This is a genomic window from Rhizobacter sp. P2_H3 (assembly GCF_056403355.1).
Genome location: NZ_JBFUFQ010000022.1, coordinates 1 through 50,424 on the forward strand (window position 1 = coordinate 1; position 50,424 = coordinate 50,424).

A 50,424-nucleotide genomic window follows, 5' to 3' on the forward strand; every position below is an offset into this window, starting at 1 on the left:
GTGCCACCCCGGGGTGGCTGCCTCGGGCGCGTGCTGCCACACGAGCTGCTGCAGCCGTTCCGGCACCGGCTCGGTCGCCGCGGGCGCCAGGCGGGCGCGCAGCGCATCGCGGTCGGCGGCCCACAGCCGCACGCGCGCGGCCTCTTCGGGGTTGGCCTGCAGCCAGGCATCGACCTCGGCGCGGCGCTCGGGCGGCAGTTCGCCGTCGAGCCACGCGCTCAGCGTGTCGTCGCGTTCGTCGGGGGAGGAGAAGAGGGGGGCGGGCATCATCGACATCCGGTTCAGACCACGCGTCGAAGCGGCTGCGCCGACGGCACCGGCGCGCGGCCGTCGAGCAGCGCGCGCAGCGCGGCGCGCCCGCGCGAGATGCGCGACATCACGGTGCCGATCGGGATGCGCAGCACCTCGGCGCATTCGGCATAGGACAGTTCCTCGACCGTCACCAGCAGCAGCGGCTCGCGCTGCTCGATGGACAGGCGCTGCAGCGCGGCGACCAGGTCCATGCGCAGGCCGACGTCGGCACCGGGGTCGCTGCCGCGCAGGTCCTGCTCGGCCTGCAGCTCGTGCGGATCCATGATCGACAGGCGCCCGCTGCGGCGCAGCGTGTCCATGTGGGCGTTGTGCGCGATGCTGATGACCCACACCAGGATGTCGCGCTGCTGGTCGAACTGGTGCCAGTGCGACAGCGCGCGCTCCAGCGCGGTCTGCACCAGGTCGTCGGCCGCGGCGGCATCGATCAGCAGCGAGCGCGCATAGCGCCGCAGCCGCGGGATCGTGCCGAGGAGCTGCTGGCGGAAGGTGATGGGAACGCTCACCTGATGTCTACGCGAAACGGGATCGGTCTATTCCCGATTCGAGCACAGTGAGCACCCGTCACCAAGCTCCGGCCCCGAACAAGCGAACATTTCTGCCCGCGTCATCAAGGTACTCGCCGGCTTCGCAGCGACCCAGGTTGGTAGCGCCTCCCACGCCCAGGCTCAGGTCGCTGATGGTCCCGACGCGAAATGCGCCGGCGATGCATTCCATGGCCGCCGAGTTGGCATCGATCGTCGTCACGACGGGGTTGCCTTCGTTGGCCAGCCATTTGAGAAGCACCGTGCGATCGCGCGCCGAGGCGCCCTTGAACAGGGATTGCGATATGAAATCCCGGGATGACGCTTCAGCCTTCGCAAACACCAGAGTTGCCCGAGTCGGCTGCAACGCCGCGAGCCACTGTGTCATGTCGGCCAGAACGCCTCGCTGCCGAAAGGTTTCCGCACCGTAGTGATAGGCCCCGGATGCACCCGTGTTTGCGTTGAACCCCGCAATGAACGTGCAGGAATCAAGGCGAGATGTGACGAGGCGGACATCACCATTGCACACCAGGCCTTGGCCCATCTCGATGAACCCACCGGGGTTCATGAGCGAGACGACGGCCCTGCGCGGCGAGGTCTCCGAGGCCTCCGACAGCGATTCTTCCTCGTTGGTTTCCAGTAGTTCGTCATACGAGTCCGTCGACGAATCAATCGATTCCCAACGTACTTGGGCCACGGGAACGGATCCGAAATCGCAACCTCCGCTGGCGTTGTGAATCACCAACCGCAACGGTTGATTTCCGGCATCGAGTTGAAACACGTCGTCCATCCGCAGGATGTGCACGGTCGTCGGTTGCAGGGCCTGGATGTCCAACACGATTTGCCGAGGTGCGGCCGGCTCGGCGCCGGGTCGCAGATCGACACTCCTTCCCTCGTAGCCGTCCAGCCGAATGAAGGCAAGGTTCTTGAGCCCCGCCACGGCTGCCGGAATGGCGGGCATCCCTGGTGGCATGTAGATGTTGGCAAGCGCCGAGTTCTCCGCTTCGGCCTCGGCTTCCCAGGCCGCCCACACCGCTGTCGACAATTCGGAAACCACCGCTGCTGTCAAGGCTGGGTCCTCCGAAAGATCGACATCGGGGCCCGCGCGAGCGTGAAGCAGAGCCTGTCGAACTTCGGTGGACAACTCGGGGACTTGCTCATCGAGTGCCTGGGCGAGCGTTCGGGGCGGAAGGTTTCTGGTGGAAATGTGTCGAGGCCGATAGGCTCCACACGGAGTACTGCTGATCTCCATGCTTGTCGTCGCAACAGGTGGTTTCGATGCTCTTGAGTAACTCCGAAGCCACCTTTGTTGCTGACACAGAACGCATGGGTCACGCAGCACATCCCGTGTGCAGGCAGGCTGCCCGACTCTCAGATCCCCTGCCAGATTCCTGGCTCAGTGACACCCAGCGCACGGAAATCGCCCTCGCGCCGCTCCAGGTCGTTGACGCAGAAGAACTCGTCGAGCTGCGGCGGCGCGACCCGCGTGCCCGACAGCATCGAATGCGCCTGGCCGCGGTGGTGCACCTGGTGCTGGTAGAGGTGGGCCAGCAGGCGGTGCAGCGGCTCGCGGTCGATGCGCTGGGTGCGTGGCACCTCGATCACGCGCTCCAGCAGCGCGCCATCGGCCAGCAGCGCGTGGGCGACGGCGAGCAGGCGCTGGTCCATGCGCTGCTGCGCGGCCACCAGTTCGGCGCAGGTCGCGCACGGCTCCTCGGGGTCGAAGAACGAACCGGGGGCGGGGTGCGGTGGGTCGCCGCGCAGGCTGCGCTCGATCGCGTCGAGGTAGTAGTCGTCGACCGTCAGGTTGTGGTTCAGCGTCGCGCGGATCGACGGGAAGAAGCCGGTGCGCGGCGCGCTGAACTCATCCTGCGTCAGTTGCCCGCAGGCCTGCAGCAGCCGGTGGTTGGCCCACGCATTGTTGTGGGCGCTGGCGTAGAGGTGGCGGGCGAGCGAGGTCATGGCGGGAGGTCCGGGCGGTTCAGCGATGTTCCCGCAGCGCGAGCCGTTCGTCCAGCCAGCGCAGCAGGTCGAGCCACATCTGGCGCATCTCGGCGTCGGTCGGCGTGCGGATCGCGCTCGGCAGCTCGATCGTCACCACCGGCACGCCCTTGTGCACGCCGCCGTAGTGGCCGAGCGAGCCGGGGAAGATGCCGACGCGGTCGAGGTAGAGCCGCCCGAGCCGCTGCGGCGGCACGCTCGGGCCGTCGAAATCGAGCACGCCGTACGGCGCGTGCACCGTGACGATCACGTCCGGCTTCCAGCGCTCGATCGTGTCGGTCACGAAACGGGCCTCGGGCTCCGACAGCGCGTTCGGGCCCGGCCAGCGCCGCGGGTCCTTCTTCGTGCGCTTGAGCCAGTAGACCGGCGCGTCGCTGTCCCAGTGCGGCGTCGGGAAGTTGCGGTTCAGGTCGACGCCGTGCGCATTGGTGCGCGTCGGCTTCGGCAGCAGCAGGCCGTCGGGGTTCAGCGCCGGAACGAAGCGCCAGTCCAGGCCGGCGCCGGTGTCGCCGGCCTGGGCGATCCAGTGGAAGACGAGCGCGCTCGACGACAGCTCGTCGCCGTGGATGCCGCCCAGCACCAGCACGCGGCGCGGCGCGGGCGGCGGCGGGTCGTCGGGCAGCAGCAGCGGCTGGGGTGCCGGCACGTCGCGCTGGTAAAGCGCCACGCCCTTCACCGACGCGGCGCCGGACGGCTTCAGCGCGGCACGCTCGCACAGCGCGGTGCCGAGGTTCGGCAGGCGGCGGACCAGCTCGGCGCAGGGCGCCTCGGCCTGCGCCGGCGGCGCGAGCGCCCAGGCCAACATCATGCAGACGCCCTGCAGCGCCCGCCGAATCATCGGGTATCGTGTCATGCTGAACGAGTGTAGGAGCTGCCCGACCCCCTCAAATGAGAGTTGGCGGCGCCTGCCGCCGCCCTCCACAATTCCGGCATGAATGCAATGCTGCGCCCCATGGCACCCAGTTTCTCGGCCCAGGAGTTCCGCGTTGCGCTCGGGATGTTCGCCACCGGCGTCACGATCGTCACCGCGTGCGACCTGCACGGCAACCCGGTCGGCCTGACCGCCAATTCGTTCAATTCGGTGTCGCTGTCGCCGCCGCTGGTGCTGTGGAGCCTGTCGCGGCGCGCCGGATCGATGCCGGCGTTCACGCGCGGCTCGCACTATGCGATCAACATCCTTGCCGCCGACCAGCGCCCGCTGGCCGAGCGCTTCGCCGCGAAAGACGTCGACCGCTTCGCCGGGCTGCGTTTCCGCGAAGGCGTCGGCGGCGCACCGGTGCTCGAAGGCGTGGCCGCGGTGTTCGAGTGCTTCAACCGCAGCCAGTACGAAGAAGGCGACCACGTCATCTTCGTCGGCGAGGTCGAGCGCTGCGAGCGGCGCGAGGGCGCACAACCGCTGATCTATCACGGCGGCCGCTATTTCACCGAGCTGCCTCTCTAACTGGCGTTGCGGCGCCGCGCGAACTCGGCGAACCACGCCACGCTGCCCGCATTCGCCATCGCGTCGAGCTTGAACACCTGCTCGGCCGGCGTGCCCATCAGCAGCTTCTTCACCGGCAGCTCCATCTTCTTGCCCGACAGCGTGCGCGGGATCGCGTCCACCTGGAAGATCTCGTTCGGCACATGTCGCGCCGACAGCGCGCTGCGGATCTCCTGCTTCAGCCGCGCGACCAGCGCCTCGTCGAGCACGCGGCCTTCGCGCAGCACGACGAACAACGGCATCCAGCTCTCGCGCCCCAGGTACTCCAGGTCGACCACCAGGCTGTCGAGCACCTCGGGCAGCGCCTCGACCGCGCGGTACAGCTCGGCCGTGCCCATGCGGATGCCGTGGCGGTTGATCGTCGCGTCGCTGCGGCCGTAGATGATCGCGCCGCCGCGCGGCGTGATGCGCAGCCAGTCGCCGTGGCGCCACACCGCAGGTCTTCCATTCCCTTCGGGGTACATGTCGAAGTAGCTCTCCCGATACCGCTGCCCGTCGGCATCGCCCCAGAAATACAGCGGCATCGACGGCATCGGCCGCGTGCACACCAGCTCGCCGACCTCGTCGACGAGCGCCTGCCCTCGGCCGGTCGCCGGATCGGGCTCGCTCCAGGCCTCGACCGCGGCGCCCAGGCAGCGGCACTGCATCTCGCCTTCGACCACCGGCAGCGTCGGCAGGCCGGCCACGAAGGCGCCGGCGAAATCGGTGCCGCCCGACAGCGAGGTCAGCCACATCGGCCGGTCGGCGACGCGCGGCAGGTGCTGCGCCGCCCAGCGGTACACGTCGGCCGACAGCGGCGAGCCGGTGCTGCCGAGCGCGCGCAGCCGCGCCAGCCCCGGCAGGCGCGCCGGCTCGATGCCGGCCTTCATGCAGCTCGCGAAGAACGCGGCACCGGCACCGAAGAAGGTCGCCTTCGCGTCGGCGACGAAGCGCCACAGCGTGTTCCAGTCGGGCTGCCCGCTGCGCCCCGCCGGGCTGCCGTCGTACAGGCAGATCGTCGTGCCGTTCAGCAGCCCGGCGAGCTGGCAGTTCCACATGATCCAGCCGGTCGCGCTGTACCAGTGGAAGCGGTCGCCGCCCTCGGCGCTCGGGCCCAGGTCGTTGTGCAGGCCCATGAACTTCAGGTGCTCCAGCACGACGCCGCCATGGCCGTGCACGATCGCCTTCGGCAGCCCGGTGGTGCCGCTGGAGTAGACGATCCACAGCGGGTGGTCGAACGGCAGCGGGTCGACCTGCAGCGGCGCGTCGCCGCACAGCAGCGCGTCGAAGTCGTGCCAGCCGGCCGGCAGCGCGTCGCCGAGGTTGCGCCACAGCAGCACGTGCTTCAGCGTCGGCAGCGCCTTCACGAGGTCCTGCAGCAGCGCGAGCCGGTCGTGCGTGTTGYCGCCATGCACATAGCCGTCGCAGCCGACCAGCAGCGTCGGCTCGATCTGCCGGAAGCGGTCGAGCACCGCGACCGGCCCCATGTCGGGCGAGCAGACCGACCACACCGCGCCGAGGCTGGCGGCCGCGAGGAACGCGACCACCGCCTGCGGCGTGTTCGGCATGAAGGCGCAGATGCGGTCGCCGCGCACGATGCCCAGCTGCCGGTAGTGCGCCGCGAGCGAGGCCACCTGGCGGCGCAGCTTCGGCCAGCTCCATTCGAGCAGGCTCGCGCAGTCGCGCAGCCGCTCGTCCTGGAAAACGATCGCCGGATGCCCGGCCGCATGCGCCGCGTCGGCATGGCGGAACACCTGCTGCGCGTAGTTCAGCTGCGCGCCGTCGAACCAGCGCGCGCCCGGCATGCGGTCGTCGGCCAGCACCTGCGTGAACGGCGTCGGCGACTGCAGGCCATAGAACTCCCAGATCGAGCGCCAGAACGCCTCGAGATCGGTGACGGACCAGCGCCACAGCGCGTCGTAGCCTTCGTTGGTGGTCGCATCGAACCGCAGCCCGCGCTCGCGGGCCAGCCAGTCGGTGTAGCGCAGGATCTGGGGTCGCGGTACGGCCATGGTGAACTCACTCAATGCCCAGGTATTGCCAGGTGTCGCGCATGAACGGATGCCTCAGGTGCCCGATCACGCGCCGCTGCAGCACGTCGCTGACGACGGTGTGCACATGCGCCTTGTACGGCATGTACGCCACCAGGATGTTCTTCGCCTCGCGCATCAGCGCCAGCCGCTCGGGCCCGTCGGGCAGCACGTTCTGCCGCTCGAACAGGCGATCGTAGGCCGGCAGCGAGAAGTGCGCATCGTTCGATTCGTTCGCGTTCGGCCCGTAGCCGATGCCGAGGAAGAAGCCGCCGTCCGGCGTGCCCGCCACCCAGCTGAAGCCCCACATCATCAGCTTGCCGGCGCGCCCCATCTTCAGCAGCTCGGGCCAGCTCGCGATGTCGAACGCGATGCGCAGCCCCACCGCCGCCATGCACTTGCGCCACAGCTCGTTGAACTGGCGCTGCCGCTGGTCCGGCCGCGACGCGAGCCGCAGCACCAGCGGGCGGCCGTCGGGCGCCTCGCGCCAGCCGTCGCCGTCGCGGTCGACGTAGCCGTACAGGTCGAGCAGCGCGGCCGCGCGCGCGACGCTCGTTTCGCTCATCGTGCTGCGGTAGTCGTCTTCATAGCCCGAGGTGAACGGCGCGACCACCGACTGCGCCGGGATGCCCTGGCCGTGGCGCAGGTCCTCGAGATCCTGCCGGTTGTCATAGGCCAGGCAGATCGCGCGGCGCAGCGCGACCTTGTCCGGCGCATTGCCGCCGACCACCGGGTCGTCCATGTTGAAGTAGGTCAGCGCCATGTCGGCCAGCGCACTGCGTTGCAGCCGCACGCCCTGGCGCGCGAGGTGCGGCGCGATGCGGTTGCCGGGCGCCGCGATCGGCGTGAACTCCACCGGCAGCTCCAGCACGTCGAGCGCGCCGTTGACGAAGGCGAGCCAGCGCGGCTGCGCCTCGACGATCACGCTGACCTCGATGCGCCCGGCCACCGGCAGGCGCCGGCCGGCCAGCTGGCGCGCGATCTCCTGCGCGGGCGCATCGCCGGGTGCCGGCTCGGCCTCGAAGTGCAGCTCGCGAAAGCGCGGGTTGCGCACGAGCTCGATGCGCGAGCCGCGGCGCCAGGCCGCGAGCATGAACGGGCCGGTGCCCACCGGGTGCGCGGCGATTTCGGCGCCGTAGTGCTCGACCACCTCGCGCGCGACCGCGCCGACCAGCGCGCCCTGCGTGAACCAGTGGTGGAAGCGCGGGTTCGGCTCGGCCAGGCGGATGCGCAAGGTGTAGCGGTCGAGCGCGCGGATGCCTTCCACCTCGCGGTCGTAGTCGAACGGCTTGCCGCTGCGGCGCGCCTGCGCGCGCAGCTCGCTCAGGTCGCGCAGCTTCGCGTTCTCGAACACGTAGATGTTCTCGCAGTTCAGGCGCGGGTCGTAGAAGCGCTTGACGCTGTAGACGTAGTCCTGCGCGACCAGCTCGCGCGGCGTGCCGCCGAAGGCCGGGTCGTCGGCGAAGAAGATGCCGGGGCGGATGCGGAAGGTGAAGGTCTTGAAGTTGTCGCTGATCTCGGGCAGCGCGACGGCGGTGTTCGGGCGCAGCTTGACCGGGCGCGCGAGGTAGTCGTAGGTGAGCGGCGGCTCGAAGATCGCGCTCGCCACCTGCGCGGAGTTGACGTCGGAGATCTGGCACGGATCGAAGCCGGTCTCGGCCACGCTGAAGGCCAGGCGCAGCGTCTTGTCGGCCGCGTCGGCGCGGCGCGGCGCACCGCACGACAACGCCGCCGAGGCGGCAAGCCAGGTGCGGCGCGTCAGCGTCATGCCTGCAGCGCCGCGCCGTTCAGCGGGCGCCCCGCAGGCTGTCGTCGATGTCGAGGTACTGCCAGAAGCGGCTGACGAAGAACGGCCTGCGGTACCCGATCACCCATGGCTGCGTCAGGTCGGTCACGATGCGGTGCACGTTGTACTTGTGCGGCGCCAGCGCCGTCGCGATGCGGTTCGCCTCGTCGAGCAGCGCCAGCCGCTCCGGGCCGTCGCCGATGCTCTGCATGCGCTCGTAGATCTCGTCGAAGCGCGCGTTCTTGAAGCGCCCGAGATTCTGCCCGCCGGAGGCCGGGCCGTACAGCAGCTGCATCGCGTCCTGCACGTCGGGTGTCGATGCGGTGTAGCCGAGCTGCCAGACCATCAGCTGGCCGGCACGCGCCGCCTTCAGGTTCTCCGGCCACTGGGCCGGCTTGATCTCGATGCGCACGCCGATCGCATCCATGTTCTTCTTCCACAGCTCGTCGAACTGGCGCGACAGGCTGTCCGGCGAGGTGGCGTACTGGATCACGAGCGGGCTGCCGTCGGGCATCTCGCGCCAGCCGTCGCCGTTGCGGTCGACGTACCCGTACATGTCGAGCAGCGCCTTCGCGCGCGGCACGTTGTAGTCGCTGTTCTCGGTCTTGTAGTTCGGGTCGTAGCCGAAGGTGGCGGGCGCCACCATGCTCTGCGCCGGGATCGCCTGGCCGCGGCGCACGCCGGCGATCTCGCGCGGCACGTCGGTGGCCAGCCGGATCGCGCGGCGCAGCGCGACCTTCTCGGGCGTGTAGCCGCCGACGACCGGGTCTTCCATGTTGAAGTAGTACAGCGTGCGGTCGGGGTTGACGACGCGCTGCATCCGGATGCCGCGCTTGGCCAGGTTCGGCGCCAGCTTGCCGTTCGGCGCCGCCTGGTTCGCGAACTCCAGCGGCACCGAGATCAGGTCGATCTCGCGGTTCAGGAAGGCCAGCCAGCGCGGCTGGCTCTCCTCGATGATCGACAACTCGACACGGTCGATCATCGGCAGCCGCCGGCCCTTGAAGCGCTGCAGCAGCGCCTGGCCCTCGGCGTCGTCGGCATTCGGCTCGGCGTCGTAGAAGGCCTCGTGGTAGCCGGGGTTGCGCTCCAGCACGATCTGCGAGCTGCGCCGCCATGACGCGAGCCGGAACGGCCCGGTGCCCACCGGGTGCGCGGAGATCTCGCTGCCGTAGTGCTCCACCACCTCGCGCGCGACCGCGCCGTACAGGCTGCTGTCGGCCAGCGTGTAGAGCAGGCGCGGGCGCGGGCTCTTCAGCTTGACCTGCAGCGTGTAGCGGTCGAGCGCGCGCAGGCCTTCGACCGGCTTGTCGTAGTCGAACGGCGTCTTCTTCGCGATCGCCTGCTGGCGCAGTTCGTCCAGGCCGACGAAGCCCTGGTCGTTCATGTCGGAGTAGGCCGGGCTCGCGTTGGCGGGGTCGAAGAAGCGCTTGATCGCATACGCGAAATCCTGCGCCACCAGCTCGCGCCGCTGGCCCTTGAAGGCCGGGTCGTCCTGGAAGTAGACGCCCGGGCGGATGCGGAAGGTGTAGGTGCGGAAATCCTCCGACACCTCGGGCATCGCGGCCGCCGCCTCGGGCCGCACCTTGAACGGGCGGGCCAGGTAGTCGTAGCGGACCAGCGCCTCGAACAGGTGCGTGGTCACGTAGCGCGAGTACAGGTCGCTGATCTTCACCGGATCGAACCCGGTCTCGGCGGCCACGAAGGCCCAGCGAAAGGTCTTCGCGAACGGCGCGCCGGTGGGCGGCGCCGAAGCGGCCTGCGGTTGTGCGGCGGCGTGGCCGGCGGTGGCGGCCACGGCCGCCAGCGCGGCAGCGGCGATCAGGAGGAGGCGTCGGATCATGGGGCAGTGCGCGCTTGCTCGAGCGCGGTGTCGATGTCGAGGAATTTCCAGAACTCGCGGATGAACGGGTTGCGGCGGTAGCCCAGCACCCAGGGGTGCATCAGGTCGGTGGCGATGCGGTGCGCGCTGATCTTGTACGGCAGGTAGGCCACCATCAGCTTGCTCGCCTCGCGCAGCACCGCCTCGCGCTCGGGGCCGTCGGGCATGCGGCCCTGCTTCTCGAACAGCGCGTTGAAGGCCGGCAGGTCGAAGCGCGAGTGGTTGGCGCCGCCCTTGTTCGGGCCGTACGCGAGCGCGAGGAAGGTGTCGGCATCCGGCGTCGTCGCGCTCCAGGCCACGCCCCACATCATCAGCTTGCCGGCGCGCGAGGCCTTCAGGTTCTCCGGCCACTTCGCGGTCCTGAAGACCATGCGGATGTTGACCGCGCGCATGCTCTTGTCCCACAGCTCGACGAGCTGGCGGCTCAGCTGGTCGGGCTGGGTCGAGTATTCGATCAGCAGCGGGCTGCCGTCGGGCAGGTCGCGCCAGCCGTCGCCGTCGCGGTCGACATACCCGTAGGTGTCGAGCAGCGCGCGCGCCCGGTCGGGGTCGTAGTCGCTCATCTCGGTCTTGACCGTCGGGTCGTAGCCGTACACGGCGGGGGCGATCGCGGTCTGCGCCGGAATCGCCTGGTTCTTGCGCGCGATCTGCAGCTCGGCCGGCGTGTTGTAGGCCAGCGAGATCGCACGCCGCAGCGCCACCTTCTCGGGCGTGTAGCCGCCGACCACCGGGTTTTCGTGGTTGAAGAAGCCGGCGATCACCGCATCGACCAGCGGCGCCTGGTCCATCTGGATGCCCTGCTTCGCGAGGTTGGGCGCAAGGCGGTTGCGCGGGATCGCGATGCCCGAGAACTCGGCCGGCAGCCGGTCGAGGAAATCGCTCTGGCGGTTCAGGAAACTCAGCCAGCGCGGCTGCGTCTCCTCGATGATCGAGATCTCGACGCGGTCGAGCATCGGGATGCGCTTGCCCTTCATCGCGCGGGCGATGGCCTGCGAGCGCGGGTCGTCGGCGGGCGCCTCCTCGTCGTAGCGCAGCTCGCGGAAGCCGGGGTTGCGCTCCAGCACGATCAGCGAGCTGCGGCGCCAGTCGGCGAGCCGGAACGGGCCGGTGCCCACCGGGTGCGCCATGATCGCCGTGCCGTAGAACTCGACCACCTCGCGCGCCATCGCGCCGAACGCGCCGGCGTCGGTCATGATCTGCTGGTGGAAGCGCGGCGACGGCTCGGCCAGCTTGACCTGGAAGGTGTAGCGGTCGAGCGCGCGCAGGCCGTCGACCTCGCGGTCGTACGGGAACGGCTGCTTCGAAGCGATCACCTGCTGTCGCAGCTCCGACAGCCCGAGCAGCTTCGCGTTCTCGAGCAGGTACAGGTTGGGGCTCTTCCACTGCGGGTCGTAGTGGCGCTTCAGCGTGTAGACGTAGTCCTGCGCGACCAGTTCGCGGCGCCGGTCCTTGAAGGCGGGGTCGTCCTGGAAGTACGTGCCCGGCTTCAGGCGGAACGTGAAGGTCTTGAAGTCGTCGCTGATCTCCGGCAGCGCCGCCGCGGTGTTCGGCTTCATGCGGACCGGCCGCGCGAGGTAGTCGAAGGTCAGCGGGGTCTCGAAGATGCCGGCGGTGACGGTGCGCGAATAGAGATCGCTCAGCTGCACCGGGTCGAAGCCGGTCTCGGCGACCGGGAAGGCATAGCGAAGCACCTTGGGCGCTGGGGCCGCCGGCTGCGCGGGTGCCGCGGCCGAGGCGAGGAAGGCAAGCAAGGCGAGCAGCCAGGCTGCGCCGCGTCRGATCATGGTCACGAACTCCTGGTGGGAGGGCACGCCGCCGGCGCTCGTGGCGCGGCGGCATGCCGAAGGCGCGAAGTCTAGGGCCTGCCCGGGGCCGCTGGCCTCCGGGCTTGCCCCGGCCTGCACGCGGGGAACTTCCGATCGGCATGCAAGTTGCGTGCGCTGCGAAGTTCCTGAGGGCAAACGCGGGGAAGGGGGCTTCGGACCGGGCCTTAGACTCGCGCCTGCCCAGATTCCGGCATGTGCCGCCTCCCGACCCGGGCCGGCGGGGCGGGCCGGTCCTCTTTTCTCGACCCGAGACGCTCACGACGATATGGCGGCCTACCTGATACGGCGCCTGTGGCAAATGATCCCGACCTTGATCGGGGTGGTGCTGCTGGTGTTCTTCCTCTTCAAGTACTTCGGTGGCGACCCCGCCGAAATCCTCGGCGGCCTGAACGCCACCCCGCAGCAGGTGGATGCGATCCGCGAGCAGCTCGGGCTGAACAAGCCGGTGTGGCAGCAGCTGCTGATCTACTTCCGCAGCATCGTGACGCTGGACTGGGGCCACAGCTGGGCCACGCAGGAAGCCGTCAGCAACATCTTCGCGACCCGCGCACCGGCCACGCTGACGGTGATGCTGCCGATCCTCGCGCTCGACACGCTGCTCGCGCTGCCGATCGCGATGTGGGTGGCCTACCGGCGTGGCTCGCTGGCCGACCGCAGCATCATGGTGATCTCCACCATCGCGCTGTCGGTCTCGTTCCTGGTCTACATCATCGTCGGCCAGTACGTGTTCGGCTTCCAGCTCGGCTGGTTCCCGGTGCAGGGCTGGAGCGACAGCACCTGGACCAACCTCGTGACTTACGTGCCGCTGCCGGTGCTGCTGGCGCTGCTGGTGGGCCTCGCGCCGCAGACGCGGCTGTACCGCACCTTCTTCCTCGACGAGCTCGGCCACGACTACGTGCGCACCGCGCGCGCCAAGGGCATGACCGAGCGCACGGTGCTGTTCAAGCACGTGCTGCGCAACGCGATGATCCCGATCGTGACCAACATCGCACTGGCGCTGCCGGGCGTGTTCGTCGGCTCGTTCCTGATCGAGGTGTTCTTCTCGATCCCGGGCCTGGGCCGCGAGATCATCCTCGCGGTGAACCGCAGCGACTACCCGGTGATCCAGGCCGTCACCGTCTACCTGGCGATGCTGACGATGCTGGTGAACCTGGGCGCGGACATCCTCTACAAGCTGATCGATCCCCGGGTGGTCCTCAAATGAGCGCGGTGCTTTCTCCTGCAGGGCTGCCTGCACGGCAATCGATGGGCGTCTGGCAGGCCGCCTGGAAGCGGCTGCGGGCGGACCGTGTCGGCATGGTGTCGATGGTGGTGGTGGCGGCGTTCGCGCTGCTGGTGCTGCTGGGGTCGGTCGGGCTGCTGGCGCGCGGCTGGCAGAAGGAAGTGGGCGTGCCGAATGCGCCGCCGACCTTCATGGGGCCGGCGGCCGCGGTGGAGCAGAGCGCGATCCCGGTGCCGAAGGGGCCGAACGTCGATCTCTCGGCGGTCGACCCGCTGGCGCCGCGCTACAAGGAGTGGGACGAGCGCGCCGCGAAGTTCAAGACCGAGGACAGCGTCAAGCGCGAGACGCTGCCGTTCGGCGGCGACCGCATCGGGCGCGACGTGCTGACCAAGGCGCTGAAGGGCACGCAGACCTCGGTGTTCGTCGGCCTGCTGGCGGCCATCGTGGCCAGCGTGATCGGCACGCTGCTGGGCGCGCTGGCGGGCTTCTTCGGCGGCAGGATGGGCGACTTCCTCGAGTGGCTGTACAGCGTGTTCACGTCGATCCCGGACATCCTGCTGATCCTGTCGTTCGCGGTGATCTTCGGGCGCGGCATCGGCAGCGTGGCCATCATCCTCGCGCTGGTCGGCTGGACCGGCATGTACCGGCAGGTGCGGGCCGAGTTCCTGAAGCATTCGGTGCGCGAATACGTGCGCTCGGCCGAGGCGATCGGTGCGTCGGCGGCGTCGCGCATGTTCCGGCACATCCTGCCGAACATCAGCCACGTGATCCTGGTGCGCATGTCGCTGCTGGTGGTGGGCTTCATCAAGTTCGAGGTGATCCTGTCGTACCTCGGGCTGGGCGTCGGTGTCGACGACGTGTCGTGGGGCACGATGCTGGCCGAGGCGCAGAGCGAGCTGATCCTCGGCTACTGGTGGCAGCTGGTGGCGGCGACCGCGTTCATGGCGGTGTTCGTGACGGCGTTCTCGCTGTTCGCCGATGCGTTGCGCGATGCGCTGGATCCGAAGCTGCGGGGACTGGAATGAGCCTGTTGACGATCAAGGACCTGCGCGTGTCGTTCCGCGTGGGCCACGAGGGTGGGGTGGTGCAGCGTACGCAGGCCGTGGGCCGTGAGATCGACGGGCAGTCGGTCGGCGTCAGCTTCGACGTGCCGGAGAACACCACGGTGGCGCTGGTCGGCGAGTCGGGCTCGGGCAAGAGCGTGACCGCGATGTCGATCCTGAACCTGCTGCCGAGCAATGCCGAGCGGCAGGGCGCGATCGGCTTCCTGGGCCGCGACCTGCTGGCCGCGACGCTGCCCGAGCTGCAGGCGCTGCGCGGCAAGGACATCGCCTGCGTGTTCCAGGATCCGATGAGCTCGCTGAACCCGGTGTTCACCGTCGGGCAGCAGCTGGTGGAGCCGCTGGTGCGCCACCTGGGGCTCTCGCGCAAGCAGGCGCTGGCGCGTGCCGAGGCGCTGCTGGTCGAGGTGGGCCTGCCGGAGCCGAAGCGGCGGCTGGCGGCCTATCCGCATGAACTGTCGGGCGGACAGCAGCAGCGCGTGATGATCGCGATGGCGCTGTCGTGCGAGCCGAAGCTGCTGATCGCCGACGAGCCGACGACGGCGCTCGACGTGACGATCCAGCGCCAGATCCTGGAACTGCTCGCGAAGCTGAAGACGCAGCACCGCATGAGCATGCTGTTCATCACGCACGACCTGGGCGTGGTCGGCGAGATTGCCGACCAGGTGGTGGTGATGCGCCAGGGCACGGTGCGCGAGCAGGGATCGGTGGCGGAGATCTTCGCTGCGCCGCGCGACCCGTACACCAAGGCGCTGCTGGCCTGCCGGCCGACGCTTGCGCAACGCGGTGCGCGGCTGATGGTGATCGACGACCACATCGCCGGCCGCGCGGCGGCGGCACCGCCGGCACCGAAGGACGCGCTGGCGCCGATCGTGATCGATGCCAGCAACCTGACGAAGAGCTTCTGGCTGCGCAGCGGCGTGTTCGGCCGCAAGGAGTTCCGCGCGGTGAAGGGCGCGAGCTTCACGCTGCGGCGCGGGCACACGCTGGGCGTGGTCGGCGAATCGGGATCCGGCAAGACGACGATGGGGCTGACGCTGCTGCGCCTGCACGAGGTGAACGGCGGGCCGGTCGGCGGCAAGGTGATGTTCGACGGGCAGGACCTGCTGGCGCTGAGCCGGCGCGAGCTGCTGCCGATGCGCCGGCGCATCCAGGTGGTGTTCCAGAACCCGTATGCGTCGCTGAACCCGCGCTTCACGATCGGGCAGACGCTGACCGAGCCGATGGCGATCCACGGCATCGGCGCCGATGGCGCAGAGCGCGAGCAGCGCGCGCGGGCGCTGCTGAACAAGGTCGGGCTGGACGACAGCGCGATGCACAAGTACCCGCACGAGTTCTCCGGCGGCCAGCGCCAGCGCGTGGCGATCGCGCGCTGCCTGACGCTGGACCCGGAGGTGCTGGTGCTCGACGAGGCGGTCAGCGCGCTCGACGTGTCGGTGCAGGCGCAGGTGCTGAACCTGCTGAAGGACCTGCAGGACGAGCTGGGCCTCGCCTACATCTTCATCAGCCATGACCTGGCGGTGGTGCGCTTCATGGCCGACGAGGTGCTGGTCATGAAGGACGGCGAGGTCGTCGAGCAGGCGAGCGTCGCGCAGATCCTGGAGCAGCCGCAGCAGGAGTACACGAAGCGCTTGCTGGGGGCGATTCCGCGCGGCTACGGCGCCGCGAGGGCGGCGTAGCCGCCCTTCATCGGTAGCGCTTCACGATCGCCTGGTAGGAGCCGTCCGCCCTCATCTGGTCGATGGCGTCAGCGATCCGCCTGGCGATCTCCTTCGGGAAACCGTGGGATGCGGCGACCCAGGACACCTTGACCGGCCCCAGGCGGGGGCCGTACTTCAGTTCGGTGGGGTCGAAGCCGGCTTGCCGGTACACGCCGTGCGCCATCAGGTCCGTCGTCATCCACGCGCCGATGCGTCCCAGCTTCAGTTTCCGGGCATTCGTCAGGTCGTCGTCGGTTTCCTCGACATACGGCAATGCCGCATGTTCCGCCTCGTCCTTGAAGCTGGTGCCGCGGACATAGCCCACGACCAGCGTCCGCGCCTCTTCGATGGAAGAGGGCGGCGTGGCGAGGGTCACGAAGACCGTATGGAACTCCAGCACCGGTGCAACCCATTGATACTGCGCTTCGCGCCCGGGCGTGCGGGTGAACGGAATGATCAGCACGTCGTTCCCGGCCTGGGTTTCCAGTTGCGCCCGCTGCCACGGCAGGAAACTGAACGCCGGTGAAATGCCCGCCCGCCGGCAGGCCTCGCGGACCACCTCCAGCACGACGCCGCCCGGCTGGCCGCCCGCCTGGGTCGTCAGCGGCGGGAACTCGGCAGCCACCACCCGGATGGCCTGCCCGGCCGCGCCGGACGGCACGAGCAGCGATGCCAGCAGTGCCAGCACGCCAACGCCCTGGATCGTCGTTCTTCGCATGCGGGAACTCCTCTCGCTTGTCGGCTCGCTCGGCATTGTCTTAACATCGAAACGTATACACCATTTCAGTCCTCCGCTGGCAGCGCTTCATGCGCCGGAGGTCGTGCGAAGCGCGGTGGAGCAACAACCGACATGGCGTTGCGATTTCGGGTGATCCCGCGGGCCGGCAGCTTGCACAGCAAGCTGATGCTGGCGCTGGCGATCCTGGTCGCGCTGGTGGCGCTCGCTGCGGCCTATGTGCTGATCGAACGCGAGCGCGAGCGTCGGTTCCTGGAGCTGGAGGGCCGGGCCGCGCGCATTGCCGAACTGTTCAGCCGCTCGCTGGCCTACCCCCTCTGGAACGTCGACCATGCCGCGATCGACAGCCAGCTCGCGGCGCTGGCCCCCAATCCGGAGGTCGCCCAGTTCAGCGTCACGACGGTCGGCGACGGCACGGTGTCCGCGGTGACCCGGATCCAGTCGCGGGACCTGGTCAACCCGATCGTGCGCGTGCAGTCGATCGAGTACGCGCCCCCTGGCGGTGCCCGGCAGAAGATCGGGGAAGTCCGTGTCGTGCTGACGCGCGCGGTGGTCGAGGCGGCCATCGCCACGGCCCGCCGGACCATTCTCGCGCTGGTCGCCGCGATCGTGGCCGTGCTGTATGCAGCGACCTTCCTGCTGCTCAGGCGCATGGTGAGCGCGCCCATCCAACGCCTGGAGGCGACGGTGGATCGAATCGCCATCGGTGACATGGACGCGCGCTGTGCGGTCGAATCGAGCGACGAACTGGGCCGGCTGGCCCTGCGCGTCAACGCGATGGCGGACCGGCTGCGCGACTCCGCCCGGCAATTGCGCGACAGCGAGGCGACCTACCGGGGGATCTTCGAGAATTCGCTGGAGGGCATCTTTCACCTGGACCGGTCGGGGAGCCTGCATGACGCCAACGCGGCGCTGGCCCGGCTGATGGGCTACGCCACGCCCGTCGAGCTGATGGCGGCCGTGAACGATGCACCGCCCGCCCGCCGGCCCCTGTTCACGCCGGACCAGACGGCCTCGCTGTTCGCCGCACTCGAACGCGACGGCGAGATCGCCGGCATGGAACTGCAACTGACGCGCGCCGACGGCAGCCCGGTCTGGGTCCAGCTCAACGCGTGGCAGCAAGGCGGCGGGCCGGCCGGATGCCACGGGCTGGTCAGCGACATCACGTCACGCAAGCGGACACTCGAGGACTTGCGCAGCCATCGCGACCACCTGGAGGAGGCGGTGCGCGAGCGCACCGCGGAACTGGACGAAGCGATGCAGCGGGCCGAGGTCGCGAACCAGGCCAAGAGCGAATTCCTCGCCAACATGAGCCACGAGATCCGCACGCCGATGAACGTGATCCTCGGCATGTCGCGCCTGGCGCTGCAAGGCGACCTCGATCCGCAGCAGCACAACTACATGCGCAAGGTGCACCGATCCGCCGAATCGCTGCTGCGCATCATCAACGACATCCTCGACTTCTCGAAGATCGAAGCCGGCAAGCTCGACATGGAGGTCCTGACGTTCGACCTCGGCAACGTGATGGACGACCTCGCGAACCTGGTCGGCATGAACGCCGAGGAGAAGGGCCTGGAGCTGGTGTTCGCGTTGCCGCAGGACCTGCCCGCCATGCTCGTGGGAGACCCCTGGCGGCTGGGGCAGGTGCTGATCAACCTGGGCAACAACGCGGTCAAGTTCACCGAACGGGGCGAGGTCGTCGTGGCCGTCGAGGTGATCGAACGCGATGCGAGCTCGGTGCGCCTGCGCTTCGAGGTGCGCGACACCGGCATCGGCATCACGCCCGAGGATCAGCAGCGGCTGTTCAAGCCGTTCTCGCAGGCCGACTCATCGACGAGCCGCCGCTTCGGCGGCACCGGGCTGGGCCTTGCGATCAGTCAGCACCTGGTGCACATGATGGAAGGAGAACTCGGGGTCGACAGCACGCCCGGGCGCGGCAGCCGGTTCCACTTCAGTGCGCGCTTCGGCCTCGGGGCTGAACCTGCCACCCACGACGCGGCTGCGCAGGACGGCGGCCTGCCGGGTGCCCGGATGCTCGTCGTCGACGACAACGGCGCCGCGCGCGAGATCCTGGTGCAGATGGCCGGCGCGCTCGGGCTGCGCGCGTCGGACGCGCGCGGGGGCCACGAGGCCATCGACGCGGTCGCGGCGGCGGATGCACGCGGCGAGCCCTTCGACCTGCTCCTGCTCGACTGGAAAATGCCGGGCATGAACGGCGTCGACTGTGCCAGGCAGCTGGCGCGCATGCCGCTGGCGCACCCGCCACCCACCCTGCTGATGGTCACCGCCTTTTCCCGCGATGAAGTGGCGCGCCTGCTGGCGACCGAGCGGCTCGGCGTGGCGGCGACGCTGACCAAGCCGGTCACGCCTTCGACGTTGCTGGACGCCTGCCTGCAGGTGCGGGGCGTGCCGCGGCCGCATGCCCTGCGAAGCGGACTGCGCGAAGAAGCGCTGCAAGGCCACTGCGCCGCCCTGGCCGGCACGCGCGTGCTGCTGGTCGAGGACAACCCGTTCAACCAGGAGCTGGCGAGTGACCTGCTGGGCCGCGCGCGGATCGAGGTCCAGGTGGCGAACAACGGCCGCGAAGCCATCGGGATGCTGGCGCGCGAACGCTTCGACGCGGTGCTGATGGACTGCCAGATGCCGGTGATGGATGGTTATGCGGCCACGCGCGAATTGCGCAGCGACCCGGCGTGGCGCGACCTGCCGATCATCGCGATGACGGCCAACGCGATGGTCGGCGACCGCGAGAAGGTGCTGGCGGCCGGGATGAACGACCACATCGCCAAGCCGATCGACGTGGTCGACATGTTCGCCACGCTGGCGCGCTGGGTCCGGCCAGGCGCTGCCGGGGCGGGCCACGGTTTCCCGGGCATCGAGAGCGCTGCTGCGCTGGCCGCGCTGATGGGCGACGAGCGACTCTATCGGCGCCTGCTGGGCAAGTTCAGGGATCGGGAAGCCGGCTTTGCGGCGCGTTTCGGCGCTGCCCGTGCGGCGCACGACATGACCACGGCCACGCGCCTGGCCCACGACCTGAAGAGCGTGTCCGGCACGCTGGGGGCGACGGCCGTGTGCGCGGTCGCCGGGGCGCTGGAACATGCCTGCTCGAACGGAGCCGGCCCGGCGGACCTCGACGCGCTGCTCGCGGCGGTGGTCGAGCGTCTCGACCCGGTGCTCGCCGGCCTGCGCTCGCTCGAGGCCGCGCCTTCCCGCCCTGCCGACAGGCCCTAGAACCGCACGCGCAGCCCGGCCGCGACGCTGGTGCCGTTCTCGGCGTTCGTCAGCCGGTCGCTCATCACCACCGCATACGCATCGGTCAGCTTCGACAGCGCATGGTCGTAGCCGAGCGTGACGGTGCGGTTCTTCACCTCGCCCGGGTTGAAATCGGCATTCGCCTGGCCGTACTGCGCCACGACCTTGCCGAGCGCGCCCACCGGCACCGCGACCCCCAGACCGTAGATCGTCGACTTCGTGTCGACCGTCGCCCGCGTCTTCACGCGCGTGGCCTGCGCATACAGCTTCGCGACGCTGAAGTCGTACGAGCCGCCGAACTGCAGCGTCTCCTGGCGCTCGAAGCCGGCCGGCACCGCGGCCAGGCCGTTCTTCACCTGCTGGTACGCGATCGTCGCGCCCCAGGTGTCGGTCAGCAGCACCCAGTTGCCGCCGATGTTGCGGCCGGTCGCGCCGGGCGCGCCTTCGCCCAGGTTGGCGATCAGGCCGACGTTGTAGCCTTCGGTGTTCGAGGTGTTGTAGAGCAGCGAGTTGTTCCAGGCCGTGTCGCCCTGGAAAGCAAGGCCGGTGCTCGGCGCGAACACCTGGCGGATGCTCGGCGAGGAGCCGAACGAATCGCCGATCGCGTTGAACGACAGCGTCGAGACGAACAGCGGCGTCGTGTTGCGCCCGAGCGTGCTGGTGCCGAAATCGCCCTGGACGCCGACATAGGCATTGCGCCCCCAGAACGCCTCGCCGTTGGCACGGCCGGCCGCGCCGGTGTCGGCGCGCAGGTAGTGCTCGAGCGCGAACTTCACCTTCAGCGTGCCGCCGAGGTCCTCGGCGCCCTTGAAGCCCAGGAAGCTGGACGTCATCTTGCCGCTCTCGGCGCGCAGCGTGCGTTGCGCACCGGCATCCTGGAAGCGTCCGGCGGACATGTCGAGCAGCCCGTACAGCGTGACGGACGAAGCTGGCGATGAAGCGGTTTGCGCGGAAGCGGCTGCAGGCAGCGTGAGGGCGACCGCGGCAGCGGCCAGGCAGGACAGACGACGGTTCATGCAGCGGAACTCCGGCAGGGACGTTGGATGGATTCGGAAAAAGGCCCGTCAGGATAAACCCGGACGCGTGTGCGGCCGGTCACACCCCGTTTCGTTGACGCCACATCGGCGCGCCCGTGGCCGGCCCAGAATGGGGACCGACACCGGAGCACCCGATCCATGGACTTGAACGTCAACGGCCAGACGCTGCCCCTGCCGCCCGAGGCCGTGGCGCCCGACATGCCCTTGCTGTGGGTGCTGCGCGACGTGCTGATGCTGACCGGCACCAAGTTCGGCTGCGGCGTCGCGGCCTGTGGTGCCTGCACGGTGCACGTGGATGGCCAGGCGGTGCGCTCGTGCGTGACGCCGCTCTCGGCCGTGCAGGGCAAGCCGGTGCGCACCATCGAGGCGCTGGGCGCGCCCGGCCGGCCCCACCCGCTGCAGCAGGCGTGGATCGCCCACCAGGTGCCGCAATGCGGCTACTGCCAGAGCGGCATGCTGATGGCGGCCGCCGACCTGCTGGCGAAGAACCCGTCGCCCAGCGATGCCGACATCGATGCGGCCATCACCAACCTGTGCCGTTGCGGCACCTACCCGCGCATCCGCGACGCGATCAAGGGGGCGGCCGCCGCGCTGCGTGGCGACGCCCCGCGGCAGGACAAGGGCAGCGAGGCGCGCGCATGAAGCGGCGCAGCCTGTTGCTGAGCGCGCTGGCCGGCGGCGGCGCGCTGCTGGTCGGCTGGAGCGCGCTGCCGCCGCGCAACCGCATCGGCACGTCGCACCTGCTGCCGGATGCCGACGGCGGCGTGACGCTGAACGGCTGGATCCGCATCGAGCCCGACGGCCAGGTGCAGCTCGCGATGGCGCGCAGCGAGATGGGCCAGGGCGTGCACACCGCGCTCGCGATGCTGGTGGCCGACGAACTCGACACCCCGCTGTCGCGCGTGAAGCTGGTGCAGGCCGCGCCGCAGTCGCTGTACGGCAACGTCGCGATGTTCGTCGGCGCGCTGCCCTTCCATCCCGACGACACCGAGCCCGGCCGCGAGACCGCGACCGTCAAGGCGGGCCAGTGGATGGTGAGCAAGTTCGCGCGCGAGCTGGGGGTCAGCGTGACCGGCGGCTCGTCGAGCGTCGCCGACGCGTGGGACGTGCTGCGCCTGGCCGCGGCCACCGCACGCGCGCAGCTGCTGGGCGCGGCGTCGCTGCAATGGAAGCTGCCGCGCGCCGAGCTGCAGGTGCATGGCGGCATCGTCAGCCATGTGTCGGGTCCGCATGCGCATTTCGGCGAGCTCGCGAAGCTGGCCGCGGCGACGCCGATCGGCGACGTGCGCACCAAGGACCCGAAGGACTGGACGCTGATCGGCACGCCCGCGCCGCGCACCGACCTGGCCGCCAAGGTGGACGGCAGTGCGCGCTTCGGCCTCGACGTGCGCCAGCCGGGCCAGCTCTATGCGGTGGTGCGCCACTGCCCGATGCTCGGCGGCAGCCCGCAGCGCGTGAAGGTCGAGGCGGCGATGCAGCTGCCCGGCGTGCAGCGCGTCGTGCGGCTCGGGCCGTATGCCGGCTCGACGGCGGCGGTGGCCGTCGTCGGCCGCAGCACCTGGCATGCGCGGCGCGGTGCGCAGGCGCTGGAGATCGACTGGGCGCCGCCGCCGGCCGGCGGGGCCGACACGAAGCGCATCGACGAGGCGCTGGAGCAGGCCGCGCGCGAGGCCGCGCACAGCGGCGGCGGCTTCGCGTTCCACACCCGCGGCGACGTGCAGCAGGCGCGCACCGGCGCCGCGCGGCAGATCGAGGCGCTGTACCGCGCCCCCTACCTCGCGCATGCGCCGATGGAGCCGATCAACTGCACGGCGCGCGTGCACGACGGCGGCGTCGAGCTGTGGGTGCCGACGCAGGTGCCCGACATGGCGCGTGAGATCGCGGCCCGCGTGGCCGGCGTGCCGCTCGAGGCCGTCACGCTGCACGTCAGCTACCTGGGCGGCGGCTTCGGGCGGCGGCTCGACGTCGACTTCGTCGCGCAGGCGGTGCGCATCGCGATCGAATGCGGCGGGCACCCGGTGCAGCTGGTGTGGCCTCGCGAAGAGGACATCGCGCACGATTTCTACCGCCCGGCCGGCGTCGCGCTGATGCAGGCGAGCCTGGACGCCAAGGGCATGGTCTCGGGCCTGTCGATCACCTCGGCCGGCGACGCGATCACGCCGCGCTGGATCGAGCGCGTGCTGCCGGCGCTGGCCGGGCCGGTCGACACGCCGGACAAGAGCGCGGCCGAGGGCCTGTACGACCTGCCGTACGGCATCTCGCACCAGCGCATCGCGCAGGTCGCCACGCACAGCGGCGTGCCGGTGGGCTACTGGCGCTCGGTCGGGCATTCGCACCATGCGTTCTTCAGCGAATGCTTCATCGACGAGCTGGCCGAGGCGGCGCACCAGGACCCGGTGGCGTTCCGGCTCGGCCTGCTGGCCGACATGCCGCGCCATGCCGCGGTGCTGAAGCTCGCTGCCGCGAAGTCGGGCTGGGGCCGGCCGCTGCCGGTGGGCCAGGCGCGCGGCGTGGCGCTGCACGAGAGCTTCGGCAGCATCGTCGCGCAGGTGATGGAGGTGTCGCTGGCCGATGGCCGGCCGCGCATCCACCGCGTGGTCTGCGCGGCCGACATCGGCACGGTGGTGAACCCGGGCATCGTCGCGCAGCAGATGGAGAGCGGCGTGATCTTCGGCCTCTCGGCGGCGCTGTACGGCCGCATCGACATCGAGGGCGGCGCGGTGAAGCAGCGCAACTTCCCGGATTACAAGGTGCTGACGCTGGCCGAGTGCCCGCGCATCGAGACCCACCTGGTGCCGAGCAGCCGCGCACCCGGCGGCATGGGCGAGCCCGGCACGCCGCCGGCGGCCCCGGCGCTGGCGAATGCGCTGTATGCGCTGACGGGCAAGCGGCAGCGTGCGCTGCCGCTGGTCCTGTAGCGTCAGGGGCGCTTTTCCGCCTGCGCCACTGCGCGCAGCAAGGCCTGCCGCAAGCGGTGCGCATCGATCGGCTTCGTCAGGAACTCGTTCATTCCCGCGGCCAGCGCCTGGTCGCGCTCGGACACCAGCGCGGCCGCCGTCAGCGCGATGATCGGCAGCTCGTCGGCCGGGTGCCGCTCGCGCAGCTGCCGTGCCGCCTCATGGCCGCTCAGCCGCGGCATCTGCACGTCCATCAGCACCGCATCGAACAGCCGGCCGTCGTCGACCGAGCGCCGCACCGCCGCCAGCGCCTCCAGCCCGTCGACGGCCTGCACCACGTCGATGCCCCACTGCTCCAGCATCGCGACGCCGATCATCATGTTGACCGGGTTGTCCTCCACCATCAGCACGTGCGCGCCGGCCAGCGATGCGGTGTCGAGCGATTCGGCATCGGTGCCGACCTCGCGCGCCGGCGTGGCCGGCAGCGGCAGCGCGGCCCAGAAGCGGCTGCCGCGGCCCGGCGCGCTCTCGACGCCGACGCGCCCGCCCATCAGCGTCGCCAGCTCCTTGCAGATCGACAGCCCCAGGCCGGTGCCGCCGAAGCGCCGCGTCGTCGACGAATCGGCCTGCGTGAACGGCTGGAAGAGCCGCTGCTGGGTCGCCTCGTCGATGCCGGGGCCGGTGTCGAGCACCGCGAGCTGCACCAGGCCGTCGCTGCCGACCGAAGCGTCCAGCGTCACGTGGCCGCGCTCGGTGAACTTGATGCCGTTGGTCAGGTAGTTGCTGAGGATCTGCCGCACCCGCACCGGGTCGCCGAGCACCGTGCCCGGCACCTCGGGCGTCATCGCGAGCCGCAGCGACAGCCCGCGCGCCTGCGCGAGCGACTGGTAGGCGCGGTGCACCGCCACCAGCAGCCCGCGCAGGTCGAAGGCCACCGCCTCGACGCTGAGCTTGCCGGCCTCGATCTTCGACAGGTCGAGGATGTCGGAGATGATGCTCGCGAGGTTCTGCGCGCTGTCCTGGATCTGCGCCAGGTACTGGTCGCGGCGCAGCGCGTCGAGCCCCGGGCGCATCGCGAGCCGCGCCAGGCCCAGCAGCCCGTTCAGCGGCGTGCGGATCTCGTGGCTGGTGTTCGCGAGGAACGCGCTCTTGGCCTGGTTGGCGGCCTCGGCCACGTCGCGCGCATGGGCCAGCGCCTGCTCGAAGGCGCGCCGTTCGGTCACGTCCTCGGCGATCCAGATCGTGCCGCCCTGGCTCGGGTGCGTCGGGTCCACCGCCTGCGCGAGCAGGCGGCACAGGAAGCTGCTGCCGTCGCCGCGCCGCATCATGCGTTCGACCTCCACCGGCTCGCCCTGCGCCAGCCGCGGGCCGACCAGCGCGCCCATCTCGGCATAGGCGGCCGCGTCGCTCCACACCACCTGCCCCGGCAGGCCGATCAGCGCACCCGGCGGCCAGCGGAACATCGCCTCGAAGCAGGGGTTGGCCTGCATGAAGCGGCGGTCGCGCGTCAGCGCAATGCCGATCGACGCGTTCTGCAGGATCGCCTCGTGCTCCAGGCGCACCCGTTCGGTCTCGGTCACGTCGCGGCCGTTCAGCACCAGGTAGTCCTGGTCGTCCATCCGGAAGCGCGCCGCCGACAGCAGCAGCGACACGATGCTGCCGTCGCGCCGCACGAAGGTGGCCGGCAGGTCCGTCACCAGGTCGCCCTGGGCCAGGCCCGCGACCAGCGCCTCGCGGTGCGCCTGCCGGTGCCAGATGCCGATCTCGAGCGCGGTGCGGCCGACCACCTCGTCGCTGCGCCAGCCGGTGATGCGCGTGAAGCTCTCGTTGACCATCACGTAGCGGCCGCTCGCGACCTCGGTCAGCGTGATGCAGTCGGGGCTGGTCGCCACCAGGTGCGACAGCAGCGCCTGCGAGCGCCGCTGTGCGGTCTCGGCCTGCACGCGTGCGGTGATGTCGTGGAACATCGACAGCGTCGCCGGGCCGTCGGGTGCGCTGACCCGCATGCCCGAGGCCTGCACGCTCAGCGGTCGATGGTCCAGCGAGACCAGGGTGGAGTCGGCGACGCCCAGGCCCTCGCCGACGGGCAGCGCCTCCAGCGTCGCGACGCGCCGGCGAACCTGTTCCCGCGCTTCGTCGTCGGGGTAGAGGCTTGTCAGGTCGAAACCCTTCATCGCGGCGGCCGACGCGAAGCCGAACATGCGCGCGGCCGCATCGTTGGCGTCGACCGCAATGCCGTGGCGGTGCAGCACCAGCGCGGTCGGCGAGCGCTGGAACAGCTCGCGGTAGCGGCGCTCGCTCTCGGCGGTGGCGCGGCGTGCCTCGACCTCGGCGGTGATGTCGCGGCCCAGCCCCCAGTAGCCGAGGAAGCGGCCATCGGCATCGAAGCGCGGCCGGCCGCTGACCACGCTGTGGCGCAGCTCGCCGTGCTCGCCCGGGCGGCTGGCCATCAGGTTGCTGAACGGCAGGTGGGCTTCGAGGTCGGCGCGGTGGCGGGCCAGCGTGTCGGCGTCCAGCCCGATCTGCGGCATCTCCCACGGGCGGCGGCCCAGGCGCTCCGCCGCGTCGATGCCGGAGTACTGGTTCAGCTTGTCGCTGATGTGCGTGAAGCGCAGGTCGGCATCGAGCTCCCAGTACCAGTCGGCCGCCATCAGCAGCAGGCTGCGGAAGCGCTCCTCGCGGTCGCGCGCCTCGCCGAGCGCGCGGCGCACCACGCCGGCGATCAGCATCCCGCAGGTCGCGCCCGACGCGAAGATCAGCCAGTGCGTCAGCACGCGCACCGGCAGCGGGATGGCATCCGACGGGATCGGCCCGGGCAGCCAGCCCTTGTTGTTCGCCAGGGCCAGGCCCGCGACCGCCGCAGCCATCGCAAGCGTCAGCACGATGCCCGCGGCCGGGCTCGACAGCACGGTGACGACGCAGATCAGCAGCCCGAGGTAGCCGAGGTTCAGCGCATGCACGCCCTGGCCGAGGCCGATCGCGGTGATCAGCACCGCGATGGCGGCGATCCAGCCCATCACATGCACCAGTTTCGGCAGCGCCATGCGGCGCAGGCCCCACAGGCCGAGCGCGAAGCACGCTGCCAGCACCAGGCAATCGCCGACCAGCAGGGCCCGCATGCCGGGGCGGGTGGGCAGGGCGGGCGACAGGTAGATCAGCGCGCCCAGCAGCGAGATCGTGACGCCGACGCCGAAGAACAACCGGGCCACCAGCCGGTCCAGCGGTTCGCGCGGCAGAAGGGGCAAAGGCGAGGAGAGCGGCACGGCGAGGGTCCGCGCGTTGACGACCTGCGCGGTGCCGCCGAGTGTGGCACTGCGCCGCGGCCGTGACGGGGTGGTTTTCCCGGTTTTGCCGGCGTGCCGTGCAGGACTGCACGGCGCGCTGCCTTCGGCAAGGGGTCACGAGGGGTCAGGCGGCGGGTGGGTGCGCATCCATCCGCAGGGCCGATGCCAGGTGCGCCGCCACCACCGCGATGCGTCGCAGGTGGCGCGACTCCGGATGCGTCAGCAGCCACAGCTGCGTCTCGCATTCGGCCAGCGGTTCGCCGAGCGGCTGCAGCGCGCGCCGCTGCGACGCGAGGAACACCGGCGCGATGCCGACGCCCAGCCCGGCGGCGATCGCATCGACCACCGACTGCACGCTGTTGACGCGCAGCACCGGCTCCACCTTCGGCAGGTGCTTCCTGCGCCAGCGCACCGAGGGGTGTTCGGGCAGCGCATCGTCGACGGCGATCCAGCGCGCTGTCGCCAGGTCGGCCAGGTCGATCGGCTTGCGCTGCCGCATCGCCGGCTTCAGCCCGTAGACCGCCGAGCGGATCGGCCCCAGCTCGCGGCCGACGACGTGCGGCGGCGGCTTGACCGTCGCGCGCAAGGCGATGTCGGCTTCGCGCTGCGACAGGTTCACGAGCTCGTTGCGCGCGGTGATCTCCAGCCGCAGCAGCGGGTGCGCCGCCGCCAGGCCGGCCAGTGCCGGCAGCAGCAGGCCGTTCAGGATCGTGTCGGTGGTGCTGATGCGCACCAGGCCGCCGACCGCGCCGGCATCGAGCCGCGCCGCGCTGCGCGCCGACTCCAGCTCGGCCTCGATGCGCTCGGCATGTTGCGCGAGCTGCAGCCCCAGCTCGGTCGCGAGGTAGCCGCTGCGCGAGCGCTCGAAGAGCCGCTGGCCGAGCGCCTTCTCGCAGCGCTGCACGGTGCGGAACACCGTCGAACCGTCGACGCCGGCCAGCGCGCCGGCCGCCGCCAGCGTGCCGCCGCGCACCAGCGCCAGCAGCACGGCCAGCTCGCCGGCGCCGATCGGCGAGCTTCCGTTTGATTGCGTCTGTGCATCCATCGCTTGCCTGCCTGCCTATTTCAAATGCAACGGCGCAATCCTAGATTCACCGCCTCGACACCTCAACAGGACTTTCCCATGAAGCTCTATTTCGCCCCCGGCGCCTGCTCGCTGGCCGTCCACATCGCGCTGCGCGAGGCCGGCGTCGCCTTCGAGGCGCACCAGGTCGACCTCGCGACCCACACGCTGGCCGATGGCGGCGGCAACTACTTCGAGATCTCGCCGCGCGGCTACGTGCCGCTGCTGGAGTTCGACGACGGCTCGCGTCACACCGAAGGCGCCGCGCTGCTGCAGCACGTGGCGGGGCTCGACGGCTCGCACGCGCTGATCGGTGCACCGGGCAGCCGCCGCCGACTCGAGGTGACCGAGTGGCTGACCTTCGCCAGCACCGAGCTGCACAAGACCTTCAGCCCGTGGCTGTGGCACAAGGAGACGGCCGACAGCACGAAGCGCGACGCGAAGCTGAAGCTCGCCGCGCGTTTCGCCGACATGGAGCAGCACCTCGCGACGCGCGAGTTCCTGGCCGGCGACTACAGCGTCGCCGACGCCTACGGCTTCACGATCGTGAGCTGGAGCAACGTCCTCGGCATCCCGCTGTCGGACTTTCCGCAGCTGCGCGCGTGGATGGCCCGGGTGTCGGCCCGGCCGGCGGTGCAGCAGGCGCTGCGCGCCGAGGGGCTGCTGAAGGACTGAAGCGGCCCCAGCCGACGCGTCAGGCGGCGGGCTTGTGCGCGTTCAACTCAAGGCGGGTGGCCTGGGCGACGCGGCGGGCGGCGCTCGCGAAATCGTCGCCGTTCGAGGCATACAGCACCGCGCGCGACGAGTTGACGACGATGCTCGCATCGGCACGCCAGCCGGCGCGCACCGTGGCCGCGGCATCGCCGCCCTGCGCGCCGACGCCGGGGATCAGCAGCGGCAGCGATGGCGCGAGTTCGCGAACGCGGGCGATCTCGCCGGGGAAGGTGGCGCCGACCACCAGGCCGAGCTGGCCGCTGCGGTTCCAGTCGCCCTGCGCGAGGCGGGCGACGCGTTCGTAGAGCAGTTCGCCCGCTGTGCCTCCTGGGCCATTCGCCAGCGGCTGCGCTTGCAGGTCGGAGCCGCCGGGGTTGGAGGTGCGGCACAGCAGGATCAGGCCCTTGTCGCCGTAGCGCAGCCACGGCTCGATCGAATCGAAGCCCATGAAGGGCGACAGCGTGACCGCGTCGGCCTGGTAGCGCTCGAAGGCCTCGCGAGCGTACTGTTCGGCGGTGGCGCCGATGTCGCCGCGCTTCGCGTCGAGGATCACCGGCACCTCGGGTGCGACGCGCTTGATGTGGGCCATCAGGCGCTCCAGCTGGTCTTCGGCGCGGTGGCCGGCGAAGTAGGCGATCTGCGGCTTGAAGGCGATCACCAGGTCTTTCGTGGCATCGACGATCGCGGCGCAGAAGTCGTAGATGCGGGACGCATCGCCCTTCCAGGTGCCGGGGAACTTCGCCGGATCGGGATCGAGCCCCACGCAGAGCAGGGAATCGTTGCGGCGTTCGGCGCGGCGCAGCTGGTCGGTGAATTTCATGGTGGGGATTTTATGTGCGTGGGCTGCGGACCTCCAGCCAGATCCTTGGCGCCGCACGACCTGCCGATGTGGGATCTGGCTTGCGGACCACGCAGGCCGGTGTGATCGCTTCGCGCTCGGAGGCTCGAATGTAGTCAACGATCGTGCTGCGCAGTTCCGGCGGCACGGCGACTGCGGGTGCGCAACAGGCCAGGAAGGCTCCCAAGGTATCGGCCGGCAATTGCGTGGCGCGATTGCGGTTGATGGCAAAGGAGAGCTTTGCCTTGCTCAATTCTTTCTTGTCGTGATCAACGGTCCCGGAGCCGAACTCCGGCAGGATCAGTGTCGTCAGGGTTTCGTTGGGGCTGAAACCTTCCTGCTGCGACAGGGCTCGTACCAACGCATCGAGAAGCTTCATCGAGATGTCGCTGCCCGACATGTCCAGCGCGCGCAGGCAGGTGTTCCTCCGCAGTGCCTGCGTCACGGCAGGCCCGTTGCCTCTCAGGCTGTGCCCGGCCACGGACAGGCGCTTCAGGCTGTGATTGCCGTCAAGCGCATGGAACAGCTCGGTGACCGAGAGGAACGAATACGGTTCGGTTGTTCCCAGATCCAGCGTCTCGAGGGTCTCGCTGGTGCGCAGGAGTGCAGTGATGGACTCCATCGCACCTTCCGTCAACTTCGTGCCCAGGGCCAAATGGCGCCAGCCCTTGCGTCTATCCTGCTGGACCAGAATCTTGATGTCGGCTTCCGAGAGCGCGCAATCCGACATGCCCAATGCGCACAGCGCGGGGCTGTCCAAGACGACCGCGCAGAGGATGCGCTCGCGATCTTCCCTCGCGAATGGGTTGCCGCTCAGCCACAAGCGTCGGAGTTGGAGGCAGGCCAGCAGTTCGCCGATCGCGTCGCCGGCCCGCAGCGGCTCTTTCGGCTGGCGCGGGGAGGTGAGCTTCCTGCAGATGGTTCTTCTTGTCGTGTCCTGGCGTGTCAAGGGTTGCGTCAGGAAGCGATTGCGAGAAAGATCGAGCGCCTGCAGCTGCGGGGTGTCTTGCAGGCCCGTGGTGAGTTGCGTCAGGCCCTCCGCGGTGAGGTGATTGCCGCTGAGATCGAGCTGGACCGGCACCTCCGGCAACGCGGGCATCCGCTCCCTGATCCAGCGCACCAGGAACTTCAGATCATCGTCCGTCAGGGGGCCTTGCTCGTCGACTGGAAATGGGCATCCGAAGTGCAAGGTCACGGCACCGCCGCCATCTCGCTCGAAGAGCGCCTTGACCAACACCGCGGCTCCATCGCCTTTCTTGTGGCGAATGCAAAAGCGCATGACCTGCGACACGTCGTCTCGGGATGACGGCAGTTCCCACCGGCGAAAGAACGCCGCCACCGGCCCCGTCACAGCGAGGTCGTGCAGCTTGATATTCTGAAGATTCGGTGATGACCGGTCGTTCGGTTCAGGCCGCAGCGTGGGCAGGGCGCCGCGCTCTCTCGAGGAGGTATTGCTGCGCTTCAGCGCCTTGCCGATGATGTCCACGCTCCACCCCCGTCGATCTGCGATTCTCCTGAGTGGCATCCGCCACCAGGATGTTCCAGATCGGACCGGCGCCCGCGGCCTTCAGCGCCGCGGCGTGCCGATGCGCTTCGCCAGCTCGGCCCCGATCCCGGTGTAGCTGCCCGGCGTCATCGCGAGCAGCCGTTCGCGTTCGGCCTGCGGGATCTCCAGCGTGCCGATGAACTGCTGGATCGCTTCGCGCGTGATCGTCTTGCCGCGCGTCAGCTCCTTCAGGCGCTCGTACGGGTTGGCGAGCTTGTAGCGCCGCATCACGGTCTGGATCGGCTCGGCCAGCACCTCCCAGGCGCTGTCGAGGTCGGCGGCGAGGGCCTCGCGGTTCACCTCCAGCTTGCCCAGCCCGCGCAGCAGGCTGTCGTAGCCCAGCACCGCGTAGCCGAGCGCCACGCCCATGTTGCGCAGCACCGTGCTGTCGGTCAGGTCGCGCTGCCAGCGGCTGATCGGCAGCTTCTGGCTCAGGTGGGTCAGCAGCGCGTTGGCGAGGCCGAAGTTGCCTTCGGCGTTCTCGAAGTCGATCGGGTTGACCTTGTGCGGCATCGTGCTGGAGCCGATCTCGCCTTCCTTGGTGCGCTGCTTGAAGTAGCCGAGGCTGATGTAGCCCCAGACGTCGCGCGACCAGTCGATCAGGATGGTGTTGGTGCGCGTGACCGCATCGAACAGCTCGGCCATGTAGTCGTGCGGCTCGATCTGGATCGTGTACGCGTTGAAGCTCAGGCCGAGCGCGCCTTCGATCACGCGCTTCGAGAAGGCCTCCCAGTCGACCTCGGGGTAGGCGGCCAGGTGGGCGTTGTAGTTGCCGACCGCGCCGTTCATCTTGGCCAGCAGCTGCACGCCGGCGATGCGCTCGCGCGAGGTGCGCAGCCGCGCGACGACGTTGGCCACTTCCTTGCCGACGGTGGTGGGGCTGGCCGTCTGGCCGTGCGTGCGGCTGAGCATCGGCACCTCGGCCAGCTCGACCGACAGCGCGGTGAGGCTGTCGACGATGCGGTCCAGCGTCGGCAGCAGCACCTCGGTTCGCGCGGCCTTCAGCATCAGGCCGTGGCTGGTGTTGTTGATGTCCTCGCTGGTGCAGGCGAAGTGCACGAACTCGCCGGCGCCCTTCAGCTCGGCATTCGATTCGAAGCGGCCCTTCAGCCAGTACTCGACCGCCTTCACGTCGTGGTTGGTGGTGCGCTCGATGTCCTTGATGGCCTGGGCATCGGCTTCGCTGAAGCGCGCCACCAGCCCTCGCAGCAGGCCGCGCGCGGCCTCGCTGAGCGGCTTGAATTCGGCGAGGCCGGCATCGGACAGCGCGATGAACCACTCCACCTCCACCTGCACGCGGCGGTGCATCAGGCCGTACTCGCTGAGCAACGGGCGCAAGGCGGCGACCTTCGCGGCATAGCGGCCGTCGAGTGGGGACAGGGCGGAGAGGGCAGAGAGGTTCATGGCGGGGGCGGCGCGACGGGCCGCAGTGGGGACCGGGGGAAGCGCGAGGCTGGAGACGGCCGCGATTTTAGGCGCCCCGGTTCGGTGATGAAATACATGCTCCCGCCACCCCCTGTGACGCCGTCGATGCCCAACGCCCTTCTTCGCGCCTGCGGGCCGCTCCTGTGCTGTGTCCTGACCGCGTCGCTAGTGGGCTGCAACCGGAGCGGCAGCACGACCCCTGCAGCGGGCGTGCCGGCTTCCGCCGCGTCCGTGCCCGTCGCGGCCGCCAGCGCGGCGGCGTCCGCTCCGGCGAGCGCATCGACCCTCGCCGCCCAGCTCCAGCAACGCGCCGACGGCGTGCTCGCCGCGCACCGCCAGATGATCGTGCTGATGACCGGCGAACGCGCGCTGAAGCCGGCCGAGCGCCGCGCGGTCGGGGCCGTCGGCCAGTTGCTGTTCCACGACCTGCAGGAGCGTGTCGATGCGCTCGCCGCCGCCGCGGCCGATACGGCCAACCCCGCGACGCTGCCGGCGCTCGAAGCCTTGCTCGACCGCATCGAGAGCGAGCCGAGCTGGTTCGACGCCGACCGCCTCGCCTTCAAGGAATTCCTGACCCGCCTCGCGGCCCAGTACGCCCAGTCGCAGTCGATCGCCGGCCTGAAGCTCGCGCGCCGCGCCAATGAAGACCTGGCGGTGCTGGCCGAGGTGGAGCAGGCCTACGACCGCGAGCTGAAGGACGTGTTCGGCCGCTTCGCGAAGCGCGGCATCGAGCTGCAGCGCGAGAAGTGGGCCGACTACGTCGCGAAGCTGGCCAAGCTCTACAACCGCGAGCAGATCCTGAAGGACTACGCGACCATCGTGCCGTACACCGCGGCATCGACGAAATCCGGCGTGGCCGAAGAGGCCGATTCGCGCGAGATCTTCGGCGGCTCGCTGCCGCCGAAGACCGTGGTGCTGACCTTCGACGACGGTCCGCACCCGAAGTACACCGACGACATCCTCGACATCCTGAAGCGCTACGACGCACCGGCGATCTTCTTCAACCTCGGCCGCAACCTCGGCACCGTCGACGCGCAGGGCCACGCGAAGCTGGGCCCGAACGGCGCGGTCGCGAAGCGGGTGCTGCAGGCCGGCCACCAGCTCGCCGACCACAGCTTCACGCACAGCGTGATGGCCAAGCTGAGCGACGACGCGGTGCGCACCGAGACCACCCAGACCGAGGCGCTGCTCGACGCGACCGGGCGCCAGCCGTCGTCGCTGTTCCGCTTCCCGTACGGCGCGCGCAACGAGGGCGCGCTGAGCACCGTCGAGGCGCTGAAGCTGCGCTCGATGATGTGGAACGTCGACTCGATGGACTGGGCCGACCCGGTGCCCAAGAGCATTGCCGAGCGCGTGCTCAGCGAGGTGGAGCGCGCCGGCCGCGGCGTGATCCTGTTCCACGACATCCAGGGCCGCACCGTGCAGGCGTTGCCGCTGGTGCTCGACCAGCTGTCGGCCGACGGCTACCGCTTCGCGACCTGGCGCGACGGCAAATTCGTCGTCAACGCGCCGCGCAAGGCCGCGCCGGATGCGGCGCCGCCCGGGGATGCCGACACGCTGTACCGCGACAGCCATGCGCTGGTGATCGGCATCGACCAGTACGCGAAGTGGCCGCAGCTGCACCATGCGGTGCGCGATGCGCGCGCGGTGCAGGAGACGCTGGTGTCGCGCTTCGGCTTCAAGCCGGAGAACGTGACCGCGCTGTACGACGGCGAGGCGACGCGCACCAACATCCTGCGCGTGCTGAACGAGAAGCTGGCGGACCCGAAGAAGCTCAAGCGCGACGACCGGGTACTGGTGTTCTATGCCGGCCACGGCGGCACGCGCAAGCTGGCCAGCGGCCGCGACGTGGGCTACCTGATTCCGGTGGACGCGGCGCAGGTGGATTTCGCCTCCGATGCGATCTCGATGCCGCAGTTGCAGGAGGTGGCCGAAGCCACCCCGGCGAAGCACGTGCTGTTCCTGATCGACGCCTGCTACTCCGGCCTCGGGTTGACGCGCGGTGGTGGCGCGCCGAAGACCGACAGCTTCCTGAGGGACAACGCACGCCGCCTGGGCCGGCAGATGCTGACCGCCGGCGGTGTCGACCAGCAGGTCGCCGACGACGGACCGGGCGGCCACTCGGTGTTCACCTGGACCTTGCTGCAGGCGCTGAACGGCAAGGCCGACCTGAACGACGACAGCGTGATCACCGCCACCGAGCTGGCCGCCTACGTGGCGCCCGCGGTGTCGGCGATCGCGCGCCAGACGCCCGCCTTCGGCAGCCTGCCGGGCTCGGAGGGCGGTGAATTCGTGTTCACAGTGGCCGCCGACCGCGAAGCCCTGAGCGGCGATTCACCGCAGCTCGATGCCGAGGCGAGCCAGTTGAACAAGCGGCTCGACGATGCGAAGACGGCGGCACTGCAGGCCGGCGCGGGCAAGGGCGCCGCGAAGGACGTGCAGGTCGTTGTCAAGAACCTGGAGGGCGGCGACGTGAAGCTCTCGACGCCGGCCGCCGCGCCGGTGGCGCCGCGCGTCGCCGCGCAGCGTGCCAACGACCGTGGCCTCGCGCTGTACCGCGAGCGCCGCTACGACGAGGCCGAGGCCGCCTTCACCGAGGCGCTGAAGCTGCAGCCGGTGTTCGCGCTGGCGGCCAACAACCTCGGCTTCGTCTACTTCAAGCGCGGCAAGCCGGCCGAGGCGGCGCGCTGGTTCGAGCGCGCGATCGAGATGGACGGCAGCCGCGCGCTGGCCTACCTGAACCTGGGCGATGCGCAGCTGCAGGCCGGTGACGATGCGAAGGCGCTGAAGGCCTACACGACCTTCGTCGGGCTGGCGCCGAAGCATGCGCGGGTGGCGGAGCTGCAGGCGTGGATCGCGGCGCCGGATGCGGCGCATCGGCCGAAGTTGCCCTGAACCGGGGCTGCCGTCGTATCCTCTGCGCAAGGCCTTCCCGGCCTTGCGCCACCAGGAGCGACCGCGATGAGCACCGAGCCCAAGCCCAGTCCCCAGCAGGCCAGCGAGCCCGGCCCCGTGCCGAACCCCTCCAAGCACATCCGCCTGACCTCCCACCCCGGCCAGCAGGGCCCGTCCGGCGCGCCGGCCATCCACTGGGGCGCGGCCACCGCGGCCGAGCGCGGCCCGGTGGTCGGCACCACCACCAACCGCAGCCAGCGCAACGTGATCGGCACGCACAGCGGCTCGTACGGCGTGTACCGCGCGCTGGCCCTGGCGGCTGGCAACCTGAAGAAGGGCCACCGCGCCGACCTCACCAACACCGCGCCCACCGACCTGATCGGCCCGTACCCGCAATGGTGCGACGCGACCAAGATGGTCTCGATCGACCCCTGGGGCGCTTCGGTCGCCGACGTGTTCGCCGAGCCCATCGCGCAGGGCTACGACATCCGCCCGACCATCGCGGTCACCCAGGCCCACATCCACCTGCCCGAGGTCAAGCAGGCGCTGGCCTTCCAGCGCCTGCAGGTCGACGGCCGCGTGCTGCTCGCCGACAGCTCGGCCGTCGTCACCAAGGTCGCGATCGAGCCGGTGTGGTGGCTGCCGGGCGTCGCGAAGCGCTTCAACGTCGGCGAGGGCGACCTGCGCCGCCACCTGTTCGAGGAGACCGGCGGCATGTACCCCGAGCTCGTGACGCGCAGCGACATCGAGGTCTTCCTGCCGCCGATCGGCGGGCAGACGCTCTACATCTTCGGCAACCCGCGCCACCTCGCCGACCCGGCCGTCACGCTCACCGCCCGCGTGCACGACGAGTGCAACGGCTCCGACGTGTTCGGCTCCGACATCTGCACCTGCCGGCCCTACCTGACGCATGCGATCGAGGAATGCATCCGCGGCGCGCAGCACGGCGGCGTCGGCCTGATCGCCTACAGCCGCAAGGAGGGGCGCGCGCTCGGCGAAGTCACCAAGTTCCTGGTCTACAACGCGCGCAAGCGGCAGGTCGGCGGCGACAGCGCCGACAAGTACTTCCTGCGCACCGAATGCGTCGCGGGTGTGCAGGACATGCGCTTCCAGGAGCTGATGCCCGACGTGCTGCACTGGCTCGGCGTGCAGAAGATCCATCGCCTCGTCAGCATGAGCAACGACAAGTACGACGCGATCACCGAAAGCGGCATCGCCGTCGGCGAACGCGTCAAGATCCCCGACGAGCTGGTGCCGGCCGATGCGCGCGTCGAGATCGAGGCCAAGATCGCCGCCGGCTACTTCACCGACGGCAGCGTGCCCGACGACGTCAAGCTCGCGGCCACCAAGGGGCGCGGCCTTGTCTAGCCCGGCTGTCCACGAGCTGCGGCAGGCCGCGACGATCCGCGAGCGCTGCGCCAACATCACGCGTGCGGTCGGCGAGGGCCGCTCCGACCACTTCACGCTCGATCACACGAAGCTGGCCGAGGCCGCGCAGCGCGTCGAGCAGGTCACGCGGCACCAGTACCCGACGCTGCGCATCCCGTACCACAGCCGCTGGCGCCACTTCGAGGCCGGCGGCGTCGATCGCAAGGGCGAACTCGACGCGCGGCTCGCCGGGCTCGACGCCGCCGCGCAGGCGCGTGCGCGCATCGACCTCACGGTGGTCAGCGTGCTGCTCGATGCCGGCGCCGGTGCCGGCTGGCGCTATGCCGAAGCCGAGAGCGGGCAGACCTTCAGCCGCTCCGAAGGCCTGGGCGTGGCCAGCTTCCGCGGCTTCATGCAAGGGTTGTTCTCGAGCGATCCCGCGCAGCCGCTGCGCGTGGATGCGGCGGGGTTGGCGCGGCTCGATGCCGACACGCTCGCCGCGATGTTCCAGGTGCGCGACGACAACCCGCTGGTCGGCCTCGACGGCCGCACGCTGCTGCTGCGCCGGCTCGGCGAGGCGATGCAGGTGCAGCATGCGAGCTTCGGTGCCGACGGCCGGCCCGGCGCGCTGTTCGACCGGCTCGCGCTGAAGGCGCACCAGGCGCCGCTGACGGCCCCGCAGCTGCTGCAGGCCCTGCTCGACACACTGAGCGGCATCTGGCTGGCCGGCAACGAGCTCGACGGCGTGCCGCTTGGCGACTGCTGGCGCCACCCGCTCGCCGGCGGCCAGGGCGCGAGCGCCGGCTGGGTGCCGTTCCACAAGCTCAGCCAGTGGCTGTGCTACTCGCTGCTCGAACCCTTCGAATGGGCCGGCGTGCCGGTCACCCAGCTCGACGGCCTCACCGGCCTGCCCGAATACCGCAACGGCGGGCTGCTGCTGGACAGCGGCGTCATCGTGCCGCGCGATGCCGGCTTCTCGCAGCGTCGTCATACAACGGGTGACGAGGCGATCGTCGAATGGCGCGCGCTCACCGTCGCACTGATCGACGAGCTGGCGCCGCTGGTGCGCCACCGCCTCGGCCAGACCGTCACCGCGATGCCGCTCGCCTGCGTCCTCGAAGGCGGCACCTGGGCTGCAGGCCGCGCCATCGCTCGCGAGTTGCGCGACGGCGGCCCGCCGCTCGTGATCGAGAGCGACGGCACGGTGTTCTGAAGCCATCGGGTTTTGCGGCGGGCAGCTGCCGGTTTCGTCACGAGACCAAATTAATACCAGATGTTCCTGATTTCCATCGCGATGGCGAATGGATGCCTTCGGGCGCATCCGATGAGTGCGGGAAAGCCTGCAACTTTGCACACAACTCGACACCTTGACGTGGCATTGCCTAAGGGTTTACCCGCGTTTGTCTGATGACTGGGGGTGATTCAATTGGTCTTGTGGAAGCGTTTCCACATTGACGAAACGCGAACACAGCAAGGCCCTCGCGGCGGCCCGCGCAGTACGTCGACGCGAGATCGAATCAACAGGCAGGGCCGTGCGCAGCAACGCGCCCAGGCCGCGAGAGGGTTGGGAACCATGAACAGATTCAAGCTGAGCGCGCTCGCGCTCGCCGCCGGTGTGGCCGCAACGTCGGCGGCCCACGCGGGCACGATCGTCGCGCCGTACTTCTTCGGCTGGGGCTTCGGCAGCACCGCCTACAAGTTCAAGAACCTGACGGAGGCGAAATCGCGCGCCGGCATGGACGGCATGACGATCGCGTTCGGCATCTCCGGCGGCGGCTGCACGCTCAGCGGCGGCATGGAGAACACGCTGAACAACGCGTCGATCAAGGCCGACGTCAAGTCGTACATCGACAGCGGCAACAAGGTGATCCTGTCCTTCGGCGGCGCAAGCGGCACCTACCTCGAATCGGTCTGCTCGACCAACGACCTGGTCGCGCTGATCCGCAAGCTGATGGACACGCACGGCACCCGCATGATCGACTTCGACATCGAAGGCGGCCAGCTCGGCGACACGCGCCTGAACGGCGTGCGCAACGCGGCGATCAAGCAGCTGCAGGCGATCTACCCGGACCTGTACACCTCGTTCACGCTGCCGGTGGATCCGTTCCGCACCAACTCCGAGCCGGGCGGCCTGCCGCCCAAGGCGCTGGAGCTGATCAAGGGCGCGGCGAGCGCCGGCGTCACGGTGTCGATGGTCAACATCATGGCGATGGACTACGGCACCTACTACAGCGGCGGCAAGAAGATGGGCGACCTGGCCGTCTCGGCCGCGCAGTCGACCTTCAACCAGCTGAAGGGGGTGTACCCGTCGAAGACCGATGCGCAGCTGTGGGCCATGATCGGCATCACGCCGATGATCGGCCAGAACGACGTCGCGGAAGAGATCTTCACGCCGGCCGATGCGGTCACCGTCGCCAACTTCGCGAAGCAGAAGGGCATCGGCCTGCTGGCCTACTGGGCCGCGCAGCGCGACCGCGTGGGCTCGGGCAGCCTGGACGACTTCAGCCGCGCCAACACGCGCGACTACGAGTACTGGCAGGCCTTCGCGGCGGCCAAGGGCTCGAACCCGCCGGCTCCGGCGCCCGCACCGGCCCCCGCGCCCGCCCCGGCACCGATCGCCAAGCAGTACACCGTGAAGTCGTCGTTCTCGAACCTGTGCCTGGACATCGCCGGTGCCAGCACCGCCGACGGCGCCAAGCTCGTGCAGCAGAATTGCAGCGGCGCCTCTTCGCAGGTGTTCTCGTTCGTGCCCGACACCAGCGGCACCTACCGCATCGTCAACATCAACAGCGGCCGCTCGCTCGACGTGACCGACGTGTCGACCGCCAACGGCGCGCTGATCCAGCAATGGGCCAACACCAGCGGCGCGAACCAGCGCTTCGCCCAGCTCACCGATGCCGCCACCGGCACGGTGCGCCTGCAGGCCGTGAACAGCGGCAAGTGCATCGACGTGAAGGACTGGAACAGCGCACCCGGCGCATCGATCCAGCAATGGGATTGCAGCGTCAACGCGAACCAGAAGTGGGCGCTGATCCCGGTGACGAGCGCGCCGGCTCCGGCCCCCGCTCCTGCGCCGGCCCCGACGCCCGCTCCGGCACCGGCTCCCACGCCCGCCCCGGCCCCGGCCCCGACGCCTGCCCCGGCACCTGCTCCCGCACCGGCTCCGTCGAGCTGCGTGGCCTGGACCGAAGGCATCACCTACAACGCCGGCCAGGTCGTCAGCTACCAAGGCAAGCAGTACAAGGCCCTGGTGACGCACACCGCGTTCGCCGGCGCGAACTGGAACCCGGCCGCCACGCCGACGCTGTGGACGCCGACCAGCGCCTCGTGCGGCCCGTCGCCGGCACCGGCGCCTTCTCCCGCCCCGGCTCCCGCGCCGTCGCCTGCCCCGGCACCCGCGCCGGCCCCGGCCCCCGCACCGAACGGCACGCTCACGCTGCCTGAAGCGCTGAAGGCCGTGCAGACCAAGCGCGTCTACGTCGGCTACTACCCGACCTGGAGCGACAACTGGTTCGACGCCACCGGCAAGACCGCCAACGACGTCTACAAGGCCAGCAAGTTCGCGAAGGTGCCCGCCACCTACACGCACGTGATGGTGTCGTTCGCCGACCCCAACTTCTCGTGGGCCGGCATCAACACCAACAGCTTCTCCGGCACCGGCATCACCTTCAGCGCGTCGCCGAAGGACATCAAGGCCGCGATCGACGTGCTGCACCAGCGCAACCAGAAGGTGATCCTCGCCGTCGGCGGTGCCACCTACAACAACTGGGGCCCGCTCGCGGCCCAGGGCGCGGCCGGCAGCGGCTCGATCATCAACGCCCTTGCGAAGATCCAGACCGAGATGGGCTTCGACGGCCTCGACGTCGACTACGAAGCCGACGGCGACGTGGACCGCTATGCCAACTCGATCAAGGCGCTGCGCAAGGCAGTCGACCTGGCGGGCGGCGGACGCGTGCTGACGCTGGCCGGCTGGTCGAGCGGTGCGGACTGCACATCGGGCACGACGGCCGACCCGGCCTGCGCCGGCAAGATGTCGTACTGGGGCGGCAATGCCGGGCGCGAGCGCGGCGTGGTGCTGAAGTACCCGGCGGTCGCGAACATGCTCGACCTGGTCAACGTGATGAGCTACGACGCCCGCTACGAGCACTTCGACGGCATCGTCGCGTACAACCAGTACCGCGCGCTGTTCCCGTCGAAGACCATCGTCTCGATCGGGCTGGAACCGTCGCCCGAGGGCTGGGCCGGCGGCATGCTGGTGGTCAACGATGCCGACGCCCAGTGCACCGGCTCGCGCAACCTGCAGGACCAGTACGGCGTGAACCTGAACCTGCCGTACTCGGTGCAGCGCTACACGAATGCGGTGGCGAACGGCACGGCGGCCAACCGCAATGCACGTGACGGCGCGATGCTGTGGGCCATCATCAAGACGGGTGGCGGCGCGTGCGGCGGCGCACAGCTGGCCACGCCGGGGACGGTCGGGCAGAAGGTGGGCAACACCTTCGGGCTGACGATCGATCCGCTCCTGCAGACCTCCGACTGGAAATAGACGACAGCCCCCAGTCGCTGGCGCTCCTGCCCCCGAGGGGCGCCACCCCTGGGCCCGGCAAAGCCGGATCCCGGGGCGTTGCTGGATCGAAACGACTCACTTTGCGCAGCCCGGGTGCCAACCCGGGTCCCACCACCAGATCTCAGGGAGTGTTCCATGCGTTCCAAGCGTTACCAGTTCGCCCGCCTGCCGCTCGCCGTCGCGATGAGCAGCGCCTTCCTCGCCGCCTGCGGCGGCAGCGACGGCAGCAGCAACGGTGCACCCGACGCCGCTGCTGAAGGCCACGAATCCGCGCAGGCCGCCCGGGCCAGCACGGCCGGCACCATCACGCTGGCCAGCGGCATCTACACGATCGTCAATGCCCAGAGCGGCAAGTGCGTCGACGTGGCCGGTGCGAGCACGGCCGACGGCGGCCGGCTGCAGCAGGCCGGCTGCAACAAGAACGCCGCCCAGTCGTTCGAGCTCAGCGACGCCGGCGGCGGCGTCTACAAGCTGATCAACGGCGGCAGCGGCAAGGCGATGGACGTGGCTTCGGCCTCGACCTCCGACGGCGCGGCGCTGCAGCAGTGGGTCGACAACGGCACCAACGCGCAGCGCTTCCGCATCGAACACCTGGGCGGTGATCGCTTCCGGCTGGTGAATGCCGGCAGCGGCAAGTGCGTCGACGTGACCGGCGCCTCGACGGCCGATGGCGCGGTGCTGCAGCAGCTGTCGTGCAGCACGAGCGGCGGCCAGGCGTTCCGCTTCCTGCCGCGCAGCGGCAACGTCACCGCGGCGGTCGCGGTCGGCATCTACGAAGTCAAGTCGGTCGAGTCGGGCCTGTGCCTGGACATCGCCGGCGCCAGCACCGCCAACGGCGCCAAGGCCCAGCAGAGCGCGTGTGCCGACGTCAGCTCGCAACGCTTCGAGCTGCGCGCCGAGACCGGCGGCACCTTCCGCCTGGTCGACAGCGGCAGCGGCAAGTCGCTCGACGTGACCGACGTGTCGACCGCCAACGGCGCGCTGATCCAGCAATGGACCACCGCTGCCAGCGACAACCAACGCTTCGCGATCGCCGTCTCGGGCGCGGGCTTCTCGATCAAGGCCCGCAACAGCGGCAAGTGCGTCGACGTGAAGGACCACAGCCTGTCCGCCGGCGGTGCCATCCAGCAATGGGACTGCGGCACCGGCGCGAACCAGCAATGGAAGCTGACTGCGGTCGGCGCACCAGCACCTGCCCCCGCTCCGGCGCCTGCCCCCGCACCCGCGCCGGCACCTTCCCCGGCACCGGCTCCCGCGCCTGCACCGGCCCCCGCGCCCGCGCCTGCACCGGCACCTGCCCCCGCTCCGGCACCCGCACCGGCCCCGTCGTCGACCGACCTGTTCGATGCCCGCAAGAAGGACATCGCGATGCAGATCGTCTCCAGCGCCGAGAACTCGTCGCTGAACTGGAAGGCGCAGTACGCCTACATCCAGGACATCCATGACGGCCGCGGCTACACCGCCGGCATCATCGGCTTCTGCTCGGGCACCGGCGACATGCTGGAGGTGGTGCAGGAGTACACCAACCGCAAGCCGGGCAACGTGCTGTCCAAGTACCTGCCGGCGCTGAAGAAGGTGAACAACACCGAGTCGCACGCCGGGCTCGACCCGACCTTCACCGGCGACTGGAAGACCGCCGCCGCCGACGTGATCTTCCAGCAGTCGCAGGACTACGAGCGCGACAACGTCTACTTCAACCCCTCGGTCAACCGGGCCAAGGCTGACGGCCTGCGCGCACTCGGCCAGTTCGCCTACTACGACGCGGCCGTGATGCACGGCTATGAAGGCGCGATGAGCGTCCGCAAGGCGGCGATGGCCAAGGCCAGGACCCCCGCCCAGGGCGGCGACGAGGCGGCCTACCTGAACGCCTTCATGGATGCCCGCGTGGTCGAGATGAACAAGGAAGAGGCCCACAGCGACACGACGCGCGTCGACACCGCGCAGCGCGTCTGGCTCAAGGCCGGCAATTTCGACCTGAACACGCCGCTGAACTGGAAGGTCTACGGCGACCCCTTCAGCATCAAGTGAGCGAGGACAACACCATGACGAACATCCAAGCAACGACCCGGCGCCTGCGCTGGGCCCTGGCCCCGATCGCACTCGCCCTGCTGGCCGCGTGCGGCGGTGGCAACACCGGCGAAGACGACGGCGCGCAGGCCGCGGCCGTCGACGACAACGCCCAGGTCGCCGACGCGCCGACCGATGACGCGTCGGTGGCGCGCGAAGGCGCGCAGGCCATCACGCCGACCACGTTCCGCCACCCCGGCATCTTCCTGACGCAGGCGCGCCTCGACAGCTTCAAGGCCGCGCAGAACTCGGCCAACCCGAGCGTGCTGAAGACCGGCTACCAGTCGGTGATGAACGACTCGCGCAGCGCCTACACCTACTCGCACAAGGCCTTGTCCAACGTGCAGGTGGTGGGCAGCGCGATCGGCGACCAGGAAGCGCGCTTCAAGAACGACGCGCAGGCGGCCTACCTGAACGCGCTGCGCTGGGTGAAGACCGGTGACGCGCGGCACCGCGACAAGGCGGTGGCGATCCTGAACGACTGGGGCAGGACCTTCCGCACCTTCTCGGTGGCCTCGGGCACGAACGCGGCCCAGGTGYAGCTGGAGGCGGCGTGGATGCTGCCGGTGTGGGTCAGCGCGGCCGAGATCATCCGCCACTACAACAACGGCGAAGCCGGCTGGGCGCAGGCCGACATCACGACCTTCAACGGCTTCATCGACCGCCAGTACACAGAGGCCGCGAAGGCGCGCACCCGGGTCAACAACTGGGCGGTGTCGGCAGGCCTCGCGATGATGGCTGCCGGCGCCTACCAGGACAACCCGACGCGCTATGCGGCGGGCCTGCAGCGCATCACCGAGATGATCCCGCTGTCGGTCTTCTCGAACGGCGAGGTCAACGAACTGAAGGCCCGCGACTGCACTCACCCGCAGTACAACCTCGAAGGCCTCGCGCAGGCCGCCGAGATCGCGGTGATCCAGGCCGGCGACACCTCGGTGTGGCTGTGGAAGGCCTCGGGCGAGACCACGCCGCGCCTGGCCAAGGGGCTGGAGTACATGGCGAAGTCGCTGCAGAGCGGCAGCGGCGTGCGCAACTGCAAGGGCCAGCACCTGGAGGCCGGCTACATGGACATCGCGGTCAACGGCTACATGAACCGCGGCGTCGCGATTCCCAGCTTCCAGGCGCTCGCGAAGGCGCGCCGCCCGGACGGCAGTTCGATGCAGTTCCTCGGCTTCACGACCGCCACCCACGGCCGCGACGACTACTGATTCGCGATCGACGCCATCGTCAATTACGAAGCGGAAACAGCCCGCGCACAAGCTCCAGACTATGATCCGACTCAATTCGGTAGTCTGGAGCAGGTGCAAGCAGTGGGCACGATCAAGGATGTGGCACGACTGGCAGGTGTCGGCGTCGCCACGGCATCACGCGTGATTTCGGGCAAGGGGCCGTTCTCGGCCGACTCGGCTTCGCGCGTGCAGGCGGCGATCGAGCAGCTGGATTTCCGGCCGTCGCGCATTGCGCGTGCGCTGTCGATGAAGAGCACGAACGCGATCGGCGTCTACGTGCCCGATTTCAAGGGCCCGTTCTACGGTCCGATGCTGCACGCGATCGACATGGAGCTGCGGGCCCAGGACCGCCACATGGTGATCGCCAACGGCCACGGCGGCGAGGACGTGCGCGAGCAGGCGCTGAACGGCATCGAGTTCCTGATGGACCGGCAGTGCGAGGGCATGCTGCTGACGACCTATGCGCTGCGCGATGCCGACATCCTGGCGCTGAAGCGGCGTTTCCCGAACCTGGCGGTGGTCAACCGCGACGTGAAGGGCATGCGCAGCCAGTGCTTCACGGTCGATCACAAGGCCGGCGGCGTGCTGGCGGCGCGCACGCTGCTGGAGCACGGGCACCGCCGCATCGCGGTGATCGCCGGGCCGGCGGCGGCACCCGACAACCGGCTGCGGCTGCAGGGCTTCTTCGACACGCTGGCCGCGGCCGGCATCGCGCGCGAATCGGTGTCGATGGTGACCGGCGACTTCGCCGCCGAGAGCGGCTGGGCCGGCACCGGCCAGCTGCTCGCGGAGGGCGCGAAATTCACCGCGATGTTCTGCTGCAACGACCAGATGGCGATGGGGGCGATGTCGCGCCTGCAGGCCGACGGCCTGACGGTGCCGGGCGATGTGTCGGTGATGGGCTACGACGACACCGACATCGCGGCGTGGCTGTCGCCGCGCCTGACGACGATCCGCATCGTCGTCGGCGACATGGGGCTGAACGCCTGCCGGCTGCTGTCGAACCTGTGCTTCGGCACCGCGCTGCCGGTGTCGCGCGAGTTCGGGCCGGAGCTGATCATGCGGGATTCGCTGGCAGGGCCGAAGAAGGGCTGACTCAGAGGGCCGAGGCGTGCAGCCTGAAGCCCACAGCCCGGGCCACGGCTCCAGCAGGTGACCGCGCCGTGTTCCGGCGTGATGTTTCACCGCTGTGGCACCGTTTGTCACCGGCCGCGTCCCGTCGAGCCGCCGCAAGCCACCGCTATAGTCGGCGCGAGAGGAGCCGCCCACTTCGCGGAGGAGACCCATGTCCGAGACGAACGCCGCCGAGGCGTCCGCGATCACGCTGCCGGTCATCGACTGGAGCGCCGCCGCCAACCCGCTGCCGCAGGCCGCGCTCGATGTCTTCTGGCAACGCGTTGACGAGAAGCTCGCGCAGGACAACGAGGACTCGCGCCGCCGCCATGAGGTGGCGGTGCAGCGCTGGCCCGACGCGAAGCTGTTCCAGCTGGCGCTGTTCTCCGACGCCGAGAAGGCCGCGCTGCGCACCTACCTCGACAGCGACGCACGCCACCCGCCGCCGCGCGAGCATCCGACGGCACCGGGGCGGGACTGGTACCCGGTCCTGCCTGCGTTGCGCGAACTGCTGCTGCAGCACGAGGTGACGCCAGTCACGCTGTGGAAGATGCTGCAGTTCTTCGACATCGCGAGCGACCAGCGGCGGCGCGGCCTGCACTTCCATGGCGTCGACCTGATCGGCGTTCTGCACCAGCGCACCGGCCGGCCGACGATGCTGGAGCTGTCGCGCATGCTCGACGATTGCAACGAGAACGAGCACCTGCGCGGCCACATGCTGGTGTACGCGCACTGCGGCAGCGGCCTGGTGTTCAACGGCGACGCCGCGTCCGTCTGGCCCTACTTCGTCCACCAGGCGGACTACGTGCTGAAAGTCCTGCAGATGTCGACCGACAGCTACTGGTTCAACCGCGGCCGGCTGTTCAGCTCGATCGGCTCGATCCCGCAGCCGCCGGCGCTGCTGTGGGACGCGCTGTTCGCGCTCGCGGTCGGCAGCGCAAAGGGCGATCGCGCGCTGGCGCAGAAGACGCTGGCCGCGTGGCCGGGCCGCGAGGCGCGCATCGTCGAGGCACTGGCCGACGGCAAGAGCGAGGTGCGCGCGCAGGCCGCGCTGTGGCTGGCGCGGCTGCGCCATGCCGCCGCGCTGCCGGCGCTCGAGGCCGCAGTGCGCAAGGAAAAGCAGGACGTCGCGAAGGGCGCGCTGCTCGACGCGCTGATCGCGTTCGGCCAGCCGGTCGAGGCCTACCTGAACCGCGACGTGATGGCCGCCGACGCCGCCAAACTGCTCGCCAAGGGGCTGACGACCGACCTCGACTGGTTCCCGTGGGCACGCCTGCCGGCAGTGCGCTGGGCCGACGACGGGCAGCCGGTCCCGGTCGACATCCTGCGCTGGCTGCTCGCGCAGGCGGTCAAGCTGAAATCGCCGGAGCCGACCGCGATGCTGCTCAAGACCTGCAGCCTGTTCAACGCGGCCGACCGCGAGACCTTCGGCCAGTTCGTGCTCGACAACTGGCTGGCGGAAGACGAGCGCACCGGCGCCCAGGCGGGCGGCTCGGCCATCGTCTGCAAGGGCCTGCTCGCGGTGGCCGCCGCCTGCGCCGGCAGCGGCGCGGCCCCGGCGGCCCAGCGCTTCCTGAAGACCTGGTACGGCCTGCGGCCGTCGCAGTGCAAGTCGCTGGTCGCGATGCTGGCGTGGATCGAGCACCCGAGCGCGACCCAGCTGATGCTGGCGATCGGCAGCCGCTTCCGCACCAAGGGCATCCAGGACGAAGCCACCAAGCAGGCCCAGGCGCTGGCCGATCGCAAGGGCTGGACGCTGGCCGACCTGTCGGACCGCACCGTGCCCTCCTGCGGCTTCGACGAGACCGGCACGCTGGAACTGGACTTCGGCCCGCGCGCGTTCACCGCGAAGCTGCGGCCCGACCTGAAGGTCGACCTGCTGAACCCGGAAGGCAAGGCCATCGCGGCGCTGCCCGATCCGCGCCAGGACGACGACGCCGAGTTGGCCGCCGCGGCCAAGAAGGCGCTCGCGACCACGAAGAAGGAGCTGAAGGGCATCGCGGCGCTGCAGGCCGACCGGCTCTACGAGGCGATGTGCACCGAGCGCGAATGGAGCTTCGCCGACTGGCGCGACTACCTGCAGCAGCACCCGGTGATGCGCCACCTGGTGCAGCGGCTGGTGTGGCTGCAGGTCGACGGCGGGCACGCGCTGCAGGTGTTCCGCCCGCTCGACGACGGCACGCTGACCGACCGGCACGACGCCGCCGTCACGCTGCCGGACACTGCCCGCATCCGCCTCGCGCACGACACGCTGCTGTCCGACGACGACGTCGCGGGCTGGCGCACCCACCTGGTCGACTACGAGATCGCGCCGCTGTTCCAGCAGTTCGGCAAGGGCCGCTGGCAGCTGCCGACGGCCCAGGCCGCGGCGCGCGAGCTGAAGGATTTCGAGGGCCACCTGCTGCAGGCCTTCGCGCTGCGCAACCGCGCGCAGAAGCTCGGCTATGCGCGCGGCGCCTCCGAGGACGGCGGCTGGTTCTACAGCTACGACAAGCGCTTTCCGACGCTCGGCCTGCAGGCGATGATCCGCTTCAGCGGCAACTCGCTGCCGGAGGACAACCGCAAGGTCGCGCTGGATTCGCTGCTGTTCACTGGTACCGACACCCAGCCCGGCGTCGTTGCGACCGGACTGCCATTGTCGGAGGTGCCGGCCATCCTGCTGGCCGAGTGCCGCGAGGACATTCGCCTGATCGCGGCCGAGGGCAGCGGCTTCGCGGCCGACTGGTCGGCCCAGGTCAGCGGGCAGGGCTGACGCGATGGGCACCGTGCTGCGGGCTCCCGCCGAACTCGCCCACGCCGACGAACTGGCGCGCCTGGCCGCTGCCGACGGCGGTGCGCGCCCGCCCGGCTGGCAGCTCACGCCGCGCGCGGTGCGCAGCTTCATCGTCGGCGACGACAAGCTCGGCGTGAAGCGCAAGTTCTACGGCGACGATGCGCTGATCGATCGCTGCGTCGTCACGCTGATGAGCGACCGCGGCCTGATGCTGGTCGGTGAGCCGGGCACTGCGAAGTCGATGCTGTCCGAGCTGCTGGCCGCCGCGATCAGCGGCCGCTCCACCTGTACCGTGCAGGGCACCGCCGGCACCACCGAGGACCAGATCAAGTACGGTTGGAACTACGCGCTGCTGCTGGCCGAGGGGCCGACACCGCGCGCGCTGGTCGGCGGCCCGGTGCACGAAGCGATGCGCGATGGGCTGCTGTGCCGCTTCGAGGAGCTGACGCGGGTGCAGCCGGAGATCCAGGACTGCCTGATCAGCCTGCTGTCCGAGAAGATGCTGCACATTCCCGAGCTCGCCGGCGCCGAGGCCACGGTGTTCGCGGCGCGCGGCTTCAACCTGGTGGCCACCGCGAACATCCGCGACCGCGGTGTGCACGAGATGTCGAGCGCGCTGAAGCGCCGCTTCAACTTCGAGACGGTGCGCCCGATCTCCGACCGCCAGCTCGAACTGCGGCTGGTGCGCGAGCAGACCGAGGCGCTGCTGCGCCAGGCGCAGGTCGACGTCGAGCTGCGGCCCGATGTCGTCGAGTTGCTGGTCACCGCGTTCCATGACCTGCGCCACGGGCTGACCGCCGAAGGCACGGTGCTGGAGCGGCCGACCGCGGTGATGTCGTCGGCCGAGGCGGTGTCGGTCGGCTATGCGGCCTGCCTCGATGCGCACTGGTTCGGCAACGGCAGCGTCGGCGGCGAGCATGTCGCGCGCCAGCTGATCGGCACCGTGCTGAAGGACAACCCGGACGACGGCAAGAAGCTGCGCCACTACTTCGACGTGGTCGTCAAGGCGCGTGCGCAGCGCGATCCGCAGTGGCAGGGCGTGTTCGACGCGCGCCGCGAACTCGAACGCTGACGCGGCGTGGTCACCTCGGCGAGCACCAACAGCCTGCGCGCGCTCGCCGCGCGCCTGGCCGGCCCGGCGCTGGTCGTGCTGCCGGTGCGCCACCACAGCCCGGCCGCGTCGCTGCAGCTGCAGCGGCTGTTCGCGCAGGCGCCGCCGAGCGCGGTGCTGGTCGAAGGCCCGCGCAGCTTCACGCCGCTGGTGCCGCTGCTGACGCATGCGGACGCGCGCATGCCGCTGGCCGTCTACACCTACGCGGTGCTGGAGGCCGAGGGCCGCGAGCCGACGCGCCATGCCGCCTACTACCCGTTCTGCGACCACTCGCCCGAGCTGGTCGCGCTGCGGCTCGCGCAGGCGGCCGGCATCCCGGCGCAGTTCATCGACCTCGATTTCGCCGAGCAGAGCCAGTTCCAACCGGGCCAGGCCGAGGCGCAGTCGCCAGCCGGCGAATCGCTGCTGTCCGAGCGGCATTTCGAGCGCAGCCGCCGGCTGCAGGCGCTCGCGCGGCAACTCGGCTGCCGCGACCACGAGGCGCTGTGGGAGCACCTGTTCGAGCGCGACGCCGCGACGCGCCCGCTCGCGCAGTACCTCGACGAGATGACCGCCTACTGCCAGCTGGCGCGCGATGACCATCCCCTGGCCGAGCTGGAGGCCGACGGCACGCTGCAGCGCGAGGCCGAGATGGYCTGGCACCTGCGCGAGGCGCTGAGCCGGCGCGCGCCCGGCGACGGCCCGGTGCTGGCGGTGCTGGGCGGCTTCCATG

34 protein-coding genes are annotated in these 50,424 nt (G+C 70.0%); 18 read left to right on the top strand and 16 right to left on the bottom strand.

Annotated features, from left to right (window positions below; all coding sequences use genetic code 11):
- The 5 genes from AC1D1T_RS06890 to AC1D1T_RS06910 all read right to left on the bottom strand — a co-directional run.
- On the bottom strand, positions 1 to 267 hold a 267-nt coding region (locus tag AC1D1T_RS06890), incomplete at its 3' end, for an anti-sigma factor family protein (protein WP_477991675.1).
- Positions 268 to 281: 14 nt separating this feature from the next.
- On the bottom strand, positions 282 to 815 hold the full coding sequence (locus AC1D1T_RS06895) for a sigma-70 family RNA polymerase sigma factor (protein WP_477824645.1): 534 nt from the start codon (positions 813 to 815) through the stop codon (positions 282 to 284).
- Between the two features lie 58 nt (positions 816 to 873).
- Positions 874 to 1,902, bottom strand: coding sequence for a hypothetical protein (locus AC1D1T_RS06900; protein WP_477824644.1), 1,029 nt, complete (start codon positions 1,900 to 1,902; stop codon positions 874 to 876).
- A gap of 302 nt (positions 1,903 to 2,204) precedes the next feature.
- Positions 2,205 to 2,795 carry a DinB family protein gene (locus AC1D1T_RS06905; protein ID WP_477824643.1) on the bottom strand — a complete coding sequence of 197 codons (591 nt, stop codon included), beginning with the start codon at positions 2,793 to 2,795 and terminating at the stop codon, positions 2,205 to 2,207.
- 19 nt (positions 2,796 to 2,814) lie between these two features.
- On the bottom strand, positions 2,815 to 3,642 hold the full coding sequence (locus AC1D1T_RS06910) for a M14 family zinc carboxypeptidase (protein WP_477991676.1): 828 nt from the start codon (positions 3,640 to 3,642) through the stop codon (positions 2,815 to 2,817).
- Positions 3,643 to 3,786: 144 nt separating this feature from the next.
- Here AC1D1T_RS06910 and AC1D1T_RS06915 point away from each other — a divergent pair, with 144 nt between their 5' ends.
- Positions 3,787 to 4,275 carry a flavin reductase family protein gene (locus tag AC1D1T_RS06915; protein WP_465111467.1) on the top strand — a complete coding sequence of 163 codons (489 nt, stop codon included), beginning with the start codon at positions 3,787 to 3,789 and terminating at the stop codon, positions 4,273 to 4,275.
- Here the strand turns inward: AC1D1T_RS06915 and AC1D1T_RS06920 are convergent.
- The 4 genes from AC1D1T_RS06920 to AC1D1T_RS06935 are packed head-to-tail and all read right to left on the bottom strand — an operon-like array spanning position 4,272 to position 11,772.
- On the bottom strand, positions 4,272 to 6,305 hold the full coding sequence (locus AC1D1T_RS06920; protein WP_477991677.1) for an acetoacetate--CoA ligase: 2,034 nt from the start codon (positions 6,303 to 6,305) through the stop codon (positions 4,272 to 4,274). The genes AC1D1T_RS06915 and AC1D1T_RS06920 overlap by 4 nt on opposite strands.
- 7 nt (positions 6,306 to 6,312) lie before the next feature.
- Positions 6,313 to 8,091 (bottom strand): ABC transporter substrate-binding protein, encoded by a 1,779-nt coding sequence (locus tag AC1D1T_RS06925; RefSeq protein ID WP_477824640.1) that lies wholly within the window; start codon positions 8,089 to 8,091, stop codon positions 6,313 to 6,315.
- Between the two features lie 19 nt (positions 8,092 to 8,110).
- Complete coding sequence (locus tag AC1D1T_RS06930; RefSeq protein WP_477824639.1) at positions 8,111 to 9,949, bottom strand: ABC transporter substrate-binding protein; 1,839 nt, start codon at positions 9,947 to 9,949, stop codon at positions 8,111 to 8,113.
- Positions 9,946 to 11,772, bottom strand: coding sequence for an ABC transporter substrate-binding protein (locus AC1D1T_RS06935; RefSeq protein ID WP_477991678.1), 1,827 nt, complete (start codon positions 11,770 to 11,772; stop codon positions 9,946 to 9,948). Before AC1D1T_RS06935 ends, AC1D1T_RS06930 begins: the two co-directional genes overlap by 4 nt.
- 307 nt (positions 11,773 to 12,079) lie before the next feature.
- Here AC1D1T_RS06935 and AC1D1T_RS06940 point away from each other — a divergent pair, with 307 nt between their 5' ends.
- The 3 genes from AC1D1T_RS06940 to AC1D1T_RS06950 are packed head-to-tail and all read left to right on the top strand — an operon-like array spanning position 12,080 to position 15,776.
- Entirely contained in the window at positions 12,080 to 13,018 is a 939-nt protein-coding gene (locus AC1D1T_RS06940) for an ABC transporter permease (protein WP_047501631.1), read from the top strand.
- Positions 13,015 to 14,061, top strand: coding sequence for an ABC transporter permease (locus AC1D1T_RS06945; RefSeq protein ID WP_047501633.1), 1,047 nt, complete (start codon positions 13,015 to 13,017; stop codon positions 14,059 to 14,061). The genes AC1D1T_RS06940 and AC1D1T_RS06945 overlap by 4 nt, the downstream gene beginning before the upstream one ends.
- A complete protein-coding gene (locus AC1D1T_RS06950) occupies positions 14,058 to 15,776 on the top strand; it encodes an ABC transporter ATP-binding protein (protein WP_477824637.1) in 1,719 nt (572 codons plus the stop codon). The genes AC1D1T_RS06945 and AC1D1T_RS06950 overlap by 4 nt, the downstream gene beginning before the upstream one ends.
- A gap of 7 nt (positions 15,777 to 15,783) precedes the next feature.
- Here AC1D1T_RS06950 and AC1D1T_RS06955 read toward each other — a convergent pair whose 3' ends face one another.
- Entirely contained in the window at positions 15,784 to 16,515 is a 732-nt protein-coding gene (locus AC1D1T_RS06955) for a substrate-binding periplasmic protein (protein WP_477824636.1), read from the bottom strand.
- A 132-nt stretch (positions 16,516 to 16,647) separates the two neighbouring features.
- On the opposite strand from AC1D1T_RS06955, the gene AC1D1T_RS06960 reads away from it, so the two are divergent.
- A complete protein-coding gene (locus AC1D1T_RS06960) occupies positions 16,648 to 19,764 on the top strand; it encodes a hybrid sensor histidine kinase/response regulator (RefSeq protein WP_477824635.1) in 3,117 nt (1,038 codons plus the stop codon).
- On the opposite strand, the gene AC1D1T_RS06965 is transcribed toward AC1D1T_RS06960, so the two are convergent.
- Positions 19,761 to 20,801 (bottom strand): porin, encoded by a 1,041-nt coding sequence (locus AC1D1T_RS06965; protein ID WP_477824634.1) that lies wholly within the window; start codon positions 20,799 to 20,801, stop codon positions 19,761 to 19,763. The genes AC1D1T_RS06960 and AC1D1T_RS06965 overlap by 4 nt on opposite strands.
- 159 nt (positions 20,802 to 20,960) lie before the next feature.
- Between AC1D1T_RS06965 and AC1D1T_RS06970 the strand changes: the two genes are divergently transcribed.
- On the top strand, positions 20,961 to 21,464 hold the full coding sequence (locus AC1D1T_RS06970) for a (2Fe-2S)-binding protein (RefSeq protein ID WP_477824633.1): 504 nt from the start codon (positions 20,961 to 20,963) through the stop codon (positions 21,462 to 21,464).
- Positions 21,461 to 23,740, top strand: a complete 2,280-nt coding sequence (locus AC1D1T_RS06975) for a xanthine dehydrogenase family protein molybdopterin-binding subunit (RefSeq protein WP_477824632.1) — start codon at positions 21,461 to 21,463, stop codon at positions 23,738 to 23,740. Before AC1D1T_RS06970 ends, AC1D1T_RS06975 begins: the two co-directional genes overlap by 4 nt.
- Positions 23,741 to 23,742: 2 nt before the next feature.
- On the opposite strand, the gene AC1D1T_RS06980 is transcribed toward AC1D1T_RS06975, so the two are convergent.
- Together AC1D1T_RS06980 and AC1D1T_RS06985 are read right to left on the bottom strand one after the other, a co-directional pair.
- A complete protein-coding gene (locus tag AC1D1T_RS06980) occupies positions 23,743 to 26,982 on the bottom strand; it encodes a PAS domain S-box protein (RefSeq protein WP_477991679.1) in 3,240 nt (1,079 codons plus the stop codon).
- A gap of 145 nt (positions 26,983 to 27,127) precedes the next feature.
- Positions 27,128 to 28,048, bottom strand: coding sequence for a LysR family transcriptional regulator (locus tag AC1D1T_RS06985; protein ID WP_477824630.1), 921 nt, complete (start codon positions 28,046 to 28,048; stop codon positions 27,128 to 27,130).
- A 78-nt stretch (positions 28,049 to 28,126) separates the two neighbouring features.
- Here AC1D1T_RS06985 and AC1D1T_RS06990 point away from each other — a divergent pair, with 78 nt between their 5' ends.
- Positions 28,127 to 28,741: a glutathione binding-like protein gene (locus tag AC1D1T_RS06990; protein ID WP_477825198.1), complete on the top strand. Its 615-nt coding sequence runs from the start codon at positions 28,127 to 28,129 to the stop codon at positions 28,739 to 28,741.
- A gap of 19 nt (positions 28,742 to 28,760) precedes the next feature.
- Here the strand turns inward: AC1D1T_RS06990 and pyrF are convergent, their stop codons facing one another.
- The 3 genes from pyrF to purB all read right to left on the bottom strand — a co-directional run bounded on the left by pyrF (position 28,761) and on the right by purB (position 32,568).
- The gene (gene pyrF, locus AC1D1T_RS06995; RefSeq protein ID WP_477825197.1) at positions 28,761 to 29,600 is read right to left on the bottom strand and encodes an orotidine-5'-phosphate decarboxylase; all 840 of its coding nucleotides are present in this window, start codon (positions 29,598 to 29,600) and stop codon (positions 28,761 to 28,763) included.
- Positions 29,601 to 29,610: 10 nt separating this feature from the next.
- Positions 29,611 to 31,104, bottom strand: coding sequence for a leucine-rich repeat domain-containing protein (locus tag AC1D1T_RS07000; protein ID WP_477825196.1), 1,494 nt, complete (start codon positions 31,102 to 31,104; stop codon positions 29,611 to 29,613).
- An 81-nt stretch (positions 31,105 to 31,185) separates the two neighbouring features.
- The gene (purB, locus tag AC1D1T_RS07005; RefSeq protein WP_047501654.1) at positions 31,186 to 32,568 is read right to left on the bottom strand and encodes an adenylosuccinate lyase; all 1,383 of its coding nucleotides are present in this window, start codon (positions 32,566 to 32,568) and stop codon (positions 31,186 to 31,188) included.
- A gap of 231 nt (positions 32,569 to 32,799) precedes the next feature.
- Here purB and AC1D1T_RS07010 point away from each other — a divergent pair, with 231 nt between their 5' ends.
- From AC1D1T_RS07010 to AC1D1T_RS07055, 10 genes are all read left to right on the top strand, one after another.
- The gene (locus AC1D1T_RS07010) at positions 32,800 to 35,484 is read left to right on the top strand and encodes a polysaccharide deacetylase family protein (RefSeq protein ID WP_477825195.1); all 2,685 of its coding nucleotides are present in this window, start codon (positions 32,800 to 32,802) and stop codon (positions 35,482 to 35,484) included.
- Positions 35,485 to 35,550: 66 nt separating this feature from the next.
- Positions 35,551 to 36,852, top strand: coding sequence for a GTP cyclohydrolase II (locus AC1D1T_RS07015; RefSeq protein WP_477838283.1), 1,302 nt, complete (start codon positions 35,551 to 35,553; stop codon positions 36,850 to 36,852).
- Complete coding sequence (locus AC1D1T_RS07020; RefSeq protein ID WP_477825193.1) at positions 36,845 to 38,065, top strand: URC4/urg3 family protein; 1,221 nt, start codon at positions 36,845 to 36,847, stop codon at positions 38,063 to 38,065. Before AC1D1T_RS07015 ends, AC1D1T_RS07020 begins: the two co-directional genes overlap by 8 nt.
- A 360-nt stretch (positions 38,066 to 38,425) precedes the next feature.
- Positions 38,426 to 41,398: an RICIN domain-containing protein gene (locus AC1D1T_RS07025; protein WP_477991680.1), complete on the top strand. Its 2,973-nt coding sequence runs from the start codon at positions 38,426 to 38,428 to the stop codon at positions 41,396 to 41,398.
- A gap of 156 nt (positions 41,399 to 41,554) precedes the next feature.
- On the top strand, positions 41,555 to 43,447 hold the full coding sequence (locus AC1D1T_RS07030) for a chitosanase (protein WP_477838287.1): 1,893 nt from the start codon (positions 41,555 to 41,557) through the stop codon (positions 43,445 to 43,447).
- Positions 43,448 to 43,461: 14 nt separating this feature from the next.
- A complete protein-coding gene (locus AC1D1T_RS07035; protein ID WP_477991681.1) occupies positions 43,462 to 44,694 on the top strand; it encodes an alginate lyase family protein in 1,233 nt (410 codons plus the stop codon).
- A gap of 120 nt (positions 44,695 to 44,814) precedes the next feature.
- Positions 44,815 to 45,810, top strand: coding sequence for a LacI family DNA-binding transcriptional regulator (locus AC1D1T_RS07040; protein WP_477824791.1), 996 nt, complete (start codon positions 44,815 to 44,817; stop codon positions 45,808 to 45,810).
- 190 nt (positions 45,811 to 46,000) lie between these two features.
- On the top strand, positions 46,001 to 48,580 hold the full coding sequence (locus AC1D1T_RS07045; RefSeq protein ID WP_477824792.1) for a DUF4132 domain-containing protein: 2,580 nt from the start codon (positions 46,001 to 46,003) through the stop codon (positions 48,578 to 48,580).
- 4 nt (positions 48,581 to 48,584) lie between these two features.
- Positions 48,585 to 49,673, top strand: a complete 1,089-nt coding sequence (locus AC1D1T_RS07050) for an ATP-binding protein (protein ID WP_477824793.1) — start codon at positions 48,585 to 48,587, stop codon at positions 49,671 to 49,673.
- Positions 49,674 to 49,679: 6 nt separating this feature from the next.
- Positions 49,680 to 50,424 (top strand): DUF5682 family protein (locus tag AC1D1T_RS07055; protein ID WP_477991682.1); only part of this gene is annotated, 745 nt, incomplete at its 3' end.

Bases quoted from the DNA above. Each gene is read 5' to 3' on its own strand.
- AC1D1T_RS07030 (WP_477838287.1), top strand. From the start codon at position 41,555: ATGCGTTCCAAGCGTTACCAGTTCGCCCGCCTGCCGCTCGCCGTCGCG.
- AC1D1T_RS06905 (WP_477824643.1), bottom strand. From the start codon at position 2,795: ATGACCTCGCTCGCCCGCCACCTCTACGCCAGCGCCCACAACAATGCG.
- AC1D1T_RS06970 (WP_477824633.1), top strand. From the start codon at position 20,961: ATGGACTTGAACGTCAACGGCCAGACGCTGCCCCTGCCGCCCGAGGCC.
- AC1D1T_RS06955 (WP_477824636.1), bottom strand. From the start codon at position 16,515: ATGCGAAGAACGACGATCCAGGGCGTTGGCGTGCTGGCACTGCTGGCA.
- AC1D1T_RS06910 (WP_477991676.1), bottom strand. From the start codon at position 3,642: ATGATGTTGGCCTGGGCGCTCGCGCCGCCGGCGCAGGCCGAGGCGCCC.
- AC1D1T_RS06925 (WP_477824640.1), bottom strand. From the start codon at position 8,091: ATGACGCTGACGCGCCGCACCTGGCTTGCCGCCTCGGCGGCGTTGTCG.
- AC1D1T_RS06930 (WP_477824639.1), bottom strand. From the start codon at position 9,949: ATGATCCGACGCCTCCTCCTGATCGCCGCTGCCGCGCTGGCGGCCGTG.
- AC1D1T_RS06985 (WP_477824630.1), bottom strand. From the start codon at position 28,048: ATGGATGCACAGACGCAATCAAACGGAAGCTCGCCGATCGGCGCCGGC.
- AC1D1T_RS06940 (WP_047501631.1), top strand. From the start codon at position 12,080: ATGGCGGCCTACCTGATACGGCGCCTGTGGCAAATGATCCCGACCTTG.
- AC1D1T_RS07045 (WP_477824792.1), top strand. From the start codon at position 46,001: ATGTCCGAGACGAACGCCGCCGAGGCGTCCGCGATCACGCTGCCGGTC.
- purB (WP_047501654.1), bottom strand. From the start codon at position 32,568: ATGAACCTCTCTGCCCTCTCCGCCCTGTCCCCACTCGACGGCCGCTAT.
- AC1D1T_RS06915 (WP_465111467.1), top strand. From the start codon at position 3,787: ATGGCACCCAGTTTCTCGGCCCAGGAGTTCCGCGTTGCGCTCGGGATG.
- pyrF (WP_477825197.1), bottom strand. From the start codon at position 29,600: ATGAAATTCACCGACCAGCTGCGCCGCGCCGAACGCCGCAACGATTCC.
- AC1D1T_RS07050 (WP_477824793.1), top strand. From the start codon at position 48,585: ATGGGCACCGTGCTGCGGGCTCCCGCCGAACTCGCCCACGCCGACGAA.
- AC1D1T_RS06950 (WP_477824637.1), top strand. From the start codon at position 14,058: ATGAGCCTGTTGACGATCAAGGACCTGCGCGTGTCGTTCCGCGTGGGC.
- AC1D1T_RS06945 (WP_047501633.1), top strand. From the start codon at position 13,015: ATGAGCGCGGTGCTTTCTCCTGCAGGGCTGCCTGCACGGCAATCGATG.
- AC1D1T_RS06990 (WP_477825198.1), top strand. From the start codon at position 28,127: ATGAAGCTCTATTTCGCCCCCGGCGCCTGCTCGCTGGCCGTCCACATC.
- AC1D1T_RS06965 (WP_477824634.1), bottom strand. From the start codon at position 20,801: ATGAACCGTCGTCTGTCCTGCCTGGCCGCTGCCGCGGTCGCCCTCACG.
- AC1D1T_RS07015 (WP_477838283.1), top strand. From the start codon at position 35,551: ATGAGCACCGAGCCCAAGCCCAGTCCCCAGCAGGCCAGCGAGCCCGGC.
- AC1D1T_RS06975 (WP_477824632.1), top strand. From the start codon at position 21,461: ATGAAGCGGCGCAGCCTGTTGCTGAGCGCGCTGGCCGGCGGCGGCGCG.
- AC1D1T_RS07025 (WP_477991680.1), top strand. From the start codon at position 38,426: ATGAACAGATTCAAGCTGAGCGCGCTCGCGCTCGCCGCCGGTGTGGCC.
- AC1D1T_RS06960 (WP_477824635.1), top strand. From the start codon at position 16,648: ATGGCGTTGCGATTTCGGGTGATCCCGCGGGCCGGCAGCTTGCACAGC.